This is a genomic window from Candidatus Bartonella washoeensis Sb944nv (assembly GCF_000278135.1).
In the GTDB taxonomy this organism is placed as follows: domain Bacteria; phylum Pseudomonadota; class Alphaproteobacteria; order Rhizobiales; family Rhizobiaceae; genus Bartonella; species Bartonella washoeensis.
In genome coordinates this window covers 78,434-136,104 of record NZ_JH725024.1, presented here as the reverse complement: position 1 = coordinate 136,104, position 57,671 = coordinate 78,434, and the positions used below count along the sequence as shown (strand labels likewise).

The following is a 57,671-nucleotide window of genomic DNA, read 5'->3' as shown; positions in this document are numbered from 1 at the left end:
TAAAAGATGTGTGAAGTTATAGGGATGAAGTTTTATTTATATCGCTTTTTGATAGATTTTCTTTTAAAAGGACTATTCCCGATTTTATGAGTGAAGAGATTCCCTTTTGGAAAGTAAAAAAATTAGAAGAAATTTCCATTTCTGAATGGGAGAGTCTTTGTGATGGCTGTGGGCGTTGTTGTTTGCATAAGGTGGAAGATGATGACACTGGTGATATCTATGCAACCAGTGTGGCGTGTCGCCTTTTAGATGCGGAAACTTGCCGGTGTCGGGATTATATGCACCGTAAATCAATAGTTTCAGATTGTATATTGTTAGATATTGCAACGATTAAAACGGCCCGTTGGCTTCCAGAGAGTTGTGCGTATCGACTGATTTATGAGGGACAAGATCTTCAATGGTGGCATCCATTGGTATCAGGAAATCCTCAGACGGTACATCAAACCGAATTTTCTGCACGTGGACAGATAGAAATTTATGAAGACGAATTATCGTCTGCAGAAGATTATCTGGAACATATCACTGGACTTCTCTGTGAAGGCCGGTGATAAGAGCATTTTATGCAATGATTGATAATGCTATGTGATTTAGTCTATAGTAAAAACTACGGTCACACTGACACTGTAATTTAATTCACCACCTGAAAAATTTGTATCTGCGTAGCTTGTATTTGCTGCCCTGCTCATAAGGCGTGGGCTTGGATGATAGCCATCACTGTTTTCATTGATTTCAATAATTTTTCCTAATTTCAAATGAGCTGCTTGTGCTATAGTTTCTGCTTTTTCAATTGCTTCAGCAATGGCTTTTTTACGCGCTTCTTGATAAAATGGCTTCATATCGGCATTGGTGAAGGTAATGCCATTAACTGAATTAACGCCGAGAGCCATTGCTTGATCAAATATTTTACCAGCATTGGCAAGATCACGAATGCGCACTGTTAAAGAATTTGAAACGCGATAGAGAATTTCCTTGTTCTTTTTTTCGTGATGATTATCTGGGCTAGATTGATAAATGGACAAGCTTGAGGTTTGCAAGTCGTTTGCTTGAATGCCATTACTCTTAAAAGCGTTTACAATATCGTTCATAGACTTATTATTGGCTGCTAATGCTTCTTGAGCAGTTTTGTCATGCGTTACAACGGCTAGATTTATAATTGCCATATCCGGTGTTGCTTGACTTTCGCCGGTCGCAGTAACTGTAATAGTTGAATGTTCCATTTTTCTTTTTTCAGCGTGTGCGGTAAGTGAAGTGGCCACCAGGGTAAGTGCTATCATAGCCATTTTAACCGGGTAATTCTTCAACGGTTTGAAAATTGTTTTTGTCATATCTATTCCTTTTGTTTATCGATTTACTACTCTCTCATTTTCTGGAGTTCTTGTAAAGAAATTAGGGCGTTAGAAAAAAAAACCGATAGAAAAGAAAAAAAGGTGAATTATAATTTAAGCAAGCTCTTGTATAATCAGAAGTTTTAGTTTAGAGAGAAACAGCTTGTGGGGCCTGTAGCTCAATTGGTTAGAGCCAGCGGCTCATAACCGCTTGGTTGGGGGTTCGAGTCCCTCCGGGCCCACCACAATACACGATGACTAGTAGCTGTAAAGCTAATAATTTACTTTAAAATTTAAAGAGCTTTATGGTTACTCGTCCTTTTCTAGCTTTGCGGTTAGGTTTTGTACCAATTTATTTTTTAAAAACAAAACTCTTTTCTCCTTTTTGCTGTCGAATTTTGATTTTTATAGTGTTTGCTCTTTTTTCGGTTTTCTTCTGTCAAAACTATATTTAACCAAAAGTCCTTTTAATGGTAGAAAAGGTGTATAAAAATAATGCATTATAACATATTTCTATCTCATTTCATCTTTTCCCGCTGAGTGCAAAACGTAGTGTTAAGTTATATCCGTTATGTTGTAAGGACTATTATTCTGAACCCTTTTTTAGCTTTTTTATCGATCTGATAGCAAGCTTTTTGCGGTCAGTATCTCTTGTATAAAGATGTGCCATAGTGTCATTTATTCAGCTAAAAGTACTTTGGATTGTATTCCCATTTGAATTGACAGACATGTTACGGTTCATCTTCTTCATCCGGCTATCAATTTTTGATGTCTTTTTATTTGTATGCTTTAATAAAATACAAATCTAAGTTTTTTAGTGAGTGTTTTGCCGTTTTTACTATAAATCAACATCTTGTCTCCAATGGAACCAGTTTGAAAGTATTACGGCTAATATGGTCAAAATCGGGAAATAGGGATCTATTTGGAATTTATTTTTCTCTGTCTTTGGATAAATGATATTATCCTTGTGTTTTTCCGCCAATAGAATCATATTACTATGACGTAAACCTGTATAGAGAAGAACGTGAATCCAGACATGTTTATGCGTTTAGTGATGCCATTTTATAATATTTCTTTCTGTCTTCTTCTGTTCAGGCTGGAAGCCATCCTTGTTTTTGAAGGAGTTTTTTCTCCTAAGGTTTAAGTTATCTTCTAAAAGATCATTAAGTACTTTCAGAAAAATTTAAGCGGCTGTAAGTGTTTCCTTGCATCTTCAACGTCTCCTGTAATATGGGTTTTATTGTTTTGTAAGGAATGTTTTCTATTGAGAGGGAAGGCTTTCATCAGAATGCGTTACTTTGTTTTTTTAGCTATACTAATTGATGCTTTTAAAATATCTTTTGAACAAGCTATGCAAATGCATCTTCAATAAGTTCTTCGGTTTAGAAGGTATGAGCTTTATAATTCAGAAAGTACACTTTAAAGTTGTAAACAAATTCTTATGCTTCATAAGTTCCGTGTATTCTCTGCTGTCGTTCATAAGCCATGTGTGCATATCATATCATTTAGCTATGCTGGATAATGTTTAAAACAAGATGAGGAAGATGGGGGTAGAGTATGGCAACGTCACAATTTAGAAAGCAAAGTTTCGTAATATTAATATCTTTGATATATCTATGAATTTTTCAGGTGAACTAACTGAAATTACGATTAGAATTCTGATTTTAAGATACAAGAATTGGTTCACCAGTAGTTTTGATTTCTATTAATTTGTAACCTTGTTTTTGATTCTCTTAAAACACTTGCAATGATAGATTTTTGTGATGATAGATGGTTGATGAGCTATGTTTTTTTCCTTTATTTTGCGCGTAATTTATCTGTGATATATAACATGCATATTGTTTTAAAATGGTTGTTTTGCTGTTAGAAATTGATTTCTTGAAGTTGTATTCTTATCAGTGAATGCGTATTGGTTGAGTGTCTCTCTTTTTTCAGTTAACAATGATGTCATTACTGTAAAGCCTACATTTACAAAATATTCTATTTCGTTTTGAACTAATGCTTTGTCAAACATGTGCATTGTCGTAACCATTGGTATTTGCATAACCAATCGCATTGCTTAAACTTAGGAAATCGCTACGAATGTGCACATTATTTAAAGTTTTTGCGATATTGGAAACTCAACAGTCTTCATGACCAAGATTTGTCTTTTTTGCTATCCAGTTTTCTAAATCGTCTTTCTGACTTGTGCAAAGTCTTTCAATGCAAGGATGCAATGTAAATTACGATCGCAAATACTTAATTGTTCATGATAGTTTTTAGATGTATGCTTTGTTTTTAGAGTTCTTGAGAAAGTATGTTAATGTTTCTTGTTGTGTTTTCTATTGGAAGGAACGACTTTTACTGTTTCATTTGCGCTTTGAATTGCCATAAAAAGCATATAAAAATAATTCATCGTTTTGCATGTTGAGTGAGAGGCATGAATGCCATAAGATTCTCTGCTTTCAAATCCTCTTATGCTGCATCAATAAAGATTATTTATTCGTATGTCACAGGCGGAATTGGCGTGTGGATAAAAGTCATTGAGAAAGGCGTAAATATATTTCTTATGGACCGTTTTAATGCAAGAGTATATGCGACATTGGGAGTTGCAAAGGCAAAGTATAAAATCTTTTTTTGATTCTATCTTGATAAAGCAATGAGTGTCTTTTTGAAGTGTGTCGGTAATCCCAACTCCTTTTCTGTGTTGATTATGAAGAGGAGTTTATCTTTGTCATTAGTTTCCTCATTCATGCAAAGCTGTTGATCGTTACCTTGTTTTGCCAAAAGTAAAATTCACTTCTTCTGCAAGTTTATATTGTTCAATACAACGTTTGATTCAGGTAAAATCTTCTTTTTATAAATGTTGGTGTAACTTATACGCTCATTATTGGGACTTGATTAGTTATCTCCTTTTAAATATTGTTTTTTTTGTTTATGATAGATTTCTATGTCAGCACTTAAAGGGCGCTTTCAGAGGAGAGAGTGGCTCTTTTGAAAGCGTATCACGGAATTGCAGGCAGTGCTGCTGCTTATAAGAACGTATATATCGCATTGTTATATTTTTGTCTTGTGATGTTATTTAAAAGGCAGAGGTAGTGTTGTGTATAATAAAATCGTGATATATTTTTCTTTCAAAATAAATCTATTCCGATTTTCTCACGTAGAATTCAGAGATATTTTCACATCGATTGGTTATTGGTTCGATTCGCAAGATCTGAACAACACTGTTAATAGAAATGATAATATCAATTTGTTTATAAAAGCTCTGTTCCGTGTGATAGTTTTTGTCTCATTACGGGACATAATCCGTAAAATTCCATCTGATTTTATAAAAATCGATTTGTACACAACTGATTCCATACTGCTTATTGCAAATACTTTTTTTCTAAGATACGGGGTATATTCAAACGCTTTTGCGTTATGCAATGTGGCTAAATAGAGTATAATTATGAAGAATGACAAAAACTTTGATACAGTTTTAACTGATATTATTGTGAAATGGGAAGCTTTGTCTACAACTTAAAAGCGCGAGATTTTGAAGAGGGTAGAAAACTCTACAAATGTTGCTCCGTTAAAAGAACATTTAAAGCTTCAATCTTCTTTTTATCTCCAGACGAAATCAAAGCTATGAGTTTTAAATCTTCATCGGAGATGTTAAAACCAGTTATTACATATATGGCGCTAGCATTTCCGAGTGTGTTAAGAATAGCCATAAGTTTATCCACAGAGGGTCTCTTTCCCCCGTTTACCATTTGTTGTACGTAGTTTTGTCCACAGCCTGCTGCTCTGCTTATTTCAATCATCGTTCGTCCATCACTTTTTATTAATTCAATTAAGCGTTGGAACCAATCTTTTTCAGTCTTTGTCATTTTTAGACCTTTACACATTGACGCTATAGCGTTAATATTGCGTCGCGAACTCAGAATACATGATAAAGGAGCGTGAAAATATCCATGCGTAGCTCTTCGCTTATGAAGGATATAGAGTTGTTTTTAATTAATAACGGAATTTCCCCATACACTTTCAGATTAGAATCAATAAAAACTGTTGCTTGGTTCCACGATTGTGACAGGGTGGATCATATGACCAGAAATGGAAATACACATTCGTATGTTCATAAGATGTTACTTTAATAGTATATGTAGCGAAATTATAAATCAAGATATACCCTAGCATCGATATTTGTAAAAAGTTTTTGCATTAAGGTGCTGTGTGGGCAAAACAAAGCTTTACAGCCTTAAGGAAAAGGTTCGTGGCTGTAGAAAAATACAAATTCACAGGCTAAAAGTGCTGGCTTTCTTTTTGCTTTAATAAATTGGGTCATCGTCAGATGGTGTATCATATTCGTACGTTAAGAGACTTTAGAAACTTCAAATAAAGTGATTTTGATGATTTTAGAGAGCATAAAATTCTTAATCACAAAAGTGAGTGTTGGGTAGAATGTGATACAAGCGGCAAATGCTTTATCGAGGATGGATGTGTTTTTGCAATGCGGAAGTTTATAATTATGCTGAGATTTTCGAAAACTCTAAGATTTATGACAATACTTTAGTTTACGGTTATACAAAGATTCGTAAAATTTACTGTAATTCTGAGCTTTGTGACTGTGAAGATTTTCGCAATGACGAAGAGATTCATATATGTCGTTTCATTCTACATGATGCAAAAGAGGTAAACAAGAATGATGCAGGTAAGGGGGATGGAGATCATTCCATCGGGCGTTTTTTTTTGAAATCAGTTGTGTTTTTGCATTTGGGTAAATAAATACAGTAAAACAATTGACGTGAAGGTATCGATTTGAGCTGCTTTGCGTCTTTATTAGCGGATTTTTGTTGAGAGAATAAGGATGCCGAGAGTCATTTATCACACTTGGCACATGTGGCTTATTGCATTCTTTTTTTGCTGGAAGGCGAAACAAAACAAATTGGTCGAAATGACTGATTTAATTGTAATTAAAGGAGATCAAAATGAGTCTAAACGAAATTTTATTGGGAGCGGTGATTATTGTTTTACTTTTCAGCGGGGTTATGTTTCGGTTTGCTTTATATTACCACGATCAAGCTAAAGCTTTTCAAGAAGAATCAAGAAAAATAAAGCATGAGTTCTTAAAGGATTCTATGAAGATGACTGAAGAACGGGATAGGGCACTTAGAGAACAAAGTATGGTGATTAAAAGACGTGATCAAATGATTGAAAAGCTGAAACAACAAATTAAGCAGTATGAGGAAACTATAAAGCAACATCAGGAAGTGATTAAATCGGAAGATGATGCGGAAAAGTAATTTTATCCATATTTTGCATCGGATTTGTGCATTAAAAGACTTTGGAAATGTTAATATAAGGTAATTTAGGAGGCTGGAGAGCGAGAGAGGTAAACTTTAATCATAAAGGCGATTGTTGGGTTTGTGGTGAAATTATGGTTTTTGGTAATGTTCAGGTTTATGGGAAGGTAGTCGTTGGTAGCAATTTCAAAGTTCATTATAGTGCATGTGTATACGATACAGCTACAGTTTATAACAATACAATTGTTTGGGGTGGTATGTGTTATTAAAAACAATATTGAGTGGTGATACGTTTTGGAAGAACGAGGTATCTGCTGATAAAATAGCTGTAACGAATATGCATATAAATAGCCATGGCAGTAATAATAAAGAATGACGTCTGTTTTTTATGAGGTGAAGGAACAAAAACGATCATGATGATTGGACAAAAGAAAGAGGGAGCGAAAGGCGAAAGCAGAAGACACAGGGGATTTGCCAAAACAATCATATTCGTAATTTTTAGGTTGTGTCCATTCTATTACGTTTATTATTGTTACGAAAAGATACAAGATTTGAGAGATGAAAGAAATATATTAGATGAAAAAAACTCAATGACACGCCTGTTAAAGAACGTGATAAGTCAAAGAGGTATGAGAGAATGAGAGTTATAAGCTTTTCACGAATATAAGTTCAGTAGGGGTAAGAAAAAAGACAGGAAACTACACTGTAATTATTGGAAGATTTAGTGAGTTGTGTTGTATGGTAAGGAGTTGCGTGCTTTGTGGCTTTTTAAGGTTCGTATGTAAAAATACAACTCTAAAACTTTATAAAAATCAAATGAATGATCTTTTAGGGTACACGAGCACAGAGAGTGACGCCAATGTGTTGTTCTGTCGTCCTTTTGATGGTGATTATTGATTTTTTCTTTATTTTTTTAGGCTACTTTTACTTGGTAAAATGTCAAATTGGTTTTCTTAAAGTATATTGATGTTTGTGTATTTGAATTGCTTTTGCGGGAGGATTTCTGGTGTAATAAGAAGAATACTTCATTTGTTGGAAGATTCGGTTGATCAATGAATATGGCTGCATGTTTAAAATAATGACTTTCAGCTTTTGCTCTAAATTCTGCTCTTTTTTCCTCAAAAAATTTACTATCAATGAAACTGCTTTATGATCATTAAAGTTTAAGCTTTTTGATGATGCCAAGTATATATCGGGGTAATTTCACATATCTTTCTCTTTTACTAATGGAGAAAAAGTGGACGGAGGGGAGCATATAATTGCCTATTTGATCTAGCTATGAAAATAGGATGGATGATTTGTGATGCGGGTATTTCATCATAAAGAGAGTGGTTAATGTTCAAACACGCTGCTTTGAAGGTGGTGTGATGCGTTATATGATTTGTAAATAATAGTTTATAGAAATCATGATGACATTAGATTGAATTGATGCAGTCTATTTTGAAGCGAGGTGCCATTACCTTGGTTGCTATTCATGTAGCAGCTTATAGCTGATTCTTAACGGCTTTGTGCCCATATTATCAGATATTTTATAAAGTCCTTGTTAGGATGACTAAGAAATTATGAAAGGGAAGGCATCAAAAGATAGAGATAATAAGGCAATATATTTTAAAGAACCCACACTTCGAGATAACAATCAAAAAGCTGCTTTGGCAATTTTACATTGAATTAAAAAGAAGGAGACCAGACATGTCAACTTATTTGGTTTGTAGGCTTTTTGCAGAAATGTGGCTTTTGATTTTGCTTGTTTATCGTTTACTCAAAATTTTATCATTTTTCATGAAGTCTATCCGTTTATTTTTTCTTTAAGAGCTGTTTTAATAAACTTGCTAAGAATTTAGCCAAAGTCTTATTTTCTTCAAGTTGCGATGTTTGGTTTCTATGCTGGTTATTTTAAAGTCAGTGCAGCATTTCTGATGCAATTATAATGCGTGCCGCTATAAGAAAGTGCTGAGAGATTTTACTGTTGGCATAGCAGTGATTGGTAATCATAAATTGTTAGCCATAGAATTTTTTATGATACTTCTATTATTTTCATATTCTTCTTATCCTCGAAGTTTTAAAAACTTCGATGCGCAAGAGCACGCGATAAATGCCGATTTTTTTTAATATCTTTTTTCCATAAAGGTTTTCGAGATAATTTCTCTTAGAACATTAGATGAACTGTGTTGTAAGTTTGTGTAAGAAATCTTCTCTGATATTTTTTATTCACACAGGCAGCTTTACACGTTTGATTTTGCCGGATTAGAGGAGTATTGGAATCTTTTTTTGCGACTGCAATGTTACAATACACGCTGTAAATATTTTATGAGAGCCTTATATAATTCTCGGGGTGTAATATTTGATGATAACTTTTGGCTATGCTGGTTGCTTTAGAACAGTAGAGAATAACATTCAAAAAGGTTGATAAACTGAAAGTATAGCAAAAATATTGTGTGCTGCTGGTTGATAAATTTAATAGCAGTTTGATTGCCGGTTTGGAGATAGGATAGCATGCATGAGAAGTTCTACCTTGTAGTTTTTTGAGGTATACGAGAAACTATACAAAAACTTTTTCCTGTTTTCTACTGTCAGAAAACAAAATTCTTTCCCCTTTATCCAACATCAAAGTGTGATGTTAAGTTCAAAATATAAAAGTAGATTTTTCTAACTTAATGGTGAAGAACGTTAAGGTTTTAGCTCTCTAATAAGGGCTTTATGCGTAATTTCTTTTATCTGCTCAATATTTGTTAGAATATCTTGCTTTGTTGGATAACCTTTACTGGAAAAAGCAATTTTTTGTTCATCTCCAGAGATTAGACGCCAGTACCATTGATTGTGAACCCCTTGAAACACCTCAAAATACATGCTTCCTACCTCATAAAATAGCCGATAATTTGCAGGATAAATATTCAACCCCTCTGACTATGAGTATTTAAAGTATGTCTCCACAGTAAGTAGTCAATATATGTCCTTTATTTTTTTAATCTCAAAAAATAATTTCTATGAGATTTATATTTTGTAACAAGAAAATATTTATTGTCAATAAGGTATAAATAGGTATTTTATACTTTAAATGATATTTTTTTAATTTTTATATCCTAGTATTTATATTTATAGTAGGAAAATTTTCTTTGTAAAAGGCGTATGTATTAAATTTTTACTATAAATATAAATTTATACGGCATACAAAACTTTATCAGTAATGAAAGAATTGCTCCTACTTTTTTCCTACTGATAAAGTTTGTGCCTGTTCTGTCGTTCCTTTTAATATGGACGTTATTGATTAGCGATAACCTCTTTTTGTGATATACTTCGAATGAGTAAATCGATGAACAAGCTAAGGGCATAGGAGTTGGCCATTTTTGCCTTCATATCAATCAGAGAGGTTGCGGCTTTTGGGGTGGGCCCATTAGATGAGCCCTGTTTTGATAAATATTGCTGCAACTTTTCATAAGAGCTGTCGATTTTTTCTTGATTTAGTTTTTCGCTACGATCACTATTGTTGGCAAGGATTTCTTCAAGCCCTTCAATTTTTTTTATAAAATAGTTCCAGTCAAAGTCACCTTTATTATATTCAGTATCAAACATTTTTCCTTGTCCAGTTAAAAGCCAATTAATATTGACACCGTACAACGTGCGATATGTTTGTAAGACACTAAGATTAGGTTCTCTTTCCCCACGCTCATAAAAAGCGATGGAGTTTTTTGTCATGCTAAAATTTTTGGCTAATGTTTCACGTGATGGATCCCCTAACGCAAGGCGTACATAACGTAAACGTTTTCCAAATATAGTTTTCGATTCAGTTTCAGGACGTGCCATGAATTATCTCCCTCAGTAAATCATCATGGTATAAGCTTTAACCTATAAAGGCACACTATGTATTAATAACTCATGATGTAATGTCAATATTTATAGCTTTTATTTTTCTTTATTTTTTTAATTTTAGTGGATAAAAAGTGATTTTTGACTTGTTCTGTTGTATATTATTTAAGACTGGTATTCATTTTAGATGAAAGATGAGCTTACCGATTCTTCTCTTGTTTTTTTTGAAGAAGATTGCATATGAGTTCGCCATGTATATTCTGTTTCTTTTTGCATTAATAGATACAATCTTTCGATTTGCGCAGCGTATGAATTTGAAGAAATAAATTTCGAGGAATGATCATGGCCTTATTAGGCTATTTTAGATGGGCTTTTTTTTACACAATTGTTGGCGTCTTTCTAGGAGGAGCTATTGGTTGGTTTGAAACAGAAAGTGCTGCCGGTTTTCTTAAATATTTTTTCATTTGCTGTGTTTTAGGAATTTTGGAAATTTCTTTATCTTTTGATAATTCTATTATCAATGCGCGTGTTCTTGGAAGGATGGATCCGTTATGGCGCCGTCGTTTTCTGGTATGGGGTATTTTAATAGCAGTATTTGGGATGCGGATTATTTTTCCGTTGTTGATAGTTGCTGTTGCTGTTTGGATTAATCCAATTGCAGCAGTAAAATTAGCAATATGGGAGCCACATCAGTATGCTGCAATTTTAACGGATGCTCATGTAGGTATTGCTGCTTTTGGGGGAACTTTTCTCATGATGGTTGGGTTGAAATATTTTTTGGACCCTGAAAAAGAGGTGCATTGGCTCGCTTTTATAGAGAAATCAGCTCAAAAGCTTGGGGCACTTGTTGGGATTGATATTGCAATTGTTTTGATTGTGATATTATTTTTTTCAGGGCAGATTGTAACAGAAGATAAAATGACTTTTTTACTTGCTGCCCTTTATGGACTTTTGACGTTTATAAGTGTTGAAGCCGTCGGTTCGCTTTTGGATGCTCCAAAAACAACTTTAACTCCTGTCGCTAAGGGGGGGGCAGGTGCATTTCTTTATCTAGAAGTTTTAGATGCTAGTTTTTCTTTCGATGGTGTTGTTGGTGCTTTTGCCTTTTCACACAACCTTTTTATTATCGCGATTGGTCTTGGTATAGGTGCATTTTACGTTCGTTCTATGACGATTATGTTGGTTGAAGCAGGGACGTTGTTGCATTATCGTTATTTAGAGCATGGCGCTTTTTATGCGATTTTGGTACTCGCAGTGATTATGTATTTGCAAACGATTATATCAGTTCCTGAAGTATTAACAGGACTTATGGGAGTTTGTATTATTGGAATGGCGTTTTATTCTTCTCTTCGCTTTAAGCGTCATCACTTGAGTAAACATGTTGTTTCCAAGTAAGTTGAAAGCTTGCAACAGCAGGGCGAAAGAGAGTGTTTTAAGAAGCCATTAAGAGTTCTATACCGGATTCGTTCATCGTTTTAAGCATAGTGTTAAGTGATCCGTTTAGATCAATACCAGCACAGGCATTTAATGAAACGCTCACTTTAAAGCCGCATTGGATGGCATGAAGTGCAGAAAATCCGACACAAAAATCGGTTGCTAAGCCGCACATAGCTAGTTTTGTAAAACCATTTTCTTTGAGATAAACTTGTAGACCTGTTGGTGTTTTTTGATCATTCTCAAAAAAGGCAGAATAGCTGTCAATTTTTTGATTATAACCTTTTCGAAGGATAAGTTGTGCTTTTTCAACTCTGAGAGATGTGTGAAACTCTGCCCCTTGTGTTCCTTGTATGCAATGATCAGGCCAAAGTATTTGTGGACCGTAGTCAAGGTTGACTGTATCATAGGGCGTTTTTCCAGGGTAGGAAGAAGCGAAGCTGCAATGGTTTTTGGGGTGCCAGTCTTGGGTTAAAATGACATGATCAAAATGACCTATGAGATTATTGACAGCAGGTAAAATTATATCACTTTGTGGTACTGCAAGTGCTCCACCTGGTAGAAAGTCATTTTGGACATCAATGACAATCAAGGCTTTTTTTTCCATTAATATATTCCTGTAGGAGATTTATGTTTTGTGGTAGCTTTTAAAGACTATGTTTCGTCTTGAAATTTTGAGATAATTCGGTAGATATCGTTATTATTTGTATAATTATCAAGCCAAAAGAGAGGAATAGATAAGTTTTTACAATTGGTTTTATAGTTTTTTACAAATTGTAACCACATGCCTATGGGGAGTGCACTGTAATCACTAATAGCTACATGGTGGTGCAACGCTTTAGTAATCATAGGACTTGGGACGTCAGATCCCATAAGGCGGCGGTTATTGTGTAAATGCAATTTAAGCCACATCAAGGCAAGAGGTGAAGTCCATTGTCTTCCGTGACACAAAAGCGATGAAAAGAGATGGGGGTTTTCTACAGCATAATGTAGCGCCCAAAAAGCAAGAAAAGAGGGGGCATAGAGAATAGATTTTCCTGGGGGTGCACTCTTGCATTGATAAGTCGGTTTGATGCGATAAAAACATAGCTTTATATCTGGTGTGGAAAAAAGAAACGACGTTTGATAACATGTTTCGGGTACAGCTAAAAAGGTTTGTTTTTTATTTTTCGAAGGTGCGTTTTTTTGCATTCAGAACCATAGTGGGGCTTGTGAGATTAGAAAAAATATATCAATATTAGAATGAAAAGCTCTTGCATTCAACATAAGTGTTGCTTATCCAAAATTTAGGAAAAGCGAAAGCGGTCTTTTTCAAAGTCTTAACCCCTAATACTGCACAATAAACTAATACTGCACAATAAAAGAGAAATTTATGGCACGTCAATTTATCTATCACATGGCTGGGCTCACCAAGGCTTACGGGAATAAAAGAATTTTGGAAAATATTCATCTGTCTTTTTATCCAGATGCAAAAATCGGTATTTTAGGACCGAATGGTGCAGGTAAATCAACCATTTTACGTATTATGGCTGGGCTAGATAAGGAATATACCGGAGAAGCGTGGCTTTCTGAGGGGGCACGTTGTGGCTACCTTCCGCAAGAGCCTATTCTGAATACAAGTCAAGATGTGCGTGGCAATGTGATGGAAGGTGTTGCCGATAAGCAGGCAATTCTGGAGCGCTATAATGAATTGATGATGAATTATAGTGAAGAAACGGCTGATGAAAGTGCGCGCCTTCAGGATATCATCGACAGTCAAAATCTTTGGGATTTAGAGAGTCAAGTAGAAATGGCTATGACTGCTCTTGGTTGTCCACCAGCGAATGAGGATGTGACAAAACTTTCAGGAGGCGAAAAGCGGCGTGTTGCACTTTGTAAATTGCTTTTGTCGAAACCTGATCTATTACTTTTGGATGAACCTACAAACCATTTGGATGCTGAAACTACAGCTTGGCTTGAAAGGCATCTGCGTGAATATCCTGGTGCGGTGCTTTTGGTGACGCATGACCGTTATTTTCTCGACAATGTAACAGGATGGATTTTAGAATTAGACCGCGGTAAAGGCATTCCTTATGAGGGGAATTATTCTGCCTATTTGGGGGCTAAAGCCAAACGTTTGGCTCAGGAAGGGCGTGAAGAGGCTGCTCGTCAGCGTGCGTTGTCACGCGAAAAAGAATGGATAGCTTCTAGTCCAAAAGGGCGACAAGCAAAGTCAAAAGCGCGGGTTAAGGCGTATGATGAGTTGGTTCGGGCTGCACATGAGCGTCGTCCTGGAGATGCACAAATTATTATTCCTATTGGAGAAAGATTGGGACAGGTTGTCATTGAAGTTGATAATCTTTCTAAGGCATATGGAGAGCGTGTGTTAATTGATAGTCTTTCTTTCAAGCTTCCTGCCGGTGGAATTGTTGGAGTCATTGGTGCTAATGGTATGGGAAAATCTACTTTGTTTAAAATGTTGACGGGGCAGGAACAACCAGATTCAGGGCAAATACGCATCGGCGAAACTGCCCATATGAGTTACGTTGATCAGAGTCGCGATTCATTGGCAGGTGATAAAACCGTCTGGGAGGAAATTTCTGGTGGGAATGGCATTATTAAGTTAGGAAAATATGAGATGAATAGCCGCGCTTATTGCGGTGCTTTTAATTTCAAGGGTGCAGATCAACAACAAAAGGTAGCGAATTTATCAGGAGGGCAGCGCAATCGCGTGCATTTGGCTAAGCTTTTAAAGGAGGGAGGCAATGTTCTTCTCCTTGATGAACCGACCAATGACCTTGATACTGAAACATTAGGTGCATTGGAAGATGCATTGGAAAGCTTTGCTGGTTGCGCGGTTATCATATCACACGATCGTATGTTTCTTGATCGATTGGCAACGCATATTTTGGCCTTTGAAGGAGATGGGCATGTAGAGTGGTTTGAAGGTAATTTTGCAGAATATGAGGCTGATAAGATCCGCCGTTTTGGTGCAGACGCTCTTAATCCAAAGCGTGGGAGTTATAAGCCGCTTACACGCTAGCATTGCTTGTTTGTTTACCTTGCCTTGAATCTTAGAAAATATTGGGGATGTTATGTTGTTTGTTTTTCAAAAAAGGGAATTACATGCCCATTACAAGGACTTCGTTAATCACATCTGAGACAAAAAAGAGTCCAGACCTTTGATTGTATATCTTTCGCAGGAGAAGTCATTATATTCTAATGTGCTGGTAACATATGTGAGCAATTGTTACTCGTTAAAATACAAAGGCACAATAAATTTTTATATGAAGTTATGCTGCAAAAAACTATATTTTATTATTATAGCGGGGTGTGTATTGCTCGTTCTTTATCGCTTAGTTTTTTATATTATCATAAAATAATATCATCAAATAGATGCAAATATGCGCCTTCTGCTTGACTTTCTATTCCTATAAACAAATGTTTATAGGAGCAGTAAGGAATATTTATGGAAAAAATGCAAAGTTTAGATGCGATGACTGTGTTGCTAAAGGCGATGGCAGAGACAAGTCGTTTGCGTATGCTTGCGCTTTTATGTCACGAAGATTTAACAGTATCGGATTTTACATTTATCCTTGTCCAGTCGCAACCACGTGTATCACGAAATTTACGTTTATTGGACAAAGCACAGCTGATTGAGTGTTATCAGAAGGGTGAAAGGGATTATTTTAAGCTTTGTCATGGTTGTTTGGTTCAAAAAAATATTGTAATGGCTGCTCTTTCAGCTTTACCAGAGCATGATTTGATTCTCGTGCACGATTTGGCACGTTTGGTGGATGTTCAAAAACAACGTCGAAAAGAAGGAAAGAAGTATTTCTTACGAAATGTGGTGCAGTGGGATGCATTGCGGTTATCATATATTGCAAATCACGTTGTGGAAAGCGCTTTACGTAAAATTGTTGGTGATAAACCCTTTGAAACAATGCTCGATATTAGTACGGGTAAAGGCTTTGTCTTAAAATTGTTTGCAGGTCTTTATACGCATGCCGTTGAAGTTACACTTGATAGCGATATTTTGCATTTGTCTGTCGGAAATATAACTTTTGATTTTGTGGTTCTGCATTGGGTTTTACGTTTTCTTGATAATCCCCAAAGAGCTTTTAATGAGGTTGCACGTGTTTTACGTCCCAATGGGCGTTTGCTGATTGTGGATTTGGTTCACCATAAAGTTGTGTCTTCACATTCCTACCATGCACATATGCCTCTTGGGTTTTTAGATTCACAAATAGAAAAATGGCTTAAAAATGCGGGACTTGTTCTAGAACAAATGATGTGTCTTCCTCCTCTGCAAAATGAAAACAATGAGGAGATTATCGTTAAGCTCTGGCTTGCTCGTGATCCGCGTTTACTGGTAGATGATATAAAAGATAAAAAAATAGAGTTTGCATAATTACGCTTGCTAATATGCTTTATTTTTTGATTTTTAAAAATGTAAAGAAAGAGTTTTCGTAACGCATTAGATAGGTGTTATTTTTTTGCACGCGCTTTGTGTTTTTCTGCTTTAGACTATTTAGTGCTTCAACTTTTAGGTGTGGAAGATTTACAACTAAAAGACTTCTTATAAAAGAGAAGCTGGTACAGGCAGCGCTGCTATTAATGTATGTTATACAGCATATGTGAATTATATAGGATATTGATTTTAATGATAATTAATTTTTTTCAACTTGAATGAAAACACCCAACATAAGAAGTTTTTCTTATTTTAAGCCTTCTATTTAGAAAAAAATCGTTTTTATGCACGTAATCAGCGTGCAGATAAAGATCATGTAAGAAAGGAGTAAAAATGCTTCTTATGAACTGTTTCAATGCAAAAGTAGTCGCAATATTGGAAGTTGGAAAATATAATGATGGTGCCGGTTTGTACTTTCAAAATATAATGATGCTCAAGAGATTTTTCATTATACTCTTCATGGTGTGGATGGTATTGGGAGATGAGATTGTGAACAAGAGAGTTTTTTTTAAGCAAGTATATGAATTGAGTCGAACAATGGCGTATTGTTTTAAATGAGGGGAGTAATTCCTTGAAAAACATGGGAAGCGAAAAGGAAGTTCTGTATAATTTTGACTAAAAATAGTTCATTACAGTAATTTTAGGATACAAGAGGAATTTGCCATTTTATTATTCTAAGGGGAGGTCTAGACAATAGAGATGGGGATGGAATGTCTACAATGATCGTTGTTTGTTATCATAACGCGTTGGAATTTGTTGCTGATTATAAAATAGTTTATCCTCATTTTGAGCGGTGCTAGTGAGTAATTCGGAATAAATACGTTCAGAGCTCTGACTTTTTTATGAAAATTCATTTATTCAAAAGTTCAAAATTGATGTTCTTACTCCAGAATTAATTTTGCAATATCTTTTATGGTGATTTTCAGAAATTTTCATGAAGATAGGTAAGTTTTGGTATTTTTATTTTAGTCGTATCATCGTGTTCATTCATCGTTTGTAATAGAGCAATTTATGCCTGTATTGGCGCGTATATTTTAGGTTTTTTGTTGCAATCTTAAGAAGTTAAAAGATTCATACTTTGATTTTGTGGTGGTGGCGTTTAATTAAGTGATCACTGCTTTTATGTGCTTTCCCTTCATAGGAGAAGTTCATAAATGCCACTTATGTTTTAAAACTTTTTCGGACATTGTTTTTGGGGGAAAGTTTGTTAGGAAGATAAAAATGATTAGAGATTCTTACTGATTGATGCTTCTTGAAATAAAATTGCTTCAAATTGGATCACCATGAGTGTTTTTTTGCCTAATTTTTTCCACTTTTAGATAATTCGTAATTTTTTTGTATTTTTTTATATAAAATGTGGTAAGAATTTCTTGTTGTTTAGAACATTTTATTCCATAGCAAGAATATTGCATCGACATAATGGTTGGTGCGAGAGGACGATCAGGGAACCTCCTCCCCCCCCCCCGCGTGGATCCCTTAGATTGTCTGGCCTGGCTGAGGATTTTCTCAGTCAGGCTTTTTGGAATTATATATTGCAAGCATGAAATATTACGAAGGGAAATTATGCATTTGTTCTTATAAAACTTATCATTAAAGAACATGTTTAAGTTGTTATGAATTTTAAATAATTTAAAAGGTATTTTCTATTAAAAGTTCGATGAGCAGTGTGCGTATGGAAATGTATTTTTATGTCATAATGTTTGGGGAAAGATAATGCGGTTTTGCTGGCGTCGTGGTGTTCTCATTTTTTTCGTGTTTTTAGTTTTTGCAGCTAGTCTTTTTGCTTTTCGAAATCCTTTTATTTATCGGTTTTTTTCTGACCGCTCTTTTACTTCTCATCAGGTTAATATAACAGAGGATATGATCTTAGAAAGGTTAGCATCTTCTTTTCCTGATATTATAGTTAATCTTTCTAAGCTGAGTTCTCAGCAACAGAAGCAATTCATTGAGAAAGTGCGTCGGGATACGATTGCTGCGGCTTCTGCTAGTGGTCAGAGTGATGAGCATGCACGGAAATTGGGTGACACTGTTGCTATGACTATGTTAAAAGCAATTTCTCATCCTTCTATTGGTGATGCTTATTTTTAGTCATTTCTTATTTAAGAATTATATATTTACGATTTGTTCTAAGGTTTTTTCTTGTGCTTTTCTCATGGAATTTTGGAAACTATAGAGAGTTTTTGCGCGCATTTTTATGTTTTTCGCGAGGATGGAAGAGAGGAAAGCACTTAAATTCTGCTTTTTTGTAGATTTCAGGGTGTTTACTCATTGTATGATTTCTGAAGATGGGAAAGTTGTGTGCTATAGGGGAGATTAAACCATAGCATGCAGAAAGAATATTTGAATGGGTATGAACAGTATAAATTTTTATTCTGATGGTTTTGAGATTGTTTGTACTAATTCCAAAAACAAGTAGAAGTAATTATTAAAGTGTGCTATAAGCTCGCCAAAATTAATGTGTTTTGCGCACATTCGTGAGCTTCTTATGGTTGTTTTAGGAAATAGCTTGTCTGCTTCAAGGTTTTTGCAGTCACTATTTTATCAGCCATTGGAGAGAGTTGCGACGGTTTCTATTCCTAGTAGTTATTTTGCGGTATTGAGGGCGTTGTGTGAAGTTATTCCAGTTAATGTCGCTTTTTGCGCTTTTGGAATTGCCCTGGATAAGGGTTTTAATCATTGTATGTGAAAAATGGCGGAGACATTGGCATTTTAAATGCTGTTTTTGTCTGATAAAATTGGGTATGCGGTAGATGTATCAGCGAGTGATAGAGTATATCACTTTTTTACTACGCTAAAATCTTCATTATAGTTTTTTATTTTTCGATATCTTATGAAATACAGAAATATATAGTGAGTAAGTTGGGCGATTTTCTTATAGTGCGAAAAATTATCTTGAAATTGTCTTAATATTTCCACCTTTAAGCCGCTCTTTAGTTTTTTTTCTGTGTACAATGCGCCTTTCAAGCTGTTGCAGCTAGGTTGAAGAATGTCTTAATGAAGAGAAAAAAAATGCAATTTTTGAAAATTCTTTTAAGTACAGCATTTGCTGTATTTTTTATATTTGAGATAAGTTGGGCTCATACTGTATTAAATGTTGTAGGATCAAAAGAAGGTTCTGTGACGATTTCTTCTAAGATTCCTGTTCGTCCTTATGAGTTTCTTATTCAGAAATTTGCGAATAAGTACAAGGTTCCCGTTAATTTGGCACACGCTGTTGTAAGAGTTGAAAGTGATTATAAGGCAGATATAAAGGGCGCTGCTGGCGAAATAGGCTTGATGCAAATAAAACCATCTACTGCGCGAGGATTGGGTTTTAAAGGTTCTGTACAAGATCTTTACGATCCTGCGACCAATCTTGAATATGGTATGCGTTATTTGGCGCGGGCATATAAACTAAGTGGTGGCAATACATGTGGCACAATTCTTAAATATAATGCAGGTCATGCTGCAAAAAAAATGAATTCCATTTCAGAAAAATATTGCTCAAAAGTGAAAACTTATTTGGCTTCATTAAAATAAAAATGCACTTTGAAGGCATGTGTTTTCTTGATCAAATTTTTAAAATATTTTAAGAGCACTATTTTAACTTGATGAAAAATGTTCTATAAACCGTGTGTCAGTCGGCTGGGCAGCCGCGCTTGTTTAATGAAAAGATGGCAGGTGAGGAAAGTCCGGGCTCCATGGAAAAACGGTGCCGGGTAACACCCGGCGGGGGCGACCCTAGGGAAAGTGCCACAGAAAGTAAACCGCCTATTTTTATAGGTAAGGGTGAAAGGGTGGAGTAAGAGCCCACCGCGCATTCAGTAATGAGTGTGGCAAGGTAAACCCCACCGGGAGCAAGACCAAATAGAAATGACGTGCAAGGCTTAACTTGCAGCCGGTTTCCGGGCTAGTCATTCGGGTAGGTTGCACGAGGCGGATGGTAACATCCGTCCCAGATGAATGGTTGCCATGTAGAGTGTAAACTTTACAATACAGAACCCGGCTTACAGGCCGACTGATATTTTTCGATTAGCTCGGTATTTTACATAAGTGATATATTTATAGAGTCGACGTTGCACACCGGTTTTTCTATGGAGTGTATTTTTGAAGGCTACACTTAAATAAAGAATATTCTTTAAAATCATAACATTTCTTTAAGTATAATGCGTTAGGATGTGCATCGTGTTAACTTTAGCCTCATTTTCTTTCATTCTTATAGAGTAGGCATGAGAGGTGAAGTTTTAGTTGCTCTGATATCAGTTGCCATTGGTTGCCATTGATAGCGATTGATTTGAAAAAATTATACATCAAGACGGATTATTTTGAAAAAGCAAGGGAACAGAGCTGAGCGCCATATTCCAGTGTTGTTACAGCCAGTTTTAGCTGGGCTTGTGCCATTGGTTGGAGCAAAAGTGATTGATGGCACCTTTGGTGCTGGTGGTTATACGCGCGCGCTTTTAAATGCGGGTGCGCAGGTTATTGCTCTTGATCGTGATCCTTATGCTATTCGCGAAGGACAATCGCTTGTTGATGAATTTTTTCCGCGGCTTCGTTTGGTGCAAATAGAGTTTTCACAATTGGATAGCGTAGTTGAAGAGAAAGTAGACGCTGTTATTTTGGATATTGGTGTTTCCTCAATGCAGATTGATGAAGCTGAAAGGGGGTTTTCTTTTCAAAAAGATGGTCCATTAGATATGCGAATGGCTCAGACTGGTTTTACTGCTGCCGATGTTGTGAATCGTTTAAAGGTGAATGAGTTAGCGCAAATCTTTAAAATATTGGGAGAAGAGCGCTATGCAGGCCGAATTGCACGGATGATTGAAAAACGCCGCTGTATTCAACCTTTTTTACGTACAGGTGATCTTGCTCATGCTATCGAGGCATTGGTGGGGCGTAAAGGCGGAGATCGCATTCATCCTGCAACACGTGTATTTCAAGCTCTTCGCATTTATGTTAATGATGAAATTGGTGAACTTGCACGTGGTTTGTTTGCTGCTGAACGCATTTTGAAACCAGGTGGTCGTTTGGGCGTTGTGAGTTTCCATTCTCTTGAAGATCGTATGGTCAAAAGATTTTTTTCTGCTCGTTCAGGAGAATGTGTGAGATCACGCTATCTTCCTGAAGTAGAGACGGCTCCAGCAACATTTTTTCCTTTGTTTAAAGGCGGGATAACTGCAAATAAAGAGGAGTTACAGCAAAATCCTCGTTCACGTTCTGCGCGGTTGCGTATTGGTGTACGCACAGAGGTTGAGAGCCAGGCTTTCGATATGAAATTGTTTGGTTTAGCAGAGATTGCCAATTTTGAAGGTGGCAAGAAATGACAGTTTTTCGTACATTTGATATGATTTTAGTATTGATTATGATTTGTATGGCGGGTCTTACTTATAAGGTAAAATATGATGTCCAAAAACGAATGAGCGAAGTCCGTCATCTTGAACATAAAATTGCTGCAGAAAAAAATACGGTGAGTTTGCTTCATGCTGAATGGGCGGTGATGATAGAGCCTTCACGCATGCAAAAACTTGCGAAACGTTATCAAAAAGAGCTTGGTTTAGAGATTATCGAGCCTCGCCAAGTTGTAGAGTTGGAGGATATTCCAGTACGTGTCCATGATCAAATTGAAGACGTGATTAAACAAAATATCTTGGAGGAAGGTCATGATATTTTGGTAAACAATCGTTCTGCTCAGGTGAAGGGCGTTGTTCAAAAAGGTGTGCGGTGATGAAATCATACTTTTTATTTTCGCAGAAGAAAAAACGCCTAAATAACCAGTTTGATGTTCATAATTTCTCCGTTCGTCGCTCGTATTCCAGTCGTATACGCCTCCTTTTTTCTTTGCTCTGTTTTCTTATTTTATATGGTGTTATGGGGGCTTGTCTTATTTCTTATGGGCTTGAAGGTGGGCAAATTGAAGAAGCAAAAGGGCCAGCAGCTCTTCAATTAACTGCGCGCCCTGATATTATTGACCGTAATGGCCGTTTATTGGCAACGGATATTAAAACTTATTCGCTTTTTGCTGAACCACGACGTATTATTGATGTGGATGAAACAATAGAATTGCTCTCAACAGTTTTGCCTGATCTTAATTGGCAGGAAACTTATAAACGCCTAAAAAGAAAGTCTAGTTTTTCTTGGATTCAGCGTGGATTAACGCCGATGCAAAAGACCCAAATTATGGCTCTTGGTATTCCTGGGATTGGTTTTCGTACCGAAATTCGTCGATTTTATCCAAGTGGTTCTGTGGTTTCGCATATTCTTGGCATGGTTAATGTTGATAATCAGGGCATAGCGGGTATGGAAAAATATATTGATGACACTGGTTTGAGTGCTCTGCGTGCTGCTGGTCTCGCAACTGAAACGTCATTAAAGCCAGTTCAGCTTTCGATTGATGTGCGTATTCAGACAATTGTGCACGACGAACTTATGAAGGCAATGAAACGTTATAAAGCAATTGCTGCAGGAGCTGTTATTTTAAATATCCATACTAATGAAGTTCTTGCTATGGCATCTATACCAGATTTTGATCCTGGGAATCCTGTTGATGCTTTGAAAAGTGATCGCCTCAATCGGATGACGGCTGGAATCTTTGAAATGGGATCTATCATTAAAAGTTTTACGACTGCGATGGCACTTGATTCAGATATCTTTCATTTAAACAGTATCATTGATGCATCAAAACCTTTGCAAGCGAGTGGAGGATACACTATTCATGATTTTCATGGGAAAAATCGTCCCCTAACGTTATGGGAGGTTTTCATTTATTCCTCTAACATCGGTTCGGCTAAGGAGGCATTGGCGGTAGGAATTGATGGACATCGTGCTTTTTTGCAGCGGCTTGGTTTACTTGATCAACTGTCAACAGAGTTGCCTGAAGTTGCACGCCCTATTGCGCCACGACATTGGAAGGACATCCATTCTATGACAATTTCTTTTGGACATGGTATGGCAACAACGCCTTTGCAAACAGCAGTAGCTGCTGCTGCTTTAATGAATGGTGGTTGGTTGATTGCACCTACGTTTTTAAAACGCACAAAAGAACAAGCTTCGAAACATGCAAAACAAGTCTTGCAAGCTAAAACAAGTCAAAATATGCGTTATCTTTATAAGTTAAATAGCGATATTGGTTCTGGACGTAATGCAAAAGTAGAAGGTTATCGGGTGGGTGGTAAGACAGGTACAGCTGAAAAAGTTGAAAATGGAAAATATTCTAAAACAAAAAATTTCAATAGTTTTCTCGCTGCTTTTCCTATCGAGAATCCTTCTTATGTTGTTTTAACAATTATCGATGAACCTAAGCCTGAAGATGGAAAACATACAGCAACAGCAGGATTGAATGCCGGGCCAATGCTTTCTAATATTATTCGCCGCTCAGCTAGTTTTCTGGGAATAAAACCAGATTTTAAGAAAGAATATGAGCCTATTTTAAGCACAAAGAATAGTTCAAGCTTAGTTAAACAACGGTAAAATTAATATAAAGGTGCATTGTCATGTTGTTTGGAAAAGTTTTTACAGAATGTGTTGAAGATGAATGTTTTTCTTCAATCGAAATAACAGGAATAAGTGCGGATTCTCGACAAATTTTGCCAGGCTATGTTTTTGTGGCTCTTCAAGGCACTCAAGGGGATGGAAGACAGTATATAAATGATGCACTCAAGCGTGGTGCACAAGCAATCGTTACAGATTGTAATGTTGTTCTTGAGAATTTATCTGTTCCAGTTTTACGTGTTTCTGATGTTCGTCATAGTTTAGCGATAGCAGCTGCACGTTTTTACGGTTCTCAACCTAAAACTGTAGTAGCTGTGACAGGTACAAGTGGAAAAACATCAGTTGTTTCTTTTGTTCGGCAAATTTGGACCCATGTTGGGTTGTGTGCTGCCAGTATAGGAACAGTAGGTGTTGTTTCTCCTAAGCGGAATGATTCTGCTTCTCTCACAACACCCGATCCGGTAGTTTTGCAGCGCCTCCTTTATGAAATTTCCAATGAAGGTGTTACACATGCAGCCCTTGAAGCGTCTTCGCATGGGCTTGATCAAGGTCGGCTTGACGGGGTACGTTTAACTGCTGGCGCTTTTACCAATTTAGGGCGTGATCACATGGATTATCACATGGGCGTAGAGGATTATTTGCGTGCTAAAATGAAGCTCTTTGATACGCTTTTGCCCCAAGATTTTCCTGCTCTTGTTTTTGCGGATGATGTTTATTCGCAAAAGGTTATTGATATCATCACACAAGCACACCGTCATGTTTTAACAATTGGGCGTAAGGGACAATTTATCACTATTAATCGTATTGAACATCAACGTTCAAAACAGTGTGTTGAATGTCGTGTAGAAAACAATATTTACACATTTGATTTGCCTTTGGCTGGAGATTTTCAAGTGACCAATGCGCTTATGGCGGCGGGATTAGCAATTACAACAGGTGTATCTCCTGATAAGGTTTTTGCTTCGCTTGAAACCTTGCAGGGAGCCCCTGGGCGATTAGAATTAGTTGGAAAGACAGAAAATAATGCGCCTGTTTATATAGATTATGCGCATAAACCAGAAGCTTTGGAGCAAGTGTTACTTTCTGTGCGTCCTTTTACACAAGGGCGTTTAATTCTTGTTTTTGGTTGTGGTGGTGATCGCGATCGAGGGAAAAGGCCTTTGATGGGAAAAATTGCAGAAGACAAGGCTGATATTGTTATTGTAACGGATGATAATCCTCGCACAGAAATGCCAGAAAAAATCCGTAAAGATATTTTACAAGCAGTTCCAAAAGCAATAGAAATAGCGGATCGTGGTGAAGCAATTTCTTATGCGGTGGGGCTTTTGCAAGCTGGGGACACATTAATTATTGCTGGGAAAGGTCATGAAAATGGCCAGATCATAGGGCAGAAAATATATCCTTTTTCAGACCGTTTAAAGGCAATTGACGCTCTGCAGGAACGAAAGAGATGAAAGCTTTATGGAACAAACAAGCACTTATTACCGCACTTGATGGCTTTGTAATTGGCGATTTACCAGAAAGTTTTTCTGGGATTTCTATTGATAGTCGAACACTTATAGAAGGCGATATTTTTTTCTGTATTAAAGGTCATCATCTTGATGGTCATGATTTTGCTGCACAAGCTTATGCACGGGGTGCAGGTGTTCTTATCGTTGCGGAAAGTCGTTTAACTGATATGAAAAAAATATCTGCTCCACTGATTGTTGTCCCTGATGTTTTGCAAGCTTTAGAAAAACTTGCGCAAGCCGCACGCAAGCGTTCAAAAGCTAAAATTATAGCGATAACAGGTTCTGTTGGAAAAACGACGACAAAAGAAGCTCTCAAGCAAGCGCTTGCGACTGTTGGAAAGGTTCATGCAAATCTTTCTTCTTTAAACAATTGCTGGGGGGTACCGCTTACTTTGGCACGGATGCCTACGGAGTGTGATTATGGTATCTTTGAAATTGGTATGAATCATAAAGATGAAATTCGCCCTTTAGTTAAGTTGGTTTGTCCGCATGTTGTTCTCATTACGCATATTTCTGCTGGGCATATGGGTTTTTTCAAAAATCTTGAAGGAATAGCAGATGCAAAAGCTGAAATTTTTGAAGGATTGGATGAGAAAGGTGTGGCCATTTTAAATGCAGACAATGATTTTTTTTCTTATTTAGTCCAAAAAGCAAAGCAATGTGGTGTGAAAAAGATCTTAAGTTTTGGTGAGGCGGAAGATTCTGATTATCAAGCAAGGGATATACGTCTTCTAAAAGATTCTTCTTCTATGATTGTACGTATTTTGGGGCAAGATAGGGTGATTACAATTGGTGCTCCAGGACGGCATATTGTACAAAATAGTTTAGGTGTTCTTGCGGTTTGTGATGTCATTGGTATTGATTTGGCATGTGTTTCGCTTTCTTTGAGTCGTTTTTCTCTTCAAAAGGGACGGGGGGTTCGTTATCGATTGTCTTTACCAAATGGGGGCGAATTTCATTTAATTGATGAAAGCTATAATGCTAATCCTGCGTCTATGCTTGCTGCTCTTGAGTTGCTTGCCACAGGTCCTGTAGGTGTTTGTGGTAGGAGAATAGCTATTTTGGGTGATATGCTAGAGTTAGGAGTTTATAGTGAAAAACTTCATCGTGATTTAGTAAAGCCAATATGTTCTTCTGGTGCTAATCCAGTTTTTTTATTTGGTGAGGCAATGAAATTTTTAGCCATTGATTTATCTGCTTACGTTAGGGTTCATTATACGGAAAATATTGAAAAAATTTTACCGCTTATTTTTACAGAAATTACCAATGGGGATCTGCTTATGATTAAATCATCCCATAGTCTTTCTTCTTCAGATATTGTGACTGCACTTCTTGATCGCTATAAAGTGGTTTCTCTATAATTTAAGTAGGTTTTTTATATTATGATGCTGTTTTTTTCTTCGCTTAGTGATTGGTTTCCAGGCGTCAGTGTTTTTCGTTATATTACTTTTCGCACTATAGCCGCTATGCTCACATCGGGGCTCATTGTGTTTTTGTTTGGGCCGAGCATTATTGCCTCTCTTAAATTGCGACAGGGAAAAGGGCAGCCAATTCGCGCTGATGGTCCTCAAACACATTTTAAAAAGGCTGGGACGCCTACCATGGGTGGTTTGATGATTTTAACCGGCACTGTAGTATCGGCGTTTTTGTGGTGTAATTTGTCGAATATTTATTTTTGGGTATCGTTATTCGTTATGCTTTCTTTTGGGATGATTGGTTTTTATGATGATTATCTTAAGGTAACAAAACAAACGGAGAAAGGATTTTCTGGTAAAGCACGATTAAGTTTGGAATTTTGGGTTGCATTCATTGCTGCCTTTATTATCCTACAAGTCGGTTCGCCTGGATTGGCTTTGCCCTTTGTGAAAGACTATTTTATCAATTTGAGCTGGTTTTTCCTTCCTTTTTCTGCTTTTGTTATCGTAGGGACTGGTAATGCGGTTAATTTGACTGATGGTCTTGATGGGCTTGCTATCGTTCCTGTGATGGTTGCTGCTTTGTCTTTTGCTTTGATTGCTTACCTTTCTGGTAATATAAATTTTGCTGATTATTTACAAATTCATTATGTTTCGGGAACGGGGGAATTAGCTGTTTTGCTGGGGGCCGTTGTTGGTGCAGGTCTTGGTTTTTTATGGTTTAATGCACCACCCGCAGCTATTTTTATGGGGGATACTGGTTCGTTGGCGCTTGGAGGACTACTGGGTATTGTTGCTGTAGCAACTAAGCATGAAATTGTCTTGATTCTTATTGGCGGACTTTTTGTTCTAGAAGGATTTTCGGTTGTTATTCAGGTTGGTTATTTCAAATTAACAAAAAAGCGTGTGTTTCTTATGGCACCAATACACCATCATTTCGAGAAAAAAGGTTGGACTGAAAGCCAAGTGGTGATACGCTTTTGGATTATTTCCATTGTTCTTGCTTTAATTGGTCTTTCAACACTTAAATTGCGGTGAAATTTTGATTTCTGTTGCGTGTTATAAAGGTCAAAAAGTTGCTCTCTTTGGATTGGGACAGTCCGGATTAGCTGCTGCAAAAGCGTTGATACGTGGCGGTGCAGAAGTGGTTGCGTGGGATGATAGTCCTTCAGGTGTACAAGCAGCTGAGAGGGAAAATATTCCAACAAGAGATCTTCAATATGAAGATTGGACAGAATTTGTTGCGTTGATTTTAGCGCCTGGTGTTTCTTTAACTTCTCCGCAACCGCATTGGGTTGTTGAGAAAGCACGTCAAAAAGATATAGAAATTATTGGTGATATTGAATTATTTGTTCGTGCACGTAACCATTTTTTACAGCATTATGGATTTTGTGATCAAGATGTTCCATTTATCGCTATTACGGGCACGAATGGGAAATCGACAACTACAGCTTTACTTGCTCATTTGTTGGAACAAATGGGTTATGATGTGCAAATGGGAGGGAATATTGGAACTGCAATATTGACTCTTAAGCCGTTTGTTAAAAAACGTATTTATGTGATTGAATGTTCATCGTTTCAAATCGATTTAACCCCCTCTCTTCAGCCGACTATCGGTCTTTTATTGAATCTAACGCCTGATCATATTGATCGTCATGGTAGCTTTACTCATTATGTGCAAGCTAAAAGGCGTTTAGTTGCTAGGGCTTCTCATGCTTTTATTTCAATTGATGACGCAGCTTGTCAGAGTTTGTATCAACAATTGCTTCATGAGGGTTGTCAAGTTGAGGCAATTTCCAAGGAACATTTTGTTGAAAATGGTTTTTATGCGGAGGGAACTAAGCTCTTCTCTGTTCGCCAAGGGTGGCGTCATATGCTTGCAGATCTCGCTTCTATGACTGCTTTGCGTGGTAGTCATAACGCGCAAAATGCTCTTATGGCCTTGGCAACATTGCAAGCTTTAAAAATTACTGATCCGCATATAGAGAAACATTTAGCTCGTTATGAAGGACTACCACATCGTATGCAACAGGTGCGTAAAATAGGCTCAGTTTTGTTTATCAATGATAGCAAGGCTACTAATGCAGATGCATCAGCTCCTGCACTTGCAGCCTTTAATGATGTTTTTTGGATTGTTGGAGGACAGGCTAAAAAAGGTGGGATTGAGGCGCTTAGAGGATTTTTTCATAAAATCCGCAAAGCTTATTTAATTGGAACTGCGGCGGAAGAATTCGCCAGTGTTATTGGCTCTGCTTTTCCTTTTTCAATGAGTTCAACTTTGGAAAATGCGGTACATGAAGCAGCTGCTGATGCAATGTATTGCAAGATGAAAGAGGCTGTGGTTCTCTTTTCACCAGCCTGTGCAAGTTATGATCAATTTAAAAATTATGAAATCCGTGGGGAAGCTTTTGTCTCTTTTGTTATGCAGTTAAAAGAACACGAATTATAAAAAAATGATTTTGTGTTAACTCTCCAGAATCTTTTTCAGTGTATTTAGTTTTTGAAGTGTTTGCCAAATGGGGGAAACCATTCACTTTTAGTATAATTATGAAAAGGATAAAGTGAATAAGATGTTTACTCGTGCAGACAGAGATCCAATTGCGAATTGGTGGTGGACAATTGATCGCTCTATCTTTGCTGCTTGTTTGATCTTGATGGGGATTGGCATTATGTTATCTTTTGCTGCTAGTCCTACTATTGCAAAGAAAATCGGAATTGCTGATAATTTTTATTTTGTTCGCTGGCATATCATTTTTAGTATTCCGGCATTTTTTACGATGGTTACACTTTCTTTTTTCTCGCTCCGTAATATTCGGCGTTTATGTGCCCTTTTGTTAATTGCGACACTTGTTCTGATGATTGCAACCTTATTTGTTGGCCCAGAATTAAAAGGAGCACGGCGGTGGATTGTTCTATTTGGTCTTTCTGTTCAAGCATCAGAGTTTATGAAGCCAGCTTTTGTGATTATGTCAGCTTGGCTTTTTTCGGAACAGGTACGGCGTAGAGGCATTCCTGGTTACACGTTAGCTACTGCACTTTATGCTTTTTGTTGTGTGCTTCTCGTTCTACAACCTGATATTGGTCAAACACTCTTAATGAGTGCAGCATGGGGTGGTCTGTTTTTTGTTGCTGGTGTGTCTCTTACTATTATTTTCTTGTTTCTCATTTTAGGCATTATAGGAGTTGTTTTAGCATATCTTTTCCTTCACCATGTGCGTGAACGTATTAATGGTTTTTTTACAGGTGAAGGCAATACTTTTCAAGTTGATGTAGGGCGTGAGGCTATTTTGAATGGTGGTTGGTTTGGACAAGGACCGGGCGAGGGAACGGTGAAACGTATCATTCCTGATAGCCATACAGATTTTGTGTTTTCCGTTGCTGCTGAAGAATATGGTATTATCCTCTGTCTCTTAATTATGATGCTTTTTGGTTTTATTGTTATGCGCTCATTGTATATAGCATTGAATACCCGTGATTCATTTATACGTCTCGGTATTACTGGTATAGCAATGATGATAGGCTTTCAATCAGCGATTAATATGGCGGTTAATCTTCATTTAATACCTCCAAAAGGTATGACATTGCCATTTATTTCTTATGGTGGTTCATCTATGATAGCTATTGCACTTTCAATGGGCATTTTGCTTAGTTTGACACGCCGTTGGCCAGAAGCACGCCTTTCCGCTTTTTCCTCTTCTGCTGTTTTGGATACCACTGATGGCTGATAAAAAAGTTGTTCTTTTGGTGGCTGGCGGTACAGGTGGGCATCTTTTTCCTGCGGAAGCAGTTGCTGTTGAATTAAGGCGGCGTGGATATGACGTTCATTTAGCAACAGATAGAAGAGCGCAACGTTTTGTACGCTGCTTTGATGAAGAACATATTCATATAATTTCATCGGCAACATTTACACGACGCAACCCTTTTGCACTTGTAAAAACATTTTGGTCTTTGTTAAAGGGAATGGGGCAATCATTGGCGCTTTTTTATAAATTGCGTCCTGTTCTTGTTGGTGGGTTTGGCGGTTATCCTACTGTTCCTCCTCTTTTGGTTGCTGTTTTAACGCGGCGCATAACATTTATTCATGAACAAAATGCTGTTATGGGGCGTGCGAATCGGGCTTTGGCGGTTTTTGTGCATGCAATAGCAGGTGGTTTGTTGCCGCCAAATGGTGTTTATGCTCATAAAACGCTCCTTACAGGTAATCCTGTACGTGAGGCTATTCTCAAAGCTGCAGAAATTCCTTATTATCCTTCCACTGGTGAAAAGCCATTTCATTTTTTGATTTTTGGTGGTAGCCAAGGGGCTTCTTCTTTTTCACAAATTGTTTCTGCAGCAATTGCTTTGCTAGATGATAAGATACGTAAACGCTTGCGGATTATTCAGCAAGTTCGCGGTGACTCTGTAGAGTTGATAAAAATTTATCGCGATATGGGCGTGCAAGCAGAAGTTGCTCCTTTTTTTGATGACATGGCTGAACGGATGATGCGTGCTCATTTTATTTTGTCACGCGCTGGTGCTTCATCCGTTTGTGAGATAGCCGTAATCGGTCGTCCCGCTTTACTTATCCCATATCCTCATGCTTTAGATCATGATCAGGCAGAAAATGCGGCAATGCTTGCTGCTGCGGGAGGCGCGCAAATTATATTAGAAAGAGATTTGAACGCACAAAGACTTTCTTCTCTTTTAACAGAAGCTTGTTGTGCACCGCACTTATTGGAGAAACAGGCGCTTGCTGCAAAAAAAGTTGGACAACCTTATGCAACTATTCGTCTTGCTGATATGGCTGAAGCATTAATTATGGGGCGATCGCTGTCAGATGTAAAAAAGGAGTTTTTTGATGAAAATGCCGCTTAATATAGGCCTTCTCCATTTTATCGGAATTGGTGGAATTGGCATGAGTGGGATTGCGGAAGTTTTTTATAATCTTGGTTATAAAGTTCAAGGGTCTGATCAAGTTGAGAGTGCAAATGTTGAACGTTTAAGGGGAAAAGGAATTAACGTTCATATAGGGCATCGTGCTGAAAATTTAGAGAACGTAGAGGTTGTTGTTATTTCTACTGCTATAAAAGAAACAAACCCTGAATATATTGCTGCGAAAGAAAAGCATTTGCCGATTGTAAGACGTGCCGAAATGCTTGCGGAGCTGATGCGTTTTCGTCGGGCAATTGCTGTTGGTGGTACGCATGGTAAAACAACGACCACATCAATGGTAGCAGCACTTCTTGATGCTGGTGGTTTTGATCCGGTGGTGATTAATGGTGGTATTATCAATGCTTATGGTACAAATGCTCGTATGGGGGATGGCGATTGGATGGTGGTTGAAGCCGATGAAAGTGATGGTACTTTTTTAAAGTTGCCTGCTGATATAGCTGTTGTTACTAATATAGACCGTGAGCATTTAGATCATTACAGGAGTTTTGGTGCTGTGCGTGAAGCTTTTCGGCAATTTGTAGAGAATGTTCCTTTTTATGGTTTTGCTGTTTTATGCCTTGATCATCCAGAGGTTCAGTCATTGGCTAGTCGTATTGATGATCGTTGGGTGATCACTTATGGTGCAAATCCACAAGCTGATGTTCGCTTTCTTAATCTTTCTATGGATGGTCAAAAAATGCATTTTGATGTCTTCATTCGCTCGCGGAAAACAGGTAGAGAGACTAAATTGAAAAATTTGGTTTTGCCAATGTCTGGGCAGCACAATGTTTCTAATGCGACTGCGGCGATTGCCATTGCTCATGAACTTGGCATTTCAAATGAATCGATAAAAAAGGGCTTAGCAGAATTTGGTGGCGTAAAACGGCGTTTTACGCAAACAGGAAGTTGGCGTGGCGTTGAGATCTTTGATGATTATGGACATCATCCTGTTGAAATAAAGGCTGTTTTATGTGCTGCGCGTGAGAGTGCAAAAGGGCGGGTAATTGCGATTGCGCAACCACATCGTTATTCACGTTTGTATAATTTATTTGATGATTTTTCTGCTTGTTTTAATGATGCAGATACAGTGTTGATTGCACCAATTTATGCAGCTGGTGAAGAGCCCATTGCTGGTTTTGGTGAGAGAGAATTGGTAAAACATATTCAAATGGCTGGGCATCGTGATGTGCGTCTGATTCATTGTTTGGAAGATGTTGTTTCGATTGTCTCTACATTTGCTAAACCTGGTGATTATGTTGTTTTTCTCGGTGCTGGTAATATCACACAATGGGCTTGTGATTTACCTAACCAGTTGATGGTGCTTGATAAAAATGATGAATTTTCAACTCATTGATGGTGAAGCGCTGTTGGCGCAATTGCAACCGGCGTTGGGTGGCATAAAGGGCAAACTTACGCCTAATGTTGATATGCGGAAAGTAACGTGGTTTCGCACGGGTGGGTTGGCTGAGCTTTTTTATCAGCCTGCTGATGAGGCAGATTTAGCTCTCTTTTTTCAAATTTTGCCTGAATCTATTCCGGTAACGATTGTGGGGATTGGTTCTAATCTTTTGGTGCGTGATGGAGGAATTCCTGGAGTTGTTATTCGTCTTTCAGCAAAAGGTTTTGGGCAAGTGCAGCAGGTTTCTCCACAGCGCTTGTTGGTTGGTGCTGCTACAGCAGATAAACATTTAGCAGCGGCAGCTTTAGAGGCTGAGATTGCAGGGTTTCATTTTTATCATGGTATTCCTGGCGGTCTTGGAGGAGCACTCAAAATGAATGCAGGGGCTAATGGTCTTGAGACAGCTGCGCGTGTTATTGAGGTCTATGCACTTGATCGTAAAGGACAGCGGCACATTTTGAGTTTGGCAGATATGCATTATTCTTATCGGCATTGTGGTATCTCTGAAGATTTTGTTTTTACCGCTGCTTTGTTGGAAGGAAAGCTAGGAAATAGAGACGATATTCGTGCAGCTATGGATGAAGTTGTTCTGCATCGAGAAGCAGTACAGCCTGTTCGCGAAAAGACAGGTGGATCTACTTTCCGAAATCCTGAAGATATCTCTGCATGGCGTGTTATTGATGAAGCAGGGTGCCGCGGTTTGCGGATTGGTGGAGCTCAAATGAGTGAGATGCACTGTAATTTTATGATCAATACAGGGCAAGCAACAGGCTATGATCTTGAGGCGTTGGGAGAAACGGTGCGTGCTCGTGTTTTTGCTCATTCTGCCCATCTCTTAGAGTGGGAAATACAGCGTATTGGTCAATTTGAAAAAGACCGTATCGTTCCCTCTTTTGATCAGTTTAATTGATTTATTTCGTGCAATAAAAAAATACAATAAAAAATTGAGTCATTTCAAAGAGATAATAAAAAAAATCCATTAAGAATCAATAAATTAACAAAGAATCTCTTGCGTCATGCGTCTGAGTCTGATTCATTATGCAAAATGCTAGGTTATTGATTCGCAAGGATAAATCTTAGTCTTTCCTGTATATGGTATTAGTGATTTTTGTGTTGTCTATATATAGTATATAAAGGAGGGTAATTTATTATGAAAGATGAACATATAGCTGTGTTGATGGGGGGATTTTCCTCTGAACGGTCTGTAAGTTTGTCTTCAGGTGCTTTATGTGCTGATGTTCTTGAAGCTCAGGGATATCGTGTAAGTCGCGTGGATGTTGATAGTCATGTTGCTTCTGTTCTTGAGCAGTTACAGCCTGATATCGCTTTCAATGCATTGCATGGGCAATTTGGTGAAGATGGTTGTATTCAGGGTATTCTTGAATATTTAAAAATTCCCTATACGCATTCTGGAGTGATGGCATCAGCGCTGGCAATGGATAAAGGGCGCGCAAAAATTGTTGTTGCGAGCGTTGGTGTTTCTGTCGCTCCTTCTTTTGTCATGAGTCGTTTTTCTGTTGGGCGAGCACATCCCATGGAGCCTCCTTATGTGATTAAGCCTGTGTGTGAAGGGTCAAGTTTTGGTGTTATTATTGTCAAAGAAAGTGAATCTGTGCCGCCAAGTAATATTATGGGGGCTGATTGGGGTTATGCAGATCAGGTGATTGTTGAAAAATATATTCCTGGTCGTGAGCTTACTTGTGCTGTTTTGGGAAATGAGGTTCTGGATGTTTGTGAAATTGTTCCGGATCAGAGTTTTCAGTTTTATGATTATGACTCGAAATATAAATTTGGTGGCTCTCTTCATATTTGTCCTGCAGAACTTTCATCAAATATTTACCAAAAAGTGCAAAGAATGTCTTTAGCGGCACATCAGGCGATAGGTTGTCGAGGTGTTAGCCGTTCTGATTTTCGTTTTGATGAGGAAACGGGAGAGTTAGTTTGGCTTGAGATTAATACACAGCCAGGTATGACACCAACTTCTCTTTTTCCTGATATCGCAAAAGCAAGTGGTCGTACTTACGGCGATATTATTCAGTGGATGGTGGAGGACGCGTCGTGTATGCGTTGAATGTTGATAAAAAAAATGTTCTGGTGGTGATGTCAGTGCCGGTTTTACCACGTCTTTATCGTCGTTTTCTCCGGTTTATGTTTGAATTTGTATTTACCGGTATTCATGTGCCTCGCCATTTTGGTTCTTTTGCAGTTTTGTTTTTCTTCTTTGTTACGACATTTTACGGGCTTTCCTCAAGTGGTCGTATGGAAATGATCGTGAAGGCTGCAATATTGGATATTGGTTTTGTGGTTGCCGATGTTGATATGAGTGGCAATAAGCGTGTGGTAAAACAAGATGTTTTGAAGATTTTAGGACTTGATGTTTCTCCATCAATATTTAGTTTTGATGTTGATAAGGCGCGTTCTCTTTTGGAACAGCAGGCTTGGGTTCAATCAGCGAATGTTCAGAAGATTTATCCCAACAGAGTACGTATTTTGGTCGTGGAGCGTGAACCGTATGCAATTTGGCAGCATGATGGCATGATGGATATTGTTGATAATACAGGTCGTATCATTGTACCTTTTCAAGGAGGGATAGTTCAGGATTTGCCTCTTGTAGTTGGTCAGGGGGCACAAAGTGCTGCTAAAATGTTTATTCAAGAACTTTTGGCATATCCGCAGTTATATGATCATGTTCGTGCTTTTGTGCGTGTAGGTGACCGGCGTTGGGATCTTGTTTTGGACAATGGGGTGCGCGTTATGTTGCCCGAAAATGGTGCACTTGAAAGACTCGCTTCTCTTATTGAGTCAGGTAAGGTACAAGATCTTTTTTCTCGCGATATCCTGAGTGTTGATCTACGTCTTTCTGATCGTATTACAGTTTCTTTGTCTGATGAAGCGTTGGAGCGTCGTCGTGCTGCTGTGGTAGCAGGAGAACGCGTTTTACAAGCGCGAAAGGCAGGTAGTTTATGATGTTGCTCAGATCACATCATATGGGGGCGCGCAAAACACGTTTCTTGACGGTTCTTGATGTTGGATCAAGTAAGATTGTCTGTCTTATTGCTTGTTTGCGTCCCTTGAAGCATATGCATTATTTACATGGTCGTACGCACTCTATGGAAATTTTAGGTTTTGGAGTGCAGCGTTCACGCGGTATCAAATCTGGTATTGTTATGGATATGTTTGCAGCAGAGCAATCAATACGATTAGCTGTTGATGCGGCAGAAAAAATGGCTGGTTTGGTGGTTGATTCAGTGATTGTAAACTTTTCCTCAAGCCGACTACAAAGTGCTCTGATCAATGGCATGGTACGTTTGAATGGTCGTGAAGTAACCAAGCGTGATGTACGTGTGGCATTCGCAGAGGTTTCGCGCAAAGCTTTTGATACGGAGCGCCATGTCGTGCATTCAGTTCCGGTTTCTTATGTATTAGATGGAGATAAAGGAATTTCTGATCCTGTCGGAATGACAGGAGAATTATTTGGTGTGGGTGTACATGTTGTAACAGCTGAAACAGCATCTTTACGTAATTTAGAAGCTTGCATTAATCGTGCACATTTGAGTGTTGAAGCAATGGTTGCGACCCCCTTTGCAAGTGGTCTTGCTGTTTTGATGAATGATGAGGCACATTTAGGAGCTGCGTGTATTGATTTTGGTGGCGGAACCACAACGTTTTCAGTATTTTCTGAGGGAAAATTTGTTCATGCTGATGCACTTGCGGTTGGTGGACATCACGTGACTCTTGATGTTGCGCGTGGATTCTCTATGTCTATCGAAGAAGCAGAACGTTTAAAGGTTGTATATGGTTCGGCTCTTCTGACAAGTGCTGATGAGCGGCATATGATTAATGTGGCAGAAATTGGGAGCGAGCATCGTGAAACCCAATATCCACGCGCTGTTCTTGGTCGTATCATTCGTGCACGCGTCGAAGAAATATTAGAGATGGTACGTGATTGTTTGAATCGTTCTGGTTTTGGTCACATTGTTGGTAAACGTGTTATTTTGACTGGGGGAGCAAGTCAGTTAACAGGATTGCCAGAGATGGCACGTACTATATTGGGAAGAAATGTTCGTATAGGACGGCCTTTAGGTATTTCGAGGCTTCCTTCTCTTGCAAAAGGGGCGGCATTTACATCTGCTGTTGGATTGTTAATTTATCCGCAATTGGTGGGTTTTGAAGAAAAAACAGTACAGGCTGCAGTGAATCATTTATCGACGGGCACGCGTGGGTATTTCCAGCGTGTTGGTCAGTGGTTGCGTGAGAGTTTTTAAGTAAGAGTCTATTGAGGTAAAGTTAATTTTCATCGCTTTGGCTTGCGATGTCTTATGAGAAGGAAAAGAAAATGACGATTAATCTGCATCGGCCAGATATCGCGGAATTGAAGCCACGCATTACCGTTTTTGGTGTTGGCGGTGGTGGCGGGAATGCCGTGAATAATATGATTAATGCTGGTCTTCAGGGAGTTGATTTTGTTGTTGCTAATACCGATGCACAGGCTTTGGCTATGTCAAAGGCTGAACGTGTTATCCAGCTTGGTGCAGCGGTTACGGAAGGTTTAGGCGCTGGCGCTTTGCCGGAAGTTGGACAGGCGGCTGCTGATGAATGTATTGATGAAATTATCGACCATCTCGCAGATTCCCATATGGTTTTTATTACGGCTGGTATGGGGGGAGGTACTGGAACGGGGGCGGCACCTGTTGTTGCTCGCGCTGCTCGTGAAAAAGGTATTTTGACTGTTGGTGTTGTGACAAAGCCATTTCAGTTTGAAGGCGCTCGCCGTATGAAAACGGCAGAGGCTGGTATTGAAGAATTACAAAAGTCTGTTGATACATTGATTGTTATTCCCAATCAGAATCTTTTCCGTATTGCGGATGAAAAAACAACATTTGCTGATGCTTTTGCTATGGCTGATCAAGTGCTTTACTCTGGTGTTGCTTCCATTACAGATCTCATGATTAAAGAGGGACTCATTAATCTTGACTTTGCGGATGTTCGTTCTGTTATGCACGAAATGGGCCGTGCGATGATGGGAACTGGTGAGGCGTCTGGTGAAGGGCGTGCTTTGGCTGCTGCTGAAGCTGCTATTGCGAATCCGCTGTTGGATGATACGTCTATGCGTGGTGCTCGCGGGCTTCTGATTTCTATTACGGGTGGTCGTGATATGACTCTCTTTGAAGTGGATGAAGCAGCTAATCGTATTCGTGAAGAAGTTGATGCTGATGCAAATGTTATCTTTGGTGCCATTGATGATGAGTCACTAGAGGGTGTTATTCGTGTATCTGTGGTTGCAACGGGTATTGATCGTGAGGTTAGTGATGTGGTTCAACCTTCTCATCCTCAACTTCAAAGACCTGCAACTTCAATTCGTAAGAGTGATTCTGGAATACCGCAGGCTTCTTTTCCTATTCAGTCACCTCCCTTACGTTCTGAGTCAATGGTAGAAGTGATAGAAGCACTTGAAATAGAAAAGGGAAAATCGTCTGGAGAACAGTTCCGCCCTAAAAGTCAAATTTTTGCACAGCCTGCCGATGCCGTTGCTGTACGAAGTGCAAATGCCGCTCCTTACGGGGCAGGCGTTGTACATGGGCAGATGTCAAATGCGCCACGTATGCAAAACAATCGCGGTTCTCAGCACTCTATGGCTGCACCAGTGAGTATGGAGGCGACGGCGCATGTCCTTGATGAGATGACAGGAGTTGTGAAGCAGAAAGAGAAGCAAGTACAACAAAGGCAAATACAGCAAATGCAGGCTCGTTCAGCACCAATGCGTATGCCTGAGTTAAAGGATTTCCCTACAGTTGCTCATGGTCAAAGTGAGAGATTATCTGTTGCTGACCAAGGACCTCGCAATCTTTGGCAGCGTTTGAAACAGAGCTTGACGCATCGTGAGGAAGTCGAGCCAGAAGCGCGGCTAGAGCCCGCTGTGAGATCTTCTCAACAGCGAGAAGAGCATGTTTATAATAAAAATTCTCAGGCGCTTTCTCAGGATGCTTCTGTTTATGTTCCACGTCGTTCTGGTGAGTTGCATCCCCAAGTACCGCAAGATCAGCGTGCTTTTATAAGTGAAGAGGATCAGTTGGAAATACCAGCGTTTTTGCGTCGTCAGGCAAATTAATTGGCAAAAAGGTGAGAAAGAGAGGAGATTTAGCAATTTCTTCTATGATCAAAAAAAGCTTCGTACAGTGAAAGTTACTATGCTTTTTGGGTGAAATATTCTGTTTTTTATAAACCCGCTTATTATAAGCGGGTTTATTATTTTCTTGGGTTATCATTTTTATGTGTTTATAAATATTTTTAAAGAGCGTAAAAAAACTACTCAATGAAGTAATATGATGAAGCTGGTGCAAAAATATCAGTCCACTCTAAAAAAAGCAGTGACATTTAAGGGGTATGGTGTCCACAGTGGGTGTTTGTCTGTGGTGAGGGTTTGTCCAGCTGACGTTGGGTGTGGTATTGTCTTTAAGCGTTGTGTGATGGATGGAACAGAGCAAATACTTCAAGCACATGCATCGCAAATAGGAGAGACTGAATTATCAACAGTGCTTGGACATGGAGAGGGAAGAGTTGAGACAATTGAACATTTGATGGCTGCGATTGCAGCTTATAATTTGGATAATCTTGTTATTGAAGTGTCGAGTCATGAGATACCAATTTTAGATGGTTCTTCATGGCAGTATTGTCAAGGGTTTGAAGATGTTGGCATCGTACGGCAGGATGCATTGCGTTGCTATTTTGTTATAAAAAAGTCGCTGCGGATTGAAGTAGGTGTTGGAATTGCTGAGTTTTTGCCGTTTGATGGGCGCCGTTTTGATGTGACGATCTCTTTTTCTTCTCCTGCTATTGGTAAACAACATTTCAATTTTGATCTTACCACACAAGGGTTTAGAGATGATTTGTCACGTGCGCGCACTTTTGGTTTTATCAGAGACGTCGAAAAATTACGGGCTTCTGGAAAGGGATTAGGTGCTTCTTTAGAAAATTCTCTAGTTATTGGCCTTGATGATAAAATCATCAATCCAGATGGTCCCTATTGGAAAAATGAATGTGTTCGGCACAAAATGCTTGATGCAATTGGTGATACTGCTTTGCTTGGAGCTCCTTTTATTGGATTATTTCGTTCGTATTGTGGTGGGCATAGAATTAATTCGCAATTGGTGAAAGCTATTTTAGCAGACGAAGCATATTACGAAAAAGTTTACTTATAGGGAAAGTGAGAGAAAAATTGAAAAGATTTTATTTTAGTCTATTTGATTTTTAAGGGGATGATTGACCTAATCCATTAAATTGGTTAGTGGATTTTAAAGCGATATGATATAAAAATTTTTAATCAGTAATTTTTGCGACAAGGTGACATTCTCTGGAGGCCAGAAAAACTATGACAAAATCTCATGTATGTATTGGAAATATGGCATATAGGAAATCTAGCATTGTACGCAAGCTATTCGGAGTGGTGTTGTTGAGCAGCACCTGCGTGTTGGGCGGGTGTTTATTTAAAGATAAAAATACCTTAGATCCATCTGCCTATGTTTTAAAAATGGATCCACCAGATGTTTTATATAACCAAGCACTTGCTAACCTTGATAGCGGGCGTCTTGGAGAGGCTTCGAAAAAGTTTCTTACGATTGAAAAGCAGTATGCTTATACTGATTGGGGTCGTAAATCTTTGGTGATGGGTGCATTTACAAATTACCGTCTCGCAAAATATGATGAAGCAATTAGTATGGCTCAGCGCTATATTACTCTTTATCCAGGGGCAGATGATTCAGCTTATGCTTATTATATTATTGGTCTTGCTTCTTTCCGTCGAATTCCCGATGTTACACGTGATCAACGCGATACTAAACGTGCTATTGCTGCTATGCAGCTTCTCGTGGAGCGTTATCCGAACTCTGAATATGTCAAGGATGCTAAGGCTAAAATACGTTTTGGGCGAGAGCAGCTGGCTGGTAAAGAGATGCAGGTTGGCCGTTATTATGAAGAAGGTCGACGCTATCTTGCTGCAAGTAGAAGATTTCGTACAGTGGTTGAAGAGTACTCTGATACCAATCAAATCGAAGAAGCACTTTTCCGCTTGACAGAGGTTAATCTTGCTCTTGGTTTAACTATGGAAGCGCAGACGGCAGCAGCTATTTTGGGGCGTAATTATCCAAAAAGTGAATGGTATAAGTTTTCTTACAATTTATTACAGAAGAATAGTGTATCGCCACAGGAGCATAAATCTTCTTGGATCTCACGTGCTTTGAGTGGTGACAAGAATAAGGCACATTGATTCTCTATGCTGATACAGCTTTCGATTCATGATATTGTTTTGATCGAAACGCTCGATATTCATTTTACGGCGGGTTTGTCAGTTTTGACTGGAGAAACGGGCGCGGGAAAATCTATTCTCCTTGATGCTTTATCGCTGGCTCTTGGGGGACGCGGTGATGCTTCTCTTGTACGTCATGGTGCAATGCAAGGTCAGGTGATAGCTGTCTTTGACGTACCTGTTTCACATCCTGCGCGCCAGCTTATCCGTGAGAATGGTTTTGATGATGAGGGCGATATTATTTTACGGCGTGTGCAGTCAAGTGATGGTCGTAGTCGTGTCTTTATCAATGATCAGGTGGCTAGTGTTGCATTGATGCGTAATGTTGGACGTCAGCTGGTTGAGATCCATGGACAGCATGATGATCGCGCGCTTGTGGATGTTGCTACGCATCGTCAATTGTTAGATGCCTTCGGTAGGTTTGAGGATGAAACGGAGAATCTGCGTCGTTGCTATCTAATATGGCGTGAATTTGAGGAGCGCGTGCACCAACAGCGGATTAAAGTAGAAGATGCTGTGCGTGAGGCTGATTATCTTCGTGCGTGTGTGGAAGAACTTGAAAAGCTTGATTTTCAAATTGGTGAAGAAGATGCTCTCTCTCTTCGTCGTGCCGATATGCTTAAATTAGAAAAGATAGCAACAGATATTAAGGAAGCTGATGATCTTTTAAGTGGTCCAAAGTCACCAATTCCAGTTCTTTCTAATTTGGTAAGGCGTTTGGAGCGAAAAATCCCTGAGGCGCAAGAACTCATTACACCTGTGGTGAAATCCATTGATGATGCATTGCATGCACTTGCAACAGCACAAGAAGGCATTGAAACTGCAATGCGGGCATTGGATTTTGAACCTAGTGAATTGGAACGGGTAGAAGAGCGCCTTTTTGCTCTTCGTGGTTTTGCTCGTAAATATCAAGTTTCTGCGGACGAATTAACACAGTTACGTGATAAAATGGATGCTGAACTTGCTGCTTTCGAGGAGTCTCAGTCCACATTGATGCGTTTAGAAGAGGAAGCGCGGAAAGCACAAAAAAATTATGATACATTGGCGCAAGCGCTGTCGATAAAGCGTCGAGAAGCAGCAAATCATTTGTCTGAAAGCGTTATGGCTGAGTTGCCAGCATTGAAATTGGAGAAAGCAGAGTTTATCGTTGAAATGCAAAGTGATGCTGAAAAGCGTACTGCAGAGGGGATAGATCGTATTGAGTATTGGGTTCGAACAAACCCAGGAACCCGCGCGGGACCAATGCTCAGTGTGGCTTCTGGTGGCGAATTGTCTCGTTTTTTATTGGCATTAAAGGTTGTCTTGTCTGATCGTGGATCAGCTCCCACGCTTATCTTTGATGAGATTGATACAGGGGTTGGTGGAGCTGTTGCCGCTGCCATTGGGCAACGGTTACAGCGTTTATCAGAAAGTGTTCAGGTTTTTGCTATTACGCATGCACCACAGGTAGCATCTAAAGCACATAGTCATTTTCTCATTTCAAAGGTTGAAAGTGATGATAAAGGTCGCTTTATTACGGGTGTTCATAAAATGGAGGAGCATGAGCGTGCAGAAGAAATTGCCCGCATGTTGGCAGGAGAAAAGATTACTAAAGAAGCACGTGCAGCTGCTCAGAAGCTTCTCGCGTAGATATAATTGATAAGCGATCAAATATCGCTTATCAATTATAGCATTTCAATTATATCATTGGTGAGCACGCGTTCATTTGGATTCTATTGGTAATAAGGCGCTGAAATTCTTATGGCCATGCCCCATAATTTGGAATAGATTTTATGAACAAGGACGCAATTAAAAACTTAACTGCTCTTGAAGCAGAAAGTGAATTGAAATGGTTGGCAAAAGAGATTGCGCGCCATGATCTGCTTTATAATACGAACGATCAACCTGAAATTTCTGATGCCGAATATGATGCTCTTCGCCGCCGTAATGCAGAAATTGAAGCTCTCTTTCCCGAGCTTATTCGAGCAGATTCTCCTTCACATAAAGTGGGGGCACCAGTTTCTGAAAAGTTTGAAAAATCTGTTCATTCACAGGCGATGCTTTCTCTTGACAATGCATTTAGTGCTAAAGATGTCAGTGAATTTGTTGAACGCATTCGTCGTTTTTTACGACTTCCAGAAATACAGATATTGGAAATAACAGCTGAACCAAAAATTGATGGCTTATCTTTATCTTTGCGCTATGAGAAAGGAAGGCTTGTGCGTGCTGCAACGCGTGGTGATGGATATGTTGGTGAAAATGTCACAGCGAATGCACGAACAATTGCTGATATTCCGCAGATCTTGCAGGGCGAATTTCCTGATATTATTGAGGTTCGTGGTGAAGTGTATATGGGACAGGAGGATTTCCAAGCACTTAATAGGAGTCAACAAAAAAAAGGCAAGTTAACTTTTGCTAATCCTAGAAATGCAGCAGCTGGTTCGCTACGTCAGCTTGATTCACGGATAACTGCCAGTCGAAAGCTTCAATTTTTTGCTTATGCTTGTGGTGAAATGAGTGAAATGTTTGCAGAAAGCCAAATGGAGATGATGAAAAAGTTAAAAGAATATGGCTTTGTTATCAACCCATTAACGAAAGTTTTTCAGACAGTAGAAGAGATGATTTCATATTATCATGATATCGAAGAACGCCGTCATTCCTTAGGCTATGATATAGATGGGATCGTTTATAAGGTTAATGATTTAATGCTCCAGACGCGCTTGGGGTTTGTCTCTCGTTCACCACGTTGGGCAATTGCGCATAAATTTCCAGCAGAAAAAGCTCTGGCGCTTTTAGAAGGTATTGATATTCAAGTTGGTCGAACTGGAGCATTAACTCCTGTTGCACGCCTTGCACCTATTACTGTTGGTGGTGTGGTGATTACCAATGCAAGTTTGCATAATGAGGATTATATTAAGGGAATTGGGCATAAAGGGGAGCCAATTCGTGAAGGCCGTGATATCCGTGTAGGTGATACGGTTATCGTACAGCGTGCTGGTGATGTAATCCCTCAAATTGTTGATATTGTTGCTGCAAAGCGTCCCAAAGATGCTTCTGCTTTTGTTTTTCCTGATCTGTGTCCAGCTTGTGGGAGTCATGCTGTTCGTGAGGTGGGGGAAGCTGTGCGTCGATGTACAGGTGGGCTTATTTGTCCGGCACAAGCGATTGAGCGTATTCGTCATTTTGTTTCGCGCAATGCTTTTGATATTGAAGGGCTTGGAAAAAAACAGGTGGAGTTCTTTTTTCATGTTCAAGATGAGACACTTTGTATTCATACTCCGGCTGATATTTTTACTTTACAACGGCGCCAAGAAAAATCTTTGACGCGTTTAGAAAATATGGAAGGTTTTGGCATTGTTTCAGTTCGTAAACTTTATGATGCCATTAATGCACGTCGCGAAATTCCTTTAAGTCGTTTTTTATTTGCATTAGGAATTCGCCATGTTGGGGAGGTTAATGCACGACGTCTCGCACGTGCCTATCAAAATTATGTTGCTTTTGAAACTGCGGCGATGGCAGCTACTATGCCCTGTGATGGGGTTGATGCAGAAGGCAATGAAGCTTGGATAGAGCTTATAAATATCGAAGGAGTTGGACCACAGGTAGGGAGCGCAATTATCGATTTTTATCAAGAAGCGCATAACCGCGAGGTTTTGTCTGTCTTGCTTAAGGAAATTACACCTCTTGATGAAGAACTCATGATGACAGATTCTTCACCAGTAGCAGGAAAAACAATCGTCTTTACAGGAACTTTGGCGCATATGTCACGCGATGAAGCAAAAGCTTTAGCTGAACGATTAGGTGCCAAAACGTCTGGTTCACTTTCTAAAAAAACGGATTTCCTTGTTGCAGGAGCTGGGGCGGGATCGAAATTGGCTAAAGCACAAGAGTTAGGTGTTGAGGTTCTGGATGAAGAGACTTGGTTGCGGTTGATTGAGGGGTCTTATGTGTAATGGTTGATTTTCTTCAAGAGTGATGAATTCACCAGTTTTTATTCTTCTTCATTTTTTACGATTTATTGACATTAAAAATCAAAATGTAACCCTAAGAGATCTTATCATTATTGTTAGTGCTATGAAACATTGTCTTCCAGGGCGATGGTATAATGAAAGTTTTCATATAAGGAAAATAAACGATATAACTATCTGGAGATGGTGGAGGATTAGTAGGTCAAATAATATTATTACTTACAAGCGCATCCCACCTTGTTTTATCTAGGTTAGTGTTTATCACACCCGAAAAAAAATTTAAGCCTCTTAGGGGAATATTTTTTGTATTTCTTGATGCAAACCGCACTTTTCCCTTAAAAAAAGAGGGATAGTATTTTATAGAAAGAGTAAGAAAGAGGTTGTATGCTCATTCATTTAAAGAGGCATTGTCGCTTCTTTTGCCCACTTTTTGTCTTCTTCATTTAAGTAAGGTGCATTAACCTGATAAACTTGCGCATGGTAATCATTAAGCCATTGTCGCTCTTGCAGTGTCAAGAGCTCTGGCAGGATTAAGCGTCGATCAATGGGGCAATTGGTGAGTGTTTCAAACGAGAGCATTTCTATATCTCCACCGTTAATTTTTTGTGCTGGTTTCACAATCATCAAATTTTCAATACGAATGCCAAAAGCTCCTTCACGGTAATATCCAGGTTCATTTGAAATAATCATTCCGGGAATCAGTTCTTGGCACCCATTGCGTGAAAGATTTTGCGGGCCTTCATGAACAGAAAGATAAGATCCAACTCCATGACCGGTGCCATGAGCATAGTCAAAACCAGCTTTCCATAATGCAATGCGTGCTAGAATGTCAATGTCTTGTCCACGTGTGCCTTTCGGAAATCGTGCGGTTGAAAGAGCAATCATGCCTTTGAGAACAAGAGTAAAACAGCGTTTTTCTTCTTCTCCAATATTTCCAATTGCTATTGTACGCGTAACATCTGTTGTGCCGTCACGATATTGTCCACCTGAATCAATAAGATAAAGTTCACCAGCATTGAGTTGTTTATTTGTTTCAGTGGTTACGCGATAATGAATGATAGCACCATTTGCCCCTGCTGCCGATATTGTATCAAAAGACAGATCTTCAAGTTTTTCTCCCATTTCTTTTGCTGTCATTATGCGCAATTCTTCTAATTTTTGGGCAGCAGAAATTTCACTTATCGTACTTGGTGTTTGCTTGTCTAGCCAAGAAAAAAAGCGGGTAAGGGCGACACCATCGCGTAAATGTGCTTTGCGTGCACCATCTTGTTCGGTACTATTTTTAGTGGCACGTGGCAGAGCAGCGGGGTCGGTAAGCGTAATGAAAGAGCACCCTTCTTTTGCAATAACAGTACGAAATTTTTCGCATGTTAGCCGTGGATCTAAAGCAAAAACCGTTCCTCTTTGAACATATTCTTTGATCTTTGGTATAAGTTGTTCTGGTTTATACAGTTTTGCATAACGTTCTAGATATTGTTTTTCTTCTACATTAATTTTTTTATTGTCGATGAATAAGGATGGAGTTTCTTTGATGGGAATGAGAGCAAAACAAAGGGCAAAAGGTGTGTTGGAAACATCATTGCCACGTATATTGAATGTCCACGCAATAGAGGAGGGGTCTGTAAAAATAAAGACATCTGCATTGGCTTTTTGTATATCTTTGCAAATCAATGCTAACTTTTCATCTGGACTGCATCCTGCATATTTGAGAGGATGAACCGATAGGGGAGATTGCGGTAATTGTGGTTGATCATGCCAGATAAGATCAATGGGATTGAAGTGAATTGCTACAAGTTTTCCACCTGCTTTAATTTCTAATGCGTTTCTCAATGTATCGGTGGCAGAAATGGTGTGAAGCCATGGATCAAAGCCAATAGAGAGTTTTTGCCCATTTTTTTCAAGCCATTTTGAGGGAGGATGGGTTATGAGGTCTTCATACTCAAAAAGGTCAGAATCGGTTTGTTGGCGAACTTGGAGTTTATATCGCCCGTCTGTGAATATGATGGCTTTGTTTTTTAAAATCAGTGCAATACCAGCTGAGCCAGTAAACCCAGTGAGCCAACTAAGGCGTTGAGCATGAGGAGGGACATACTCTCCTTGATGTTCATCTGCGCGCGGGACAAGAAAGCCATCTAGCCCAAGGCGGTCGAGTTCTTTACGAAGAGAGGCAACGCGTTTTGCAGCATAAGTGGGATTTGTTATCGTCTCAAAAGATTGATACATAACAACGTCCTTTTCTTTTATTTTAGATGTATCGTAACCCATCCTTGACGGTGGTATGTTTCAATGTGTTTCAGTCCTTGTTTTAAATAAGCTTCCAACACATGGGTGTGTTGTTCTTCAAGGATTCCAGAGAGTATGAGTGATCCGCCTTTTTGGAGTGCTTGTGCCATTTCTTGTGCAAGTTCAATAAGAGGATTGGCAAGGATATTGGCAACGATGAGATCAAAGGGCGCACGTGAAGTAATTTCATCATGGGAAAGACCTGTAGCTGTGACAGCTGTGATATATTTTTTTACACCATTCAATTGGATATTGTGTTGTGCAACTTGAATAGCAATTGGATCAATATCCGATGCAAGTACAGCAATAGGTTTAAGCATTGCTATACCAATGGCTAGTACCCCACTGCCAGTACCAAGATCAAGTGCATTTTGGGGATTTTCATTTTGCATCACTTTGGCAATCATTTCCAAACAACCGGCTGTTGTTCCATGATGTCCTGTACCGAAGGCTTGATTTGCGTCAATTTCAATAGGAAAAACATCCGGTGGAATATCGCCTCTATTATGGCTTCCATGAAGACAAAAAGGGCCGGCATATACAGGTTTTAGTCCTTCAAGGCTTTGTTTAACCCAATCAATATTAGGTAAAATTTCACTCTTAATTTTATCAGGATCTATAGAAAGGATGCGGGCAAAATGTTTTGAGGCATTTTTTTGGCTTTCTTGGTCTACATAAAGTGAAAGCTCATATATGGAATTTTTTTCATCTATCTCTGTAAGAGCAAGAGGATATCCTTGCTCATCAAAGGCTGTTTCCATAAGTGTATAAAGCCGCTCTGCTTCGTTTTTGAAAGCAGTACAATACAGACGAATTTGCTGCGTCATGTTATTCTTTCTCTTAAATCAGCTTTTTAATTTAGTTCGAAACAAGTTTTTTAAGCCGTTCAATGGCAATTTCATCTCTTAATTCGTTGTTGTCTTCTTTAATTTCATAAGGAATAACGCCAGCTAATTTTCCACCTTTTTTGAGTAAAAAAACCGCTGCTGTATGGTTATAAGTGTAGTTTCCATCTGTTCCAGGGACTTTTTCAGCAACGATCTTAAAAGAATCTACCATTTTATGAACTTTTTCAGGATCTCCACTGATACCAATGATTTTATTATTAAAATTACTGAGGTAATCATGGAGTACTTCTGGTGTATCACGTTCTGGATCAACAGTAACAAACCATATTCCTAACTTATCCACATTCGGGCCAAGTGCTGTTAGCCATCGATCAAGATTGATCAGTGTGGTAGGGCAGCTCTCAGGGCACATAGTGAAGCCAAAGAAAATTATTGAAGGCTTGCTTCGAATATCAGATTCAGTGATAGTTTTTCCATTGGAATCAATGAGTGTAAAATTATCACCTAAAGGCTTATTTTTTAATGCATCATAAATAAAAATGCTTGCAAGAAATATGATTGTTAACCCCAAGATGCGTATTACATTTTTCATAGTTTGACTCTCTTAGATAGACGGAAAAATTGTAACATTGGCTGGTTAACTTTGCAATCTCTGTTTCATGGTTGATTTTGTTTATTTAGTCGGTATGTTTTTTCATCTTAATTTATGGAAAAAAATTGATGAAAGATGAATGGATAGTAGGAAAGATCTTCGATTCTATGATACTGAGCCTCGTATTTAATTGAGACGCGTCCAGATTTTATCAATCCAAGTAAATTTTTAGGTTCGGACTATTACTTAAAAAAGATTGGCAATTATAAGCCTGAGCAAGTGTTCAAAAGGTTGGGGGATGCTTATTTTGAATATCGTCTGGTAGGAGAGCAAGTCTTTGAGCTGACGGGCAATCGCACTCTTCTCGATGTTGAAGACCCTAATGCACAAATGCAAAGGCTCTACGACAATGCTGTGGAGCAGCAAGGTCCTTTGGTGATCTTGGTGCAGAGGGTGGGGAATTCACCAGCGACGGTCCAATGACGATGATTGTCGATGGTTCTGCTAACTTTAGCGCGTTAGAGCTAGAGAGTGAACATGCGCAGACATTGGAAAAAGGTCATTATAACGCTCAAAGCCGTGAGCACCGTTTGAGTGAAGTTAACAGTGGGGATGATCTTAACGTTGTTACGAATGGCACTCTCACCATGGATGGGGCTAAGGTTAAAGGAAAGGGCGATGGGAATCTCATCAGTGGTGGTGCTCTCACGCTGACTTCGGTGCAAGACTTTAGCAGTTCTGATTTGGATCTTAGGGGCAAAGAAGGCGACAAATCGAAGCAAAAGAATAAGTTTCGTCAACAATCAAATGAAGTCACCACAAACAAAAGCACGGTGGATATTGACGGCAACCTCTCCATGCATGCGCAAAAAGGGGATCTCACCCTTGGTGCGGCAGGGCTCTCAAGTGGTGGTCAGATGCATCTTGCGTCAGATGAGGGGAAGGTCCAGCTCTTCACCGACAAGGATCAAGATTTTAAGGACACTTATCAGCGTAACGAAAACCTTGTGTGGTGGAGTGAGAGCGACAAAGGTTACCTTAAGGAGACCATCGAGCATGTTACCATAGATGCTAAGGGGGGCATGAAGATTGATGCGGGCAATGGCATTGTTGTTGAATATGAGGCAACCGGTGATTTAGACCAATCTCTTGAGCAATTGTCACACTCTCCAGGATTGTCATGGATTAAGCAACTGCGTGATGATCCAGAATTATCCAAGCAAGTGGATTGGCAAGCAGTTCGAGCTGAATTTAAACATTGGGATTATAAAGCCCAAGGATTGACAGAAGCCGGTGCGGCTCTCGTGGCATTGGCTGTCACAGCCGCCACGGGCGGAGCAGCCTCGGGCGCTGCCGGTGCTATCACCAGTGCTTTGGGTGTTGGCTCTAGCGCCGCCATGAATGCGGCCATGCAAGCTGGTGTGCAAGCACTCATCAATAAAAGCGCTGTGGCGCTTATCAATAATCGTGGTGATATTGCTGCGGCATTGCATGAGCTTGGCTCTTCCAAGACTGTTCTTAGCATTGTTTCGTCGATGTTAACAGCAGGTCTGACCAGTCAAATAACAGAAATGGCTGGTGTTGGACAATCTTTGCCAAAAACCGCTCCTTTTGTTGATCGTATCGCCCGTGAAGCGGAAAAGAACCTGATCAAAGCCGCCATTAGCACAGGCGTGCAAACGGCTCTTGAGGGCGGCTCTCTTGATAAAAACTTTATTATCAATCTGCGCATCGCTCTGTCTGATACGGTTGGCAAATCATTGGCAGAAGAAATCGGTACTGCTAAGGCGGATGGCAAAATAGACACGGTCACACAAATTGTTGCCCATGCTGGTCTTGGCTGCTTAAAAGGTGCTGTTGCGAGCGGCGCTTGTTCTGCCGGTGCTATCGGCGGGGCTGTGGGCGAAGCCACTGCTATGTTCCAGTTTCAACTGTGGGTGCAAGGCATTATTCGAGAGGAAGTGGGGGATCTAAACGGTCGCACCCCAACTGCGGAAGAACAAGCCCGCATCACGGCAAGAATTGATGCTCAGTTTGCGGACTTTAGAGAACACACCATTAATGTTGCACGGGCTGCTGGCGGCCTTGCCGCTGCCCTTGCAGGTGGTGATGTCAATACCAGTGCTGATGCCGCTGGAAATGCTGCGGAGAACAATTACCTCAGCAGCGCTCAACAAGCGCAGATGGAGAAAGAGTTAGAGGAATGTCCTGACCTTTTATGTAAAACAAAAGTTTTTGCGAAATGGTCTGCGATTAGTACAGGGCAAAATGTAAGTTTTGCGGCAGGTGTGGTTGCTGGTGTACCGGCTGAATTATACGATACGGTTGATGCTATCGTGAAAATGGGGCTCCATCCCATAGAGACTTTGGAAGCGCTCAAAGATTTTTTCACGAGTGGTGAGGTTTTGGCTACTCTTGGACAGTCTTATGTAGACCGTATTAATAAAATGGAGGAGGAATATGAGCGAGCCGGTGCCAGTGGATCCTTTAATGCTGGTGTTGAACTTGGAAAATTATTAACCGATGCAGCATCCCTAGTGGCGGGAGGTGCTGGTGTAGCCAAGGGTGGTATAAAGCTTGGCGAAAAGACTCTGATCAAGTTCTTTGCTCGGAAAGATTTTGCCCAATTTGCTGCCAATAAAAATCTTGCAGAACTTGCTGTTCAGGGAGATCTTGCCAAACTTGCAGCTAGGAAAGAACTGACCAAACTTGCTGCTAAAGAAAAAAAACTTTGGTTAAAAGAGAAACCCACTAAATTTACTGATAGCAAATTTGCTCAGACAAACAAAGCCTATCAGAGAGATGATTTGTTTGATCCTAACAGAGTTTCTGATTGGGAAGAAAAAGGAAAAACGGTGTGGGGCACCAATATTGAGAGAATGAAAACAGGAAGAGCACCTATAGGATTTGATAATAAGCCTGTTGAGTTGCATCACCTCTTGCAAATGCATGAAGGTCCCATAGCAGAAATTGGTAGTAAAGATCATAACAAATATAGTTCCGTGATTCATGCTAATCCAAAAACACATCAATCGCTTATATAGAGAGAAAAGTTTGGTAAGTGGAGAGAGGAGTATTGGAAGGAACGCGCTAAAGGATATAGAGAACAAGAAAATAGTGATTTAGGAGGAATAATCGATATGAAATGGGGTATCGTAGGGATAGATTTTGATAGATGGGGACAGGAGCATCGGTAGTAATGCTCTACGGTTGATAAAAAGAGAAAAAATAGAAACTTATAGAATAATTGATGGAGAATAATTAATGAAAACCTATACCTTAGCTGATGTTGCAGTATTAATTGATAAAGTGAATAAATATGATGATGATATTATTAATTTGGGTAGTGAAGATGATGAAGAGAATGAAACGGATGATTTACAGATTGAAAAGGCGGAGAAAGCTTTGGGTTTGAAATTCACATTGTCTTACAAAGTTTTCTTAAAAAAATATGGAGGAGGGGAAATTGGTGGTGATGAAATCTTTAGCATTTATGGAGATTGTGGGGAAGGTATTCCTGCTGGTGATATTGTTTACCGAAACTTACTCGATAGAAAAGATGGTTTTATAACACCGGAGCAACTTTTCGTTAGCAGAACAGATTTTGGTGAAACCTTTTATTTTGATTATACGCAGTTTCGGGATGGTGAATGCCCAATCTATGTTATGCTTCCATCTGAAGATTGCGAATATTACGCTAGCAATTTTTATGAATTCCTTTGCAAAAGAATTAAAGAAAGTGTGGGAGCTGAGATATCTGAAGGTGATCAACCGATTGAAAAGATTGAGAACACTCCCACTCCGCAACCTATACCTTTTTACAAGAGTTTTTGGAAAAAACTATGGCGGAGTGACAATTCCTGAAAACTTACACTTTAGATGATGTAGCACAACTAATTGATAAATATAGTGATATCATAAATTTCGGTACTGCAGAGGATGCGCCTGATGATATATTGATTGAAAAAGCTGAGAAAACTCTCGGTTTGCAATTCACAGATTCTTACAAGAGTTTTTTGAAAAATTATAAAGGTGGAGAGATTGGTAGTGAGGAAATCTTTAGCGTTTATGTGGAGTATAAGGGTATTCATGCTGGTGATATTGTTTACCGTAACTTAAACGATATAAAAAATGGTTTAGCAAAACCACAGCAACTTGTTGTTAGCAGAACTGATTTTGGTGAGACATTTTACTTTGATTATACTCAGTTTCGGGATGGCGAATGCCCACTCTATTTTGAGGTAATATCAGGAGATCCCCTTTATTATGCAAGTAACTTTTATGAATTCCTCTGTAAAAGAATTAAAGAGCACGCAGGCGAAAGCGCGTGAAAACCTATACCTTAGATGATGTTATAGAATTAGTTGATAAATATAATGGTGATATTATCAATTTTGGTACTGAAGATGATGCAGTTGATGATCTCGTGATTGAAAGGGCGGAGAAAGCTCTCGGTTTACAATTCACATCGTCTTACAAAAGTTTTTTAGAACATTGTAAAGGCGGGGACATTGGTGGTGATGAAATCTATAGTCTTTATGAGCATCCTATAGGTGTTTCTGTTAATGACATTGTTTTCCAAAACTTAAATGCTAGAAAACGTGGTTTTATGACACCAGAACAGCTTTTCGTGAGTAGTACTGATTTTGGTGAAACCTTTTATTTTGATTATACGCAGTTTAGGGATGGTGAATGCCCAATCTATGTTATGCTTCCATCTGAAGATTGTGAATATTACGCTAGTAATTTTTATGAATTCCTTTGCAAAAGAATTAAAGAAAGCGTGGGAGTTGAGATACCTGATGGTGATCAACCGATTGAAAAGATTGAAAAAGCTCCCAGTCTGCAACCTATACCTTTTTACAAGAGTTTTTGGAAAAAACTATGGGGGAGGGGCAATTGATAGAGAAAATACGGAGCGTTTATAATACAGACTTTGAAACTGTTTATGGTGGTAATATTGTTTACAAAAACTGAAAATATAGAAAAAAAGCTTAGCAAAATCATAATAGCTCGTTGTGTGTAGAACAGATTTGGGTGAGACTTTTTTCTTTAAATATTTCTTAGTTTTGAGATGGTGAATGCCCACTATATCTTAATTTTTTACCTAGCGAACATCATTATTACGCAAGTAATTTTTATGAATTTTTATGCAAAAGAATTAAGGCTAATCTAAAATAGCTTTCTTTTTTATGGCAGCTTTGTTTTTTATGAGCTTGGCTCTTCCAAGACTGTTCTTAGCATTGTCTCCTCGATGGTAACAGCAGGTTTGACCAGCCAAATAACGGAAATGGCTGGTATTGGACAATCTTTTCCCAAAACCGCTCCTTTTGTTGATCGTATCGCCCGTGAAGCGGAAAAGAACCTGATCAAAGCCGCCATTGGCGCGGCTATTCAAACGGCTCTTGAGGGAGGTTCTCTTGACAAGAATTTTATTACCAATCTACGCATCGCCCTGTCTGATACGGTTGGCAAATCATTGGCGGAAGAAATCGGTACCGCCAAGGCTGAAGGCAAAATAGACACGGTCACACAAATCGTTGCCCATGCTGGTCTTGGTTGTCTTGTGGGCGCTACCGCCAATGGCGATTGTAGTGCTGGTGCTGTAGGGGGTGTTGTGGGGGAAGCCACAGCTATGCTCCAGTTTCAATTGTGGGTGCAAGGCATCGTGAAAGAGGAAATGGGGGATCTAAACGGTCGCGCACCCACTCCAGAAGAACAAGCACGTATAAATGCAAAGATTGAAGCACAGTTTGCGGACTTTAGAGACCACACCATTGATGTCGCACGGGCTTCTGGAGGTCTTGCCGCTGCCCTTGCTGGTGGTGATGTCAATGCTGGCGCTGATGCCGCTGGAAATGCTGCGGAAAACAACTACCTCAGCAGCGCTCAACAAGCTCAGAAGAAGAAAGAGTTAGAGGAATGTTCTGATAAGTGGTGTCGAAGAGATGTTAACGAAAAATGGCTCGAGATTGGTGATCAACAAAATACGTTTTTTTCGGTAGGTGTGGTCGCTGGTATACCAGCTGCATTATACGATACGGGTAAAGATTTTTGGCAAATGGTGCGCCATCCCATAGAGACTTTGGAAGCACTTAAAGAGTTAGTGACGAGTGGAAATGTTACAGAAACTGTTAAGCAGTCTTACCTAGAGCGTATTAATTATCTAGAGGAAGAATTTCAAAAAGCGGGAATCCGTGGATCCTTTAATGCTGGTCTTGAATTTGGCAAATTATTAACCGATGCAGCATCCCTAGTGGCGGGAGGTGCTGGGTTAGCCAAGGGTGGTATAAAGCTTGGCGCAAAGGCTCTTGCCAAATTCGCTGCGAAGGCTGAAAAAACCGTTGCAAAAGCAGGTAAGTGAAGTTTTTCCAGCATTCGCAAAGATGAGCGATGAAGTTGTTGCAACTCAATATTTTGGGCAGGAAAGAAAATTCTGGTCAGTAGCCTCCATTGATGCTGAGTTTGAAATAACGAACAAGGGAGAAAAAATTACTCAGACAAACAAAGTCTATCAGAGAGAAGATCTGTTCGATCCTAACAGAATTACTGAGTGGGAAGGAAAAAATGGAACAGTAACAGGAACAAATATTGAGAGGATGAAAACAGGAAAAGCACCTTTAGGCTTCGATAATAAACCTGTAGAGTTGCATCACATGCTGCAAACGCCAGATGGCCCCATAGCAGAGATTAGCTGGACATTTCATAAAGGCAATCACTCAGTTATTCATATTAATCCTAACACGATGGGATCTGGTATTGATAGGGATGCATTTGCTTTGTGGAGACAGAAATACTGGAAAGAACGTGCTAAAGGTTATGAAAATAAAGATATAGAAACTAAAAAATAACAATTTATGGAGGACAATTTATGAAAGCTTACACTTTATCGGATGTTGCACAATTAGTGGATAAATATAGTGAACGTGTTAATTTTGGTACTGCAGATAATGCTGTTAATGATGTCTTAATTGAAAAGGCTGAGAAAATTCTCGAACTGCAATTTACATCTTCTTACAAGAGTTTTTTGAAAAATTACGGAGGAGGAGAAATTGGTTATGAAGAAGTAATGAGCGTTTATCTTATAGACTTTGAGATTGCACGTAGTGATGATATTGTTTACAATCACCTAACAGATATAAAAAATGGTTTAGCAAAACCATAACGGCTCGTCGTTTGTACAAATGATTTGGATGAGTCATTTTATTTTGATTATTCTCAGTTTCAGGATGGTACATGCCCACTCTATGTTATGCTGTCATATACAAACGTTTTTGACTCCGAATAATGCTGTTATCATGAACCTTAACAAACTCAGATTCACTGTTGTCTGTTCTCAACACAGCACCCGTTGTGAGAAGCGTTATCACTCCAATCACTTTCAGTGCTATCGATAAGAATGCGATGGGTGAAGATCTTTTTGCCCGAGGCAGCAATAAAGCTATCAATATCTTCTTTTTTAATGCAATGAGAAGCGTCATAGCATTTGCATTGAATGGCAGCATAGCCTCCTTCATCACGAATTTTAGTGACCAGATCAATGCCAATATCCCGCCCATCTTCTCCACGCTCTTTAGCCCATTCATAATAGGTTTGAACTTTTTCATATTCCTATTTTTGCAGAGGGTCTTGCGTCAAATAAGCCATGACAAGATTTTCAAAGAGAGTTCCCAATTCACGGGGTGAGGTTGCCTGTTGACGATAGGATTGTAAGAGAGAGCATAAAGAGGATTTTTTGTTATCAGACTTGAGAGATTGAAGCATTATAGAGAAACTCCATCGTCTTATGACATTAATCAATTGACTTCAAAAAAATCGAAATGGAGTTTATTAAATACATTTAGGATAAATATCGAGTGTAAAATGGGAGAAAAACGCCAAAAACCCCATAAATTGCTTAAAGTAAATTTTATAAATGGTACTTATAAAAAACAGTAAAATAGTGAAATTTTCTATTCATTTTATGGGAGATTAAGACAACTCCAATATGTGTTTTAAGAGTTCAAACATGCAATTTTGAAGAATTTTATGATCATTCTCTTAAAAAGGTGATCTAACAGAATGCGACTGAAAATGAGTTTTGAGAGGTTTGGGTTATTGTTTAGGTGGTGGAAAGGGGGTTTAAAGTTTTTACTTCATGGGCATGACAGAATAAGCGTTTGATGGCATCGATATGGGGAAAAGATTTTTTATACTTGAGTGAGAACAAGATATTGTGCTATTCACACCTGTATTTGAATAAAAGTATTACTCTCGTTAAACAAAGCTATACGAGGGGAATTTTTAATTTATGAGATGGTTATTCAGTTTAGATCAAGTTTTTAGTTTCTTTTAAAGCAATGCTTACTGAATAATCAAAAGCGGGGGAAATCTGTATTGTTATTTATCTTTTTACGCCAGGAAAGCTTTTTAAAGCTTTTTCTAGCCGTTTTTGTTTTATTTGCCATGTTTCATGGCATAAGTGTTTCTGCGCGCTCCTTTGCTTTTTTACATTCCCCCACAGATAATTTTGACCGCGAACATAGTGAGGAGCAAAGATTAGAGAATCTTGAGCATTTGCGTGCTTTAACGCCTAAAGTCATGAACAGTTCTCCTGAACGAGAGCAAGGTGCGCGCCTTGATGGTGGAGGCTGCTTTTCCATTCATCATATTGTTGTTGAGGGAGCTCATCATATAAAAAAGCACGCTGTTACAGCAGTAACAGAGCCTTATATTGGGA

The 57,671-nt window shown here is 39.0% G+C and carries 41 protein-coding genes, 1 tRNA gene, 1 other RNA gene and 5 pseudogenes; 38 read left to right on the top strand and 10 right to left on the bottom strand.

Annotated elements, in window-relative coordinates:
* Nucleotides 1–86: 86 nt before the first annotated feature.
* Nucleotides 87–548, top strand: coding sequence for a YcgN family cysteine cluster protein (locus MCQ_RS05285; protein WP_006923996.1), 462 nt, complete (start codon nt 87–89; stop codon nt 546–548).
* A 39-nt stretch (nt 549–587) separates the two neighbouring features.
* On the opposite strand, the gene MCQ_RS05280 is transcribed toward MCQ_RS05285, so the two are convergent.
* Nucleotides 588–1,325, bottom strand: coding sequence for an SIMPL domain-containing protein (locus tag MCQ_RS05280; protein ID WP_006923994.1), 738 nt, complete (start codon nt 1,323–1,325; stop codon nt 588–590).
* A 168-nt stretch (nt 1,326–1,493) separates the two neighbouring features.
* On the opposite strand from MCQ_RS05280, the gene MCQ_RS05275 reads away from it, so the two are divergent.
* Together MCQ_RS05275 and MCQ_RS09645 are read left to right on the top strand one after the other, a co-directional pair.
* Nucleotides 1,494–1,570, top strand: a tRNA-Ile gene (locus MCQ_RS05275).
* A 3,185-nt stretch (nt 1,571–4,755) separates the two neighbouring features.
* Nucleotides 4,756–4,938: pseudogene (locus MCQ_RS09645) on the top strand (hypothetical protein).
* On the opposite strand, the gene MCQ_RS05255 reads toward MCQ_RS09645, so the two are convergent.
* Nucleotides 4,862–5,176, bottom strand: a complete 315-nt coding sequence (locus tag MCQ_RS05255) for a helix-turn-helix domain-containing protein (RefSeq protein WP_006923990.1) — start codon at nt 5,174–5,176, stop codon at nt 4,862–4,864. The pseudogene MCQ_RS09645 and the gene MCQ_RS05255 overlap by 77 nt on opposite strands.
* Nucleotides 5,177–6,274: 1,098 nt before the next feature.
* Here MCQ_RS05255 and MCQ_RS05245 point away from each other — a divergent pair.
* Together MCQ_RS05245 and MCQ_RS09810 are read left to right on the top strand one after the other, a co-directional pair.
* Nucleotides 6,275–6,589 carry a hypothetical protein gene (locus tag MCQ_RS05245; protein WP_006923986.1) on the top strand — a complete coding sequence of 105 codons (315 nt, stop codon included), beginning with the start codon at nt 6,275–6,277 and terminating at the stop codon, nt 6,587–6,589.
* 134 nt (nt 6,590–6,723) lie between these two features.
* Nucleotides 6,724–6,858 carry a hypothetical protein gene (locus MCQ_RS09810; RefSeq protein WP_280176711.1) on the top strand — a complete coding sequence of 45 codons (135 nt, stop codon included), beginning with the start codon at nt 6,724–6,726 and terminating at the stop codon, nt 6,856–6,858.
* A gap of 2,398 nt (nt 6,859–9,256) precedes the next feature.
* On the opposite strand, the gene MCQ_RS05235 is transcribed toward MCQ_RS09810, so the two are convergent.
* Both MCQ_RS05235 and MCQ_RS05230 read right to left on the bottom strand, forming a co-directional pair.
* On the bottom strand, nt 9,257–9,436 hold the full coding sequence (locus MCQ_RS05235) for a YegP family protein (protein ID WP_006923983.1): 180 nt from the start codon (nt 9,434–9,436) through the stop codon (nt 9,257–9,259).
* Nucleotides 9,437–9,847: 411 nt separating this feature from the next.
* Nucleotides 9,848–10,390, bottom strand: coding sequence for a helix-turn-helix domain-containing protein (locus MCQ_RS05230; protein WP_006923982.1), 543 nt, complete (start codon nt 10,388–10,390; stop codon nt 9,848–9,850).
* A 345-nt stretch (nt 10,391–10,735) separates the two neighbouring features.
* On the opposite strand from MCQ_RS05230, the gene MCQ_RS05225 reads away from it, so the two are divergent.
* A complete protein-coding gene (locus MCQ_RS05225; protein WP_006923981.1) occupies nt 10,736–11,788 on the top strand; it encodes a DUF475 domain-containing protein in 1,053 nt (350 codons plus the stop codon).
* Nucleotides 11,789–11,825: 37 nt separating this feature from the next.
* Here MCQ_RS05225 and pncA read toward each other — a convergent pair whose 3' ends face one another.
* Together pncA and MCQ_RS05215 are read right to left on the bottom strand one after the other, a co-directional pair.
* On the bottom strand, nt 11,826–12,434 hold the full coding sequence (gene pncA, locus MCQ_RS05220) for a bifunctional nicotinamidase/pyrazinamidase (RefSeq protein WP_006923980.1): 609 nt from the start codon (nt 12,432–12,434) through the stop codon (nt 11,826–11,828).
* Between the two features lie 47 nt (nt 12,435–12,481).
* A complete protein-coding gene (locus MCQ_RS05215) occupies nt 12,482–13,018 on the bottom strand; it encodes a hypothetical protein (protein ID WP_006923979.1) in 537 nt (178 codons plus the stop codon).
* Nucleotides 13,019–13,199: 181 nt separating this feature from the next.
* Here MCQ_RS05215 and ettA point away from each other — a divergent pair, with 181 nt between their 5' ends.
* From ettA to ligA, 24 genes are all read left to right on the top strand, one after another.
* Complete coding sequence (ettA, locus tag MCQ_RS05210; RefSeq protein ID WP_006923978.1) at nt 13,200–14,849, top strand: energy-dependent translational throttle protein EttA; 1,650 nt, start codon at nt 13,200–13,202, stop codon at nt 14,847–14,849.
* A gap of 426 nt (nt 14,850–15,275) precedes the next feature.
* Nucleotides 15,276–16,217: an ArsR/SmtB family transcription factor gene (locus MCQ_RS05205; protein WP_006923977.1), complete on the top strand. Its 942-nt coding sequence runs from the start codon at nt 15,276–15,278 to the stop codon at nt 16,215–16,217.
* 1,773 nt (nt 16,218–17,990) lie between these two features.
* On the top strand, nt 17,991–18,365 hold the full coding sequence (locus MCQ_RS05190; RefSeq protein WP_006923975.1) for a hypothetical protein: 375 nt from the start codon (nt 17,991–17,993) through the stop codon (nt 18,363–18,365).
* Between the two features lie 921 nt (nt 18,366–19,286).
* A complete protein-coding gene (locus MCQ_RS05180) occupies nt 19,287–19,796 on the top strand; it encodes a lytic transglycosylase domain-containing protein (protein ID WP_006923973.1) in 510 nt (169 codons plus the stop codon).
* Between the two features lie 97 nt (nt 19,797–19,893).
* Nucleotides 19,894–20,282: RNase P RNA component class A (gene rnpB, locus MCQ_RS08605), an RNA gene on the top strand.
* Nucleotides 20,283–20,581: 299 nt separating this feature from the next.
* Nucleotides 20,582–21,580 (top strand): 16S rRNA (cytosine(1402)-N(4))-methyltransferase RsmH, encoded by a 999-nt coding sequence (gene rsmH, locus MCQ_RS05175; protein ID WP_006923972.1) that lies wholly within the window; start codon nt 20,582–20,584, stop codon nt 21,578–21,580.
* Nucleotides 21,577–21,981: a cell division protein FtsL gene (gene ftsL / locus MCQ_RS05170; RefSeq protein ID WP_006923971.1), complete on the top strand. Its 405-nt coding sequence runs from the start codon at nt 21,577–21,579 to the stop codon at nt 21,979–21,981. The genes rsmH and ftsL overlap by 4 nt, the downstream gene beginning before the upstream one ends.
* Entirely contained in the window at nt 21,981–23,723 is a 1,743-nt protein-coding gene (locus MCQ_RS05165; RefSeq protein WP_006923970.1) for a peptidoglycan D,D-transpeptidase FtsI family protein, read from the top strand. The genes ftsL and MCQ_RS05165 overlap by 1 nt, the downstream gene beginning before the upstream one ends.
* 23 nt (nt 23,724–23,746) lie before the next feature.
* A complete protein-coding gene (locus tag MCQ_RS05160; RefSeq protein WP_006923969.1) occupies nt 23,747–25,198 on the top strand; it encodes a UDP-N-acetylmuramoyl-L-alanyl-D-glutamate--2,6-diaminopimelate ligase in 1,452 nt (483 codons plus the stop codon).
* On the top strand, nt 25,195–26,616 hold the full coding sequence (locus tag MCQ_RS05155) for a UDP-N-acetylmuramoyl-tripeptide--D-alanyl-D-alanine ligase (protein ID WP_006923968.1): 1,422 nt from the start codon (nt 25,195–25,197) through the stop codon (nt 26,614–26,616). Before MCQ_RS05160 ends, MCQ_RS05155 begins: the two co-directional genes overlap by 4 nt.
* A gap of 21 nt (nt 26,617–26,637) precedes the next feature.
* On the top strand, nt 26,638–27,708 hold the full coding sequence (gene mraY, locus MCQ_RS05150; protein WP_006923967.1) for a phospho-N-acetylmuramoyl-pentapeptide-transferase: 1,071 nt from the start codon (nt 26,638–26,640) through the stop codon (nt 27,706–27,708).
* A 4-nt stretch (nt 27,709–27,712) separates the two neighbouring features.
* Nucleotides 27,713–29,119 carry a UDP-N-acetylmuramoyl-L-alanine--D-glutamate ligase gene (murD, locus tag MCQ_RS05145; protein WP_006923966.1) on the top strand — a complete coding sequence of 469 codons (1,407 nt, stop codon included), beginning with the start codon at nt 27,713–27,715 and terminating at the stop codon, nt 29,117–29,119.
* 121 nt (nt 29,120–29,240) lie between these two features.
* On the top strand, nt 29,241–30,395 hold the full coding sequence (locus MCQ_RS05140) for an FtsW/RodA/SpoVE family cell cycle protein (protein WP_006923965.1): 1,155 nt from the start codon (nt 29,241–29,243) through the stop codon (nt 30,393–30,395).
* Nucleotides 30,388–31,524 (top strand): UDP-N-acetylglucosamine--N-acetylmuramyl-(pentapeptide) pyrophosphoryl-undecaprenol N-acetylglucosamine transferase, encoded by a 1,137-nt coding sequence (locus MCQ_RS05135; RefSeq protein ID WP_006923964.1) that lies wholly within the window; start codon nt 30,388–30,390, stop codon nt 31,522–31,524. Before MCQ_RS05140 ends, MCQ_RS05135 begins: the two co-directional genes overlap by 8 nt.
* Complete coding sequence (gene murC, locus MCQ_RS05130; RefSeq protein ID WP_006923963.1) at nt 31,508–32,935, top strand: UDP-N-acetylmuramate--L-alanine ligase; 1,428 nt, start codon at nt 31,508–31,510, stop codon at nt 32,933–32,935. The genes MCQ_RS05135 and murC overlap by 17 nt, the downstream gene beginning before the upstream one ends.
* On the top strand, nt 32,913–33,890 hold the full coding sequence (gene murB, locus MCQ_RS05125) for a UDP-N-acetylmuramate dehydrogenase (RefSeq protein WP_006923962.1): 978 nt from the start codon (nt 32,913–32,915) through the stop codon (nt 33,888–33,890). The genes murC and murB overlap by 23 nt, the downstream gene beginning before the upstream one ends.
* Nucleotides 33,891–34,130: 240 nt before the next feature.
* Nucleotides 34,131–35,051 carry a D-alanine--D-alanine ligase gene (locus tag MCQ_RS05120; protein ID WP_006923961.1) on the top strand — a complete coding sequence of 307 codons (921 nt, stop codon included), beginning with the start codon at nt 34,131–34,133 and terminating at the stop codon, nt 35,049–35,051.
* Nucleotides 35,039–35,947 (top strand): cell division protein FtsQ/DivIB, encoded by a 909-nt coding sequence (locus tag MCQ_RS05115; RefSeq protein WP_006923960.1) that lies wholly within the window; start codon nt 35,039–35,041, stop codon nt 35,945–35,947. The genes MCQ_RS05120 and MCQ_RS05115 overlap by 13 nt, the downstream gene beginning before the upstream one ends.
* Nucleotides 35,944–37,245, top strand: a complete 1,302-nt coding sequence (ftsA, locus tag MCQ_RS05110; RefSeq protein ID WP_006923959.1) for a cell division protein FtsA — start codon at nt 35,944–35,946, stop codon at nt 37,243–37,245. The genes MCQ_RS05115 and ftsA overlap by 4 nt, the downstream gene beginning before the upstream one ends.
* Before the next feature lie 71 nt (nt 37,246–37,316).
* Entirely contained in the window at nt 37,317–39,089 is a 1,773-nt protein-coding gene (gene ftsZ / locus MCQ_RS05105; RefSeq protein WP_006923958.1) for a cell division protein FtsZ, read from the top strand.
* A gap of 214 nt (nt 39,090–39,303) precedes the next feature.
* Nucleotides 39,304–40,179: a UDP-3-O-acyl-N-acetylglucosamine deacetylase gene (gene lpxC, locus MCQ_RS05100; protein ID WP_006923957.1), complete on the top strand. Its 876-nt coding sequence runs from the start codon at nt 39,304–39,306 to the stop codon at nt 40,177–40,179.
* A 170-nt stretch (nt 40,180–40,349) separates the two neighbouring features.
* A complete protein-coding gene (locus tag MCQ_RS05095) occupies nt 40,350–41,243 on the top strand; it encodes an outer membrane protein assembly factor BamD (RefSeq protein ID WP_006923956.1) in 894 nt (297 codons plus the stop codon).
* 6 nt (nt 41,244–41,249) lie between these two features.
* Nucleotides 41,250–42,911, top strand: a complete 1,662-nt coding sequence (recN, locus tag MCQ_RS05090; protein ID WP_006923955.1) for a DNA repair protein RecN — start codon at nt 41,250–41,252, stop codon at nt 42,909–42,911.
* A 143-nt stretch (nt 42,912–43,054) separates the two neighbouring features.
* Nucleotides 43,055–45,214: an NAD-dependent DNA ligase LigA gene (gene ligA / locus MCQ_RS05085; protein WP_006923954.1), complete on the top strand. Its 2,160-nt coding sequence runs from the start codon at nt 43,055–43,057 to the stop codon at nt 45,212–45,214.
* Between the two features lie 411 nt (nt 45,215–45,625).
* Here ligA and MCQ_RS05080 read toward each other — a convergent pair whose 3' ends face one another.
* The 3 genes from MCQ_RS05080 to MCQ_RS05070 are packed head-to-tail and all read right to left on the bottom strand — an operon-like array spanning nt 45,626 to nt 48,952.
* Nucleotides 45,626–47,452: an aminopeptidase P family protein gene (locus MCQ_RS05080; RefSeq protein WP_006923953.1), complete on the bottom strand. Its 1,827-nt coding sequence runs from the start codon at nt 47,450–47,452 to the stop codon at nt 45,626–45,628.
* A gap of 17 nt (nt 47,453–47,469) precedes the next feature.
* On the bottom strand, nt 47,470–48,339 hold the full coding sequence (locus tag MCQ_RS05075) for a 50S ribosomal protein L11 methyltransferase (RefSeq protein WP_006923952.1): 870 nt from the start codon (nt 48,337–48,339) through the stop codon (nt 47,470–47,472).
* A gap of 31 nt (nt 48,340–48,370) precedes the next feature.
* The gene (locus MCQ_RS05070; RefSeq protein ID WP_006923951.1) at nt 48,371–48,952 is read right to left on the bottom strand and encodes an SCO family protein; all 582 of its coding nucleotides are present in this window, start codon (nt 48,950–48,952) and stop codon (nt 48,371–48,373) included.
* A gap of 183 nt (nt 48,953–49,135) precedes the next feature.
* On the opposite strand from MCQ_RS05070, the pseudogene MCQ_RS08855 reads away from it, so the two are divergent.
* From MCQ_RS08855 to MCQ_RS05035, 7 genes and pseudogenes are all read left to right on the top strand, one after another.
* Nucleotides 49,136–52,149: pseudogene (locus tag MCQ_RS08855) on the top strand (DUF637 domain-containing protein); the annotation flags it as partial.
* A 67-nt stretch (nt 52,150–52,216) separates the two neighbouring features.
* Nucleotides 52,217–52,816, top strand: coding sequence for an SMI1/KNR4 family protein (locus MCQ_RS05060; RefSeq protein ID WP_006923949.1), 600 nt, complete (start codon nt 52,217–52,219; stop codon nt 52,814–52,816).
* Nucleotides 52,813–53,283, top strand: a complete 471-nt coding sequence (locus MCQ_RS05055; RefSeq protein WP_035008033.1) for an SMI1/KNR4 family protein — start codon at nt 52,813–52,815, stop codon at nt 53,281–53,283. Before MCQ_RS05060 ends, MCQ_RS05055 begins: the two co-directional genes overlap by 4 nt.
* Nucleotides 53,280–53,855: an SMI1/KNR4 family protein gene (locus tag MCQ_RS05050; RefSeq protein ID WP_006923947.1), complete on the top strand. Its 576-nt coding sequence runs from the start codon at nt 53,280–53,282 to the stop codon at nt 53,853–53,855. The genes MCQ_RS05055 and MCQ_RS05050 overlap by 4 nt, the downstream gene beginning before the upstream one ends.
* Before the next feature lie 351 nt (nt 53,856–54,206).
* Nucleotides 54,207–55,316, top strand: a complete 1,110-nt coding sequence (locus tag MCQ_RS09635; protein WP_006923945.1) for a DUF637 domain-containing protein — start codon at nt 54,207–54,209, stop codon at nt 55,314–55,316.
* Nucleotides 55,297–55,803, top strand: a complete 507-nt coding sequence (locus tag MCQ_RS09865) for an HNH/ENDO VII family nuclease (protein WP_050980867.1) — start codon at nt 55,297–55,299, stop codon at nt 55,801–55,803. The genes MCQ_RS09635 and MCQ_RS09865 overlap by 20 nt, the downstream gene beginning before the upstream one ends.
* 20 nt (nt 55,804–55,823) lie before the next feature.
* Nucleotides 55,824–56,240, top strand: a pseudogene (locus MCQ_RS05035) (SMI1/KNR4 family protein).
* 68 nt (nt 56,241–56,308) lie between these two features.
* Here the strand turns inward: MCQ_RS05035 and MCQ_RS08845 are convergent.
* A pseudogene (locus tag MCQ_RS08845) lies at nt 56,309–56,716 on the bottom strand (restriction endonuclease); the annotation flags it as partial.
* 612 nt (nt 56,717–57,328) lie between these two features.
* Here MCQ_RS08845 and MCQ_RS05025 point away from each other — a divergent pair.
* Nucleotides 57,329–57,671, top strand: a pseudogene (locus tag MCQ_RS05025) (ShlB/FhaC/HecB family hemolysin secretion/activation protein); the annotation flags it as partial.

Coding starts and splice junctions, on each gene's coding strand:
- MCQ_RS05155 (WP_006923968.1), top strand. CDS start 25,195: ATGAAAGCTTTATGGAACAAACAAGCACTTATTACCGCACTTGATGGC.
- MCQ_RS05280 (WP_006923994.1), bottom strand. CDS start 1,325: ATGACAAAAACAATTTTCAAACCGTTGAAGAATTACCCGGTTAAAATG.
- ftsA (WP_006923959.1), top strand. CDS start 35,944: ATGATGTTGCTCAGATCACATCATATGGGGGCGCGCAAAACACGTTTC.
- MCQ_RS05180 (WP_006923973.1), top strand. CDS start 19,287: ATGCAATTTTTGAAAATTCTTTTAAGTACAGCATTTGCTGTATTTTTT.
- MCQ_RS05215 (WP_006923979.1), bottom strand. CDS start 13,018: ATGCAAAAAAACGCACCTTCGAAAAATAAAAAACAAACCTTTTTAGCT.
- MCQ_RS05225 (WP_006923981.1), top strand. CDS start 10,736: ATGGCCTTATTAGGCTATTTTAGATGGGCTTTTTTTTACACAATTGTT.
- MCQ_RS05165 (WP_006923970.1), top strand. CDS start 21,981: ATGAAATCATACTTTTTATTTTCGCAGAAGAAAAAACGCCTAAATAAC.
- MCQ_RS05080 (WP_006923953.1), bottom strand. CDS start 47,452: ATGTATCAATCTTTTGAGACGATAACAAATCCCACTTATGCTGCAAAA.
- recN (WP_006923955.1), top strand. CDS start 41,250: ATGCTGATACAGCTTTCGATTCATGATATTGTTTTGATCGAAACGCTC.
- murB (WP_006923962.1), top strand. CDS start 32,913: ATGATGAATTTTCAACTCATTGATGGTGAAGCGCTGTTGGCGCAATTG.
- MCQ_RS05160 (WP_006923969.1), top strand. CDS start 23,747: ATGTTGTTTGGAAAAGTTTTTACAGAATGTGTTGAAGATGAATGTTTT.
- ettA (WP_006923978.1), top strand. CDS start 13,200: ATGGCACGTCAATTTATCTATCACATGGCTGGGCTCACCAAGGCTTAC.
- MCQ_RS09810 (WP_280176711.1), top strand. CDS start 6,724: ATGGTTTTTGGTAATGTTCAGGTTTATGGGAAGGTAGTCGTTGGTAGC.
- MCQ_RS05095 (WP_006923956.1), top strand. CDS start 40,350: ATGACAAAATCTCATGTATGTATTGGAAATATGGCATATAGGAAATCT.
- murC (WP_006923963.1), top strand. CDS start 31,508: ATGAAAATGCCGCTTAATATAGGCCTTCTCCATTTTATCGGAATTGGT.
- MCQ_RS05245 (WP_006923986.1), top strand. CDS start 6,275: ATGAGTCTAAACGAAATTTTATTGGGAGCGGTGATTATTGTTTTACTT.
- MCQ_RS05140 (WP_006923965.1), top strand. CDS start 29,241: ATGTTTACTCGTGCAGACAGAGATCCAATTGCGAATTGGTGGTGGACA.
- MCQ_RS05070 (WP_006923951.1), bottom strand. CDS start 48,952: ATGAAAAATGTAATACGCATCTTGGGGTTAACAATCATATTTCTTGCA.
- ftsL (WP_006923971.1), top strand. CDS start 21,577: ATGACAGTTTTTCGTACATTTGATATGATTTTAGTATTGATTATGATT.
- MCQ_RS05205 (WP_006923977.1), top strand. CDS start 15,276: ATGGAAAAAATGCAAAGTTTAGATGCGATGACTGTGTTGCTAAAGGCG.
- MCQ_RS05190 (WP_006923975.1), top strand. CDS start 17,991: ATGCGGTTTTGCTGGCGTCGTGGTGTTCTCATTTTTTTCGTGTTTTTA.
- MCQ_RS05135 (WP_006923964.1), top strand. CDS start 30,388: ATGGCTGATAAAAAAGTTGTTCTTTTGGTGGCTGGCGGTACAGGTGGG.
- lpxC (WP_006923957.1), top strand. CDS start 39,304: ATGATGAAGCTGGTGCAAAAATATCAGTCCACTCTAAAAAAAGCAGTG.
- ligA (WP_006923954.1), top strand. CDS start 43,055: ATGAACAAGGACGCAATTAAAAACTTAACTGCTCTTGAAGCAGAAAGT.
- MCQ_RS05235 (WP_006923983.1), bottom strand. CDS start 9,436: ATGTATTTTGAGGTGTTTCAAGGGGTTCACAATCAATGGTACTGGCGT.
- MCQ_RS05075 (WP_006923952.1), bottom strand. CDS start 48,339: ATGACGCAGCAAATTCGTCTGTATTGTACTGCTTTCAAAAACGAAGCA.
- mraY (WP_006923967.1), top strand. CDS start 26,638: ATGATGCTGTTTTTTTCTTCGCTTAGTGATTGGTTTCCAGGCGTCAGT.
- ftsZ (WP_006923958.1), top strand. CDS start 37,317: ATGACGATTAATCTGCATCGGCCAGATATCGCGGAATTGAAGCCACGC.
- MCQ_RS05285 (WP_006923996.1), top strand. CDS start 87: ATGAGTGAAGAGATTCCCTTTTGGAAAGTAAAAAAATTAGAAGAAATT.
- MCQ_RS05255 (WP_006923990.1), bottom strand. CDS start 5,176: ATGACAAAGACTGAAAAAGATTGGTTCCAACGCTTAATTGAATTAATA.
- MCQ_RS09635 (WP_006923945.1), top strand. CDS start 54,207: ATGGTAACAGCAGGTTTGACCAGCCAAATAACGGAAATGGCTGGTATT.
- MCQ_RS05060 (WP_006923949.1), top strand. CDS start 52,217: ATGAAAACCTATACCTTAGCTGATGTTGCAGTATTAATTGATAAAGTG.
- MCQ_RS05230 (WP_006923982.1), bottom strand. CDS start 10,390: ATGGCACGTCCTGAAACTGAATCGAAAACTATATTTGGAAAACGTTTA.
- MCQ_RS05120 (WP_006923961.1), top strand. CDS start 34,131: ATGAAAGATGAACATATAGCTGTGTTGATGGGGGGATTTTCCTCTGAA.
- pncA (WP_006923980.1), bottom strand. CDS start 12,434: ATGGAAAAAAAAGCCTTGATTGTCATTGATGTCCAAAATGACTTTCTA.